This is a genomic window from Paraburkholderia sprentiae WSM5005 (genome assembly GCF_001865575.2).
Lineage (GTDB): Bacteria > Pseudomonadota > Gammaproteobacteria > Burkholderiales > Burkholderiaceae > Paraburkholderia > Paraburkholderia sprentiae.
On record NZ_CP017561.2, the window covers coordinates 2,631,953 to 2,689,623 of the forward strand.

46 protein-coding genes and 1 tRNA gene (2 of these 47 running past the window's edge) are annotated in these 57,671 nt (G+C 57.9%); 16 read left to right on the top strand and 31 right to left on the bottom strand.

Annotated features, from left to right (window positions below; translation table 11 throughout):
* The 3 genes in view from rpoZ to BJG93_RS12025 are tightly spaced (at most 60 nt apart) and all read right to left on the bottom strand, a layout consistent with a single transcriptional unit that may run on beyond the window.
* On the bottom strand, nucleotides 1-127 hold the 5' portion of the coding sequence (gene rpoZ, locus BJG93_RS12015; RefSeq protein ID WP_008921215.1) for a DNA-directed RNA polymerase subunit omega. It extends 77 nt beyond the left edge of the window; only the first 127 of its 204 coding nucleotides appear in the window; it begins with the start codon at nucleotides 125-127; its stop codon lies off the left edge, out of view.
* A 60-nt stretch (nucleotides 128-187) separates the two neighbouring features.
* Entirely contained in the window at nucleotides 188-871 is a 684-nt protein-coding gene (gmk, locus tag BJG93_RS12020) for a guanylate kinase (RefSeq protein WP_027198502.1), read from the bottom strand.
* A 19-nt stretch (nucleotides 872-890) separates the two neighbouring features.
* Entirely contained in the window at nucleotides 891-1,814 is a 924-nt protein-coding gene (locus BJG93_RS12025) for a YicC/YloC family endoribonuclease (RefSeq protein ID WP_027198503.1), read from the bottom strand.
* Nucleotides 1,815-2,048: 234 nt separating this feature from the next.
* Here BJG93_RS12025 and rph point away from each other — a divergent pair, with 234 nt between their 5' ends.
* From rph to BJG93_RS12055, 6 genes are all read left to right on the top strand, one after another.
* Nucleotides 2,049-2,786 carry a ribonuclease PH gene (gene rph / locus BJG93_RS12030; protein ID WP_027198504.1) on the top strand — a complete coding sequence of 246 codons (738 nt, stop codon included), beginning with the start codon at nucleotides 2,049-2,051 and terminating at the stop codon, nucleotides 2,784-2,786.
* Nucleotides 2,783-3,445 (top strand): RdgB/HAM1 family non-canonical purine NTP pyrophosphatase, encoded by a 663-nt coding sequence (rdgB, locus tag BJG93_RS12035; protein WP_027198505.1) that lies wholly within the window; start codon nucleotides 2,783-2,785, stop codon nucleotides 3,443-3,445. Before rph ends, rdgB begins: the two co-directional genes overlap by 4 nt.
* On the top strand, nucleotides 3,442-4,671 hold the full coding sequence (hemW, locus tag BJG93_RS12040) for a radical SAM family heme chaperone HemW (RefSeq protein ID WP_027198506.1): 1,230 nt from the start codon (nucleotides 3,442-3,444) through the stop codon (nucleotides 4,669-4,671). The genes rdgB and hemW overlap by 4 nt, the downstream gene beginning before the upstream one ends.
* A gap of 55 nt (nucleotides 4,672-4,726) precedes the next feature.
* Nucleotides 4,727-4,816: transfer RNA gene (locus tag BJG93_RS12045), tRNA-Ser, on the top strand.
* 102 nt (nucleotides 4,817-4,918) lie between these two features.
* Nucleotides 4,919-6,661 carry a DUF6538 domain-containing protein gene (locus BJG93_RS12050; RefSeq protein WP_154671842.1) on the top strand — a complete coding sequence of 581 codons (1,743 nt, stop codon included), beginning with the start codon at nucleotides 4,919-4,921 and terminating at the stop codon, nucleotides 6,659-6,661.
* Between the two features lie 133 nt (nucleotides 6,662-6,794).
* A complete protein-coding gene (locus tag BJG93_RS12055) occupies nucleotides 6,795-8,612 on the top strand; it encodes a site-specific integrase (protein ID WP_154671843.1) in 1,818 nt (605 codons plus the stop codon).
* A gap of 75 nt (nucleotides 8,613-8,687) precedes the next feature.
* On the opposite strand, the gene BJG93_RS12060 is transcribed toward BJG93_RS12055, so the two are convergent.
* The 7 genes from BJG93_RS12060 to BJG93_RS12090 all read right to left on the bottom strand — a co-directional run bounded on the left by BJG93_RS12060 (nucleotide 8,688) and on the right by BJG93_RS12090 (nucleotide 22,100).
* Complete coding sequence (locus BJG93_RS12060) at nucleotides 8,688-10,409, bottom strand: hypothetical protein (RefSeq protein ID WP_027198509.1); 1,722 nt, start codon at nucleotides 10,407-10,409, stop codon at nucleotides 8,688-8,690.
* A complete protein-coding gene (locus tag BJG93_RS12065; protein WP_154671844.1) occupies nucleotides 10,406-12,031 on the bottom strand; it encodes a hypothetical protein in 1,626 nt (541 codons plus the stop codon). The genes BJG93_RS12060 and BJG93_RS12065 overlap by 4 nt, the downstream gene beginning before the upstream one ends.
* A 143-nt stretch (nucleotides 12,032-12,174) precedes the next feature.
* On the bottom strand, nucleotides 12,175-14,367 hold the full coding sequence (locus BJG93_RS12070; protein ID WP_027198511.1) for a KAP family P-loop NTPase fold protein: 2,193 nt from the start codon (nucleotides 14,365-14,367) through the stop codon (nucleotides 12,175-12,177).
* A 257-nt stretch (nucleotides 14,368-14,624) separates the two neighbouring features.
* On the bottom strand, nucleotides 14,625-17,747 hold the full coding sequence (locus tag BJG93_RS12075) for a type I restriction endonuclease subunit R (RefSeq protein WP_027198512.1): 3,123 nt from the start codon (nucleotides 17,745-17,747) through the stop codon (nucleotides 14,625-14,627).
* Complete coding sequence (locus BJG93_RS12080) at nucleotides 17,744-19,120, bottom strand: restriction endonuclease subunit S (RefSeq protein WP_202904078.1); 1,377 nt, start codon at nucleotides 19,118-19,120, stop codon at nucleotides 17,744-17,746. The genes BJG93_RS12075 and BJG93_RS12080 overlap by 4 nt, the downstream gene beginning before the upstream one ends.
* Entirely contained in the window at nucleotides 19,110-20,696 is a 1,587-nt protein-coding gene (locus BJG93_RS12085) for a type I restriction-modification system subunit M (protein ID WP_027198513.1), read from the bottom strand. The genes BJG93_RS12080 and BJG93_RS12085 overlap by 11 nt, the downstream gene beginning before the upstream one ends.
* 1,173 nt (nucleotides 20,697-21,869) lie before the next feature.
* Nucleotides 21,870-22,100 carry an AbrB/MazE/SpoVT family DNA-binding domain-containing protein gene (locus tag BJG93_RS12090; protein WP_071336585.1) on the bottom strand — a complete coding sequence of 77 codons (231 nt, stop codon included), beginning with the start codon at nucleotides 22,098-22,100 and terminating at the stop codon, nucleotides 21,870-21,872.
* 219 nt (nucleotides 22,101-22,319) lie between these two features.
* Between BJG93_RS12090 and BJG93_RS12095 the strand changes: the two genes are divergently transcribed.
* Both BJG93_RS12095 and ligD read left to right on the top strand, forming a co-directional pair.
* Nucleotides 22,320-22,586 carry a hypothetical protein gene (locus BJG93_RS12095; RefSeq protein WP_154671845.1) on the top strand — a complete coding sequence of 89 codons (267 nt, stop codon included), beginning with the start codon at nucleotides 22,320-22,322 and terminating at the stop codon, nucleotides 22,584-22,586.
* A 1-nt stretch (nucleotide 22,587) separates the two neighbouring features.
* Nucleotides 22,588-24,543: a DNA ligase D gene (gene ligD / locus BJG93_RS12100; protein ID WP_082194655.1), complete on the top strand. Its 1,956-nt coding sequence runs from the start codon at nucleotides 22,588-22,590 to the stop codon at nucleotides 24,541-24,543.
* On the opposite strand, the gene BJG93_RS12105 is transcribed toward ligD, so the two are convergent.
* Nucleotides 24,540-24,761 (bottom strand): hypothetical protein, encoded by a 222-nt coding sequence (locus BJG93_RS12105; protein WP_027198514.1) that lies wholly within the window; start codon nucleotides 24,759-24,761, stop codon nucleotides 24,540-24,542. The genes ligD and BJG93_RS12105 overlap by 4 nt on opposite strands.
* Nucleotides 24,762-24,996: 235 nt before the next feature.
* On the opposite strand from BJG93_RS12105, the gene imuA reads away from it, so the two are divergent.
* The 5 genes from imuA (at nucleotide 24,997) to BJG93_RS12130 (ending at nucleotide 29,859) form a co-directional block, all read left to right on the top strand.
* Nucleotides 24,997-25,626 carry a translesion DNA synthesis-associated protein ImuA gene (gene imuA / locus BJG93_RS12110; RefSeq protein ID WP_231337399.1) on the top strand — a complete coding sequence of 210 codons (630 nt, stop codon included), beginning with the start codon at nucleotides 24,997-24,999 and terminating at the stop codon, nucleotides 25,624-25,626.
* 116 nt (nucleotides 25,627-25,742) lie between these two features.
* Nucleotides 25,743-25,952: a hypothetical protein gene (locus BJG93_RS12115; RefSeq protein ID WP_027198515.1), complete on the top strand. Its 210-nt coding sequence runs from the start codon at nucleotides 25,743-25,745 to the stop codon at nucleotides 25,950-25,952.
* 113 nt (nucleotides 25,953-26,065) lie between these two features.
* Entirely contained in the window at nucleotides 26,066-27,028 is a 963-nt protein-coding gene (locus tag BJG93_RS12120; RefSeq protein ID WP_027198516.1) for an SOS response-associated peptidase family protein, read from the top strand.
* Between the two features lie 873 nt (nucleotides 27,029-27,901).
* Nucleotides 27,902-29,131: a CHASE2 domain-containing protein gene (locus BJG93_RS12125; protein ID WP_027198517.1), complete on the top strand. Its 1,230-nt coding sequence runs from the start codon at nucleotides 27,902-27,904 to the stop codon at nucleotides 29,129-29,131.
* Nucleotides 29,128-29,859 (top strand): BON domain-containing protein, encoded by a 732-nt coding sequence (locus BJG93_RS12130; protein WP_051374425.1) that lies wholly within the window; start codon nucleotides 29,128-29,130, stop codon nucleotides 29,857-29,859. Before BJG93_RS12125 ends, BJG93_RS12130 begins: the two co-directional genes overlap by 4 nt.
* A 560-nt stretch (nucleotides 29,860-30,419) precedes the next feature.
* Here the strand turns inward: BJG93_RS12130 and BJG93_RS12135 are convergent.
* The 8 genes from BJG93_RS12135 to BJG93_RS12165 form a co-directional block, all read right to left on the bottom strand.
* Nucleotides 30,420-30,734: a hypothetical protein gene (locus BJG93_RS12135; RefSeq protein ID WP_027198519.1), complete on the bottom strand. Its 315-nt coding sequence runs from the start codon at nucleotides 30,732-30,734 to the stop codon at nucleotides 30,420-30,422.
* Nucleotides 30,735-30,933: 199 nt separating this feature from the next.
* Nucleotides 30,934-31,557 carry a hypothetical protein gene (locus tag BJG93_RS12140; protein WP_051374426.1) on the bottom strand — a complete coding sequence of 208 codons (624 nt, stop codon included), beginning with the start codon at nucleotides 31,555-31,557 and terminating at the stop codon, nucleotides 30,934-30,936.
* Between the two features lie 287 nt (nucleotides 31,558-31,844).
* Entirely contained in the window at nucleotides 31,845-32,357 is a 513-nt protein-coding gene (locus tag BJG93_RS12145) for an HAD domain-containing protein (protein WP_071336505.1), read from the bottom strand.
* A gap of 23 nt (nucleotides 32,358-32,380) precedes the next feature.
* Nucleotides 32,381-32,911 carry an HAD domain-containing protein gene (locus tag BJG93_RS12150; RefSeq protein WP_063828928.1) on the bottom strand — a complete coding sequence of 177 codons (531 nt, stop codon included), beginning with the start codon at nucleotides 32,909-32,911 and terminating at the stop codon, nucleotides 32,381-32,383.
* Between the two features lie 147 nt (nucleotides 32,912-33,058).
* Nucleotides 33,059-33,214, bottom strand: a complete 156-nt coding sequence (locus BJG93_RS12155) for a hypothetical protein (protein WP_154671846.1) — start codon at nucleotides 33,212-33,214, stop codon at nucleotides 33,059-33,061.
* A 282-nt stretch (nucleotides 33,215-33,496) separates the two neighbouring features.
* Nucleotides 33,497-33,712 carry a BPSL0761 family protein gene (locus BJG93_RS36415; RefSeq protein WP_027198524.1) on the bottom strand — a complete coding sequence of 72 codons (216 nt, stop codon included), beginning with the start codon at nucleotides 33,710-33,712 and terminating at the stop codon, nucleotides 33,497-33,499.
* Between the two features lie 30 nt (nucleotides 33,713-33,742).
* Nucleotides 33,743-33,955: a hypothetical protein gene (locus BJG93_RS12160; protein WP_154671847.1), complete on the bottom strand. Its 213-nt coding sequence runs from the start codon at nucleotides 33,953-33,955 to the stop codon at nucleotides 33,743-33,745.
* Nucleotides 33,956-34,254: 299 nt separating this feature from the next.
* Nucleotides 34,255-34,641, bottom strand: coding sequence for a hypothetical protein (locus tag BJG93_RS12165; RefSeq protein WP_154671848.1), 387 nt, complete (start codon nucleotides 34,639-34,641; stop codon nucleotides 34,255-34,257).
* 215 nt (nucleotides 34,642-34,856) lie between these two features.
* Between BJG93_RS12165 and BJG93_RS12170 the strand changes: the two genes are divergently transcribed.
* Nucleotides 34,857-35,093 (top strand): helix-turn-helix domain-containing protein, encoded by a 237-nt coding sequence (locus BJG93_RS12170; RefSeq protein ID WP_082194656.1) that lies wholly within the window; start codon nucleotides 34,857-34,859, stop codon nucleotides 35,091-35,093.
* Between the two features lie 768 nt (nucleotides 35,094-35,861).
* Nucleotides 35,862-37,724 carry a site-specific integrase gene (locus BJG93_RS12175; protein WP_027198525.1) on the top strand — a complete coding sequence of 621 codons (1,863 nt, stop codon included), beginning with the start codon at nucleotides 35,862-35,864 and terminating at the stop codon, nucleotides 37,722-37,724.
* An 83-nt stretch (nucleotides 37,725-37,807) separates the two neighbouring features.
* Here the strand turns inward: BJG93_RS12175 and BJG93_RS12180 are convergent, their stop codons facing one another.
* The 8 genes from BJG93_RS12180 to BJG93_RS12215 form a co-directional block, all read right to left on the bottom strand.
* Nucleotides 37,808-43,315, bottom strand: a complete 5,508-nt coding sequence (locus BJG93_RS12180) for a sacsin N-terminal ATP-binding-like domain-containing protein (RefSeq protein ID WP_154671850.1) — start codon at nucleotides 43,313-43,315, stop codon at nucleotides 37,808-37,810.
* Between the two features lie 192 nt (nucleotides 43,316-43,507).
* Entirely contained in the window at nucleotides 43,508-44,386 is an 879-nt protein-coding gene (locus BJG93_RS12185) for a GIY-YIG nuclease family protein (RefSeq protein ID WP_231337400.1), read from the bottom strand.
* Nucleotides 44,387-45,041: 655 nt separating this feature from the next.
* A complete protein-coding gene (locus BJG93_RS12190; protein ID WP_027198528.1) occupies nucleotides 45,042-45,794 on the bottom strand; it encodes a hypothetical protein in 753 nt (250 codons plus the stop codon).
* Entirely contained in the window at nucleotides 45,782-46,585 is an 804-nt protein-coding gene (locus BJG93_RS12195; RefSeq protein WP_027198529.1) for a hypothetical protein, read from the bottom strand. Before BJG93_RS12195 ends, BJG93_RS12190 begins: the two co-directional genes overlap by 13 nt.
* Before the next feature lie 2 nt (nucleotides 46,586-46,587).
* A complete protein-coding gene (locus BJG93_RS12200) occupies nucleotides 46,588-47,994 on the bottom strand; it encodes a hypothetical protein (RefSeq protein ID WP_154671851.1) in 1,407 nt (468 codons plus the stop codon).
* Nucleotides 47,995-48,324: 330 nt separating this feature from the next.
* Nucleotides 48,325-49,149 carry an SIR2 family NAD-dependent protein deacylase gene (locus BJG93_RS12205; RefSeq protein WP_027198531.1) on the bottom strand — a complete coding sequence of 275 codons (825 nt, stop codon included), beginning with the start codon at nucleotides 49,147-49,149 and terminating at the stop codon, nucleotides 48,325-48,327.
* Nucleotides 49,146-50,060 carry a 5'-nucleotidase gene (locus tag BJG93_RS12210; RefSeq protein WP_027198532.1) on the bottom strand — a complete coding sequence of 305 codons (915 nt, stop codon included), beginning with the start codon at nucleotides 50,058-50,060 and terminating at the stop codon, nucleotides 49,146-49,148. Before BJG93_RS12210 ends, BJG93_RS12205 begins: the two co-directional genes overlap by 4 nt.
* 196 nt (nucleotides 50,061-50,256) lie before the next feature.
* Nucleotides 50,257-51,243 carry a hypothetical protein gene (locus tag BJG93_RS12215; protein ID WP_027198533.1) on the bottom strand — a complete coding sequence of 329 codons (987 nt, stop codon included), beginning with the start codon at nucleotides 51,241-51,243 and terminating at the stop codon, nucleotides 50,257-50,259.
* Nucleotides 51,244-53,074: 1,831 nt separating this feature from the next.
* Between BJG93_RS12215 and BJG93_RS12220 the strand changes: the two genes are divergently transcribed.
* The gene (locus BJG93_RS12220; RefSeq protein ID WP_051374428.1) at nucleotides 53,075-53,635 is read left to right on the top strand and encodes a hypothetical protein; all 561 of its coding nucleotides are present in this window, start codon (nucleotides 53,075-53,077) and stop codon (nucleotides 53,633-53,635) included.
* A gap of 230 nt (nucleotides 53,636-53,865) precedes the next feature.
* Here the strand turns inward: BJG93_RS12220 and BJG93_RS12225 are convergent, their stop codons facing one another.
* The 4 genes from BJG93_RS12225 to BJG93_RS12240 form a co-directional block, all read right to left on the bottom strand.
* The gene (locus tag BJG93_RS12225; protein ID WP_034479628.1) at nucleotides 53,866-54,546 is read right to left on the bottom strand and encodes a hypothetical protein; all 681 of its coding nucleotides are present in this window, start codon (nucleotides 54,544-54,546) and stop codon (nucleotides 53,866-53,868) included.
* A 115-nt stretch (nucleotides 54,547-54,661) separates the two neighbouring features.
* Nucleotides 54,662-55,156, bottom strand: a complete 495-nt coding sequence (locus BJG93_RS12230) for a hypothetical protein (RefSeq protein ID WP_154671852.1) — start codon at nucleotides 55,154-55,156, stop codon at nucleotides 54,662-54,664.
* A 196-nt stretch (nucleotides 55,157-55,352) separates the two neighbouring features.
* A complete protein-coding gene (locus tag BJG93_RS12235; RefSeq protein WP_051374430.1) occupies nucleotides 55,353-56,642 on the bottom strand; it encodes an McrC family protein in 1,290 nt (429 codons plus the stop codon).
* Nucleotides 56,643-56,755: 113 nt separating this feature from the next.
* Nucleotides 56,756-57,671: the 3' end of an AAA family ATPase gene (locus BJG93_RS12240; protein ID WP_051374431.1), read on the bottom strand. 1,559 nt of this gene lie beyond the right edge of the window; only the last 916 of its 2,475 coding nucleotides appear in the window; its start codon lies beyond the right edge, outside the window; the stop codon is at nucleotides 56,756-56,758.

Sequence of the window (57,671 nt, forward strand, 5' to 3'; positions counted from 1 at the left end):
TGTCGCGGCTTTCGATCTTCGGCGTGTGGCCTTGGGCGAGCTGACGCGCGCGATAGGTTGCGGCAAGCGCAAGTTCGAAACGGTTCGGGATCTGTTTGAGGCAGTCTTCGACAGTAATGCGGGCCATGTTGGGTTCCTTCTCAGTATGTTGCTTATTCTACCTTATGTGCCTGACACCACGCCGCGCTCACGCGTGCGGCAGGTGGATGCCGAGCTGCATGAAAAGCTGCGTGTGACGCGCGTACTGCGATGCGAAGCGCGAGCGCGTCGCGCCGACGAGGCACCGCAGTTCGGCGAGCGCGCGATCGAAGTTCTCGTTGATCACGACGTACTCCGCTTCGGCCGCGTGCGCCATCTCGCCGCCCGCCGCGAGCAGGCGTCGCGTGATCACGTTCGGCTCGTCCTGACCGCGCTTTTTCAGCCGCTCTTCGAGCGCGTCGAGCGACGGCGGCAGAATGAAAATTTCGACCGCGTTGTGGAATTGCTTCTTCACCTGCTGCGCGCCCTGCCAGTCGATTTCGAGTAGCACGTCATGGCCGTTTTTCATCTGATCCTCGATCCACACGCGCGACGTGCCGTAGTAGTTGCCGTGCACTTCCGCGCTTTCGAGAAACTCGCCCGCGTCGTGACGCTGCATGAAATCCTCGACGGTCGTGAAGTGATAGTGTTCGCCGTCCTGCTCTTTCGGACGGGGCGGGCGCGTCGTGTACGAGATCGACAGACGGATCGCGTCGTCGCCTGCGAGCAGCGCGTTCACGAGCGTCGACTTGCCCGCGCCCGACGGCGCGACGACCATGAACAGATTGCCGGGGTAAGCGCCGGCGTACGGATGGCGCGCCGCGCCGCTTTCGCGTGGATGATGGTCGGTCATGATGTGTAGGGCTCCAGCCTTATTCGAGATTCTGTACCTGCTCGCGCATCTGTTCGATCAGCAGCTTCAGCGTCATCGACGAATCCGCGAGTTCCTTCGCCGCCGCCTTCGAACCGAGCGTGTTCGCTTCGCGGTTCAGCTCCTGCATCATGAAGTCGAGCCGCTTGCCGACCTTGCCGCCTTTCTCGATGACGTGACGCGTTTCGTTCAGGTGCGCGGTGAGGCGCGACAGCTCCTCGGCGATGTCGATGCGAATGCCGTACATCGTCACCTCCTGGCGAATCCGCTCGTTGATCTCTTCGCGCGACACGATCGTCGCGGCAGCATCCGGCGCGGCGATGCCAAGTGCTTCCTGCAAACGCTCGACGATCTTCTGCTGATGCCGCGCGATCAGCTCGGGCACGAGCGGCGTGATCTTCACGACGATCGCCTCCATTTCGGTGACGTTGGCGAGCAGCATCGTCGCGAGTTGCGCGCCTTCGCGCGCGCGCACGTCGATCAGGTCCGCGATCGCTTGCTTGCCGCACGCGAGCACCGCTTCGCGCAGCGCCTCGGGCGCGATGCCGCTTTCGGCGAGCACGCCCGGCCAGCGCATGATTTCGCCGGCGCGCAGACGGCCGGCTTCCGGAAACGCGTTGAGGACCGTGCGCTCCAGCTGCGCGAGTTGTGCGAGCGCGTCCCGGTTGACCGCGCCCGCGTTCGCCGACTGCTCGCTGCGCTGCAGGTTCACGCGAATGTCGACCTTGCCGCGCGACAGCTTGTTCATCAGCATCTCGCGCAGGGTGGGCTCGACGACGCGCACGTCTTCCGGCATGCGGAAGTTCAGATCGAGAAAGCGCGAGTTCACCGTGCGCAATTCGACCGACACGCTGACGCCGCCAGTGCCCGAGGCCGCCACGAGTTCGCGGGTGGCGCTCGCATAGCCAGTCATGCTGTAGATCATCGTATTTCTCGCGATTGCGGCCATCCGTTCGACGATGGCCTGAGAAGCGGATCGCCCGGCGTGTACGAGACGCGGGGCGGGGAATCGGCATTATCCCATTTTTGGCCGCACGATCCGCCCGCAAGCGAGCACGGATGCGGCTCGGCACGCGGCGGCCTTGTCGCCATCCGATCGGCGCTAAAATCATGGTTTTCCCTCCGCCCCTCTTCCGGCCCATCCCGACCCATTCCCCCCATGAGCAACGACAACCAACGCCCCAGCGGCCGCCAGCCCCACCAGTTGCGCGACGTGCGCATCACGCGTCACTACACGAAGCATGCGGAGGGCTCGGTGCTGGTCGAGTTCGGCGACACCAAGGTGATCTGCACCGCGAGCGTCAGCGAGAGCGTGCCGCCGTTTCTGCGCGACCGCGGCCAGGGCTGGCTCACCGCGGAATACGGCATGCTCCCGCGCGCGACGCATACGCGCAGCGACCGCGAAGCCGCGCGCGGCAAGCAGACCGGTCGCACGCAGGAGATCCAGCGGCTGATCGGCCGCGCGCTGCGCTCGGTGTTCGATCTCGAGAAGCTCGGCGCGCGCACGCTCAATCTCGACTGCGACGTGATCCAGGCCGACGGCGGCACGCGCACCGCGAGCATCACCGGCGCGTTCGTCGCCGCGCACGATGCGGTCGCCAGATTGCTCGCTACGGGCCGCATCGAACGCTCGCCGATCATCGACTACGTCGCCGCGATTTCGGTCGGCGTGTACGACGGCGTGCCGGTGCTCGATCTCGACTACGACGAAGACTCGCAGTGCGACACCGACATGAACGTCGTGATGACGGGCGCGGGCGGCTTCGTCGAAATTCAGGGAACCGCGGAAGGCGTGCCGTTCTCGCGCGAAGAAATGAATGCGCTGCTCGATCTCGCAAGCGACGGCATCAGCACGCTGATCGTCAAGCAGAAAGAGGCGCTGGGAGGGCAGCAGTGAATGAGGTTCGTCAGCACGACGGCACGAACGAGGCTCACGGCGACACGTCGGGCACATCGTTGAAAAAAGTCGTGCTCGCGTCGAACAACGCGGGCAAGCTTCGCGAATTCGCGGCGTTGCTCGGCGCGGCCGGCATCGAGTTGATCGCACAAGGCGTGCTCAACGTGCCGGAAGCGGAAGAGCCGCATCCCACCTTCATCGAAAACGCGCTGACGAAGGCGCGTCACGCGGCGAGGCTCACCGGCCTGCCGGCGCTCGCCGACGACTCGGGCCTTTGCGTGCGCGCGCTGCACGGCGCGCCGGGGGTCTACTCGGCCCGCTTCGCGCAACTCGCCGGCGGCGAGAAGAGCGACGCGGCCAACAATGCGCGCCTCGTCGACGAACTGCGGCACGCGAGCGACCGCCGCGGCTATTACTACTGCGTGCTCGCACTCGTGCGTCACGCGGACGATCCCGAACCGCTGATCACGGAAGGCCGCTGGCACGGCGAAATTCTCGACGCGCCGCGCGGCGAGCATGGCTTCGGTTACGACCCGTACTTCTATCTGCCGTCGCTGAACGCAAGCGCCGCCGAACTCGAGCCGGCGGTCAAGAACGCCAGCAGTCATCGCGCGATCGCGCTGCGGCAACTGCTCGCGCGTCTGTCGGAGGAAGCGTGATCCCGATCCGATCGACGCCGGCCGACGCTGGCAAAGGTGTCGTCAAAGCGTTCACGTCACCGGGCAGCATCCGTTTGACGTCGCTGCCGCCGCTGGCGCTATACGTGCATTTTCCGTGGTGCGTGCGCAAGTGCCCATACTGCGACTTCAATTCGCACGAGTGGAAAGGCGAGACGTTCCCGGAGAACGACTACCTCGACGCGCTGCGTGCCGATCTGGAAATGGCCTTACCACTCATCTGGGGCCGCCAGGTGCATACGGTGTTCATTGGCGGGGGCACGCCGAGTCTGCTGTCGGCGGCGGGGCTCGATCGGATGCTGTCGGACATACGCGCGCTGCTGCCGCTCGACGCCGACGCGGAAATCACGCTCGAAGCGAACCCCGGCACCTTCGAAGCCGACAAGTTCGCGCAGTTCCGTGCGAGCGGCGTGAATCGGCTGTCGGTCGGCATCCAGAGTTTCAACGAAACGCATCTGCAGGCGCTGGGGCGCATTCACGACGCGGCGCAAGCGCGCCACGCGGTCGAAGTCGCCGCGACCAGGTTCGACAACTTCAACCTCGACCTGATGTTCGCGCTGCCAAAGCAAACGCTCGCCGAATGCCAGGCCGACGTGGAAACGGCGCTGTCGTTCGCGCCGCCGCATCTGTCGTTGTATCACCTGACGCTCGAACCGAACACGCTGTTCGCCAGGTTTCCACCCGCGTTGCCCGACGACGACGCGTCTGCGGACATGCAGGACTGGATTCATCAACGCACCGCCGAGGCCGGTTACGAGCGCTACGAGGTGTCCGCGTATGCGCGGCCGCATCGGCAGAGCAAACACAATCTGAACTACTGGCGTTTCGGTGACTATCTCGGCATCGGCGCGGGCGCGCATACGAAGCTGTCGTTTCCGAATCGCATCGTGCGCCAGGCGCGCTACAAACATCCGACCACATTCATCGAGCAGGCCAAGGCCGGCGCAAGCGTGCAGGAAGAGCATGAGGTTGGGCCGCGCGATCTGCCGTTCGAGTTCATGCTGAACGCGTTGCGCCTGGTGGAAGGATTTCCGGTGCATCGGTTCATCGAGCGTACGGGCCTGTCGATCACGACGATCGAACCGGCGTTGCAGGAAGCCGAACGGCGCAAGCTGATTACACGCGACCACGAACGGATCGCGCCGACGCCGCTCGGCCAGGCGTTCCTGAACGACCTGCAGGCGCTATTCCTGAAGGATCCGCACTGATGGCGGTTCGCCTGGACTCTGCAGCGAAGTCTTTTCAGGTTACAATTCGCGGCTTGGAGGTGTGGCCGAGTGGTTTAAGGCACCGGTCTTGAAAACCGGCGAAGGAGTGATCCTTCCGTGAGTTCGAATCTCACCGCCTCCGCCACGTCATCATAAGGCGTTGATTTCTCGTGCAGTCCTTTCCCTTCAGGGGACGAGGACGTCAGGTGTGCCGGTTCTGTGTGCCGGAACTGAACGGGAGGACGCCGTGTCCGTCAAGCTCATCCCTCATCCCGGCGGCCGCAGCCGCCACTGGTACGTCGACATTTCCGTGCCGGCCGCGCTGCACGACATCGTCGGCACCGGGCGTATCCGCCGCAGCACGCACACCCCCGACCGCGTCAGGGCCCTTGCCGAAGGGGCACGCATCGAGGCGCAACTGCGCGCCGAATGGGCCGCGCGCGCCGGGAATGAAACGCGGACACCCGCCGGGCCGCCCCTGGGAGACGGCCCGCACGTCCTCAACCGGCTGCCCTCTTCGCCAGACCGCATACCCGCACAGCCCGTTGCGCTCTTCCCTGCGCTTATCTGGGGAATCTGCGCGATGCGCATGGCCCAGCCGGGCAAGAGGGAGGTCGATGTCCGGACTCTCAGCCGGGAAGACAGAACACAGGACCAATACCATGACGGGCTTCTGAACAGGGCGCTCGGCTACGCGAAAGACGTCGCCTGCCTCATCGCACCCGACGACCCGCTTTTGCCCGATTGCGTCCTCGCTTTCGCAGAAACCGAGCGCACCAACCACGACGCTATATCAGCAATCGGCAACAGAAACGGTGCCCGGTTCGACGCGACGGAGCCGCCCTGCGCGCTCCTGTCGGCCATGATTCCGGTCTACCAGGATTACAAGAGCGGCTCCGTGGATGCCAGGTCCGTCTCGAAAGCGGTGTCGGTCTGGAACCGCCTCATGGCGTTTGTCGGTGATGTGCCGCTCGGCGAGGTGACCGCGCACGATATCTACCGGTTTCTCGACGACCGCCTCCACGCGGAAAACAGGCCCTGGAGCCAAACCTATGTCGACGGCTTTGCGCAACGAACCCTGCGCGAGATGTTCGCGCTCGCGCGCACGCACGGTCACATGCACGCCGACAATCCGCTGAATCACCTCGAAACCACGCCGAAAATCTCGAAGCGGGAGGAGAAGGCGCGCAAGAGGCCCCGGTTTCCCTACACGGTCGCACAGCTCAACACGCTGTTTGCGTCGGACTGGTACGACCCGAACGCGACGCAATGGCGCGGCAAGATGGCCACGGACCTCGCATTGCGCTACTGGGGGCCGCCCATTTCCCTGTGCCACGGCCCGCGCGTGCGCGAGATGACGCAACTGCTGAATTCGGACTTTATGGTGTGTGAAAACGTGCTGCTCATGACCATCCAGCTGGAGCTCATGGCATCCGATGACGCGACGCCAGAATCCATCCCGCAGCTTCCCGAGCGCAAGCTGAAGAGCGAGTCGGCCCGTCGGACCCTCCCCGTTCATCCACAGCTCCTGGCGTTGGGATTCGCCGACTTCGTGCGGGACAGCCAGGCGAAACATCCCCCGGGCACGCCGCTGTTCCCCTCGGCGGTACCCGACGAAGGTGGCAAGGCACCACTGTGGGGTCGCGCCTACGAGGAGGCTTTCCTCAGATTCGTCCGGGACTGGCTGGGTTTTGGCCCGGGCTATGGCAACCACTCGTTCCGGCATCTGTTCGAAGACCGAGTGCGCGATGCCCAGGTTATCAACGGGACGTGGCCTGCGGGTCTGGGTGAGTTTCTCAGCGGCCGGCGACTGCCGCGCGACGCCGACAAGGGCATTTTCCGGCAGCAGAGCAGCGCGATTGACTATGGCAACGGATTCATCGCAGCGCACGTCCAGCGCTTTATCGCTCAGATTGACTTCGCGGAAGTCGTCTTTCCTCCGGCCTACAGGGAGTGGCTGGCCTGCCGGACCGGCAGAAGTCATCAGTAGTCCTGACGCTTATACACCTGCTATGGTGTTCAACAGCAATTGTAAAAAGTATCCATTCAGGACAATCAATTGGCTGAATCGGCGCGGGCATGCGACCCTCTTGCTCCTTCGTTCAACACAGGAGCAATGACACATGCGCGAAATCCCCACCAACGATTTCACGGGCGGTGACGCAAGCCCCGTCCCCGACGATGCGGGCCGCCGGGGCGTGGACGACATCACCGGCGGCAGCGTGTCCACCAATCCCGACTGCGCCCAGACGCTGGCCAGCGACACGACCACTGGGGCCGGGTCGCGCGCCCGACGGTTGGTACTTGGCGAAAAACAGACAGGTGCGCAGGTGCCGGCCAACCCCGCGTCGCCGGTGGAATCGCGCCGCCTCGGGTCACCGCCTGCTCTGGTATACGACTCCCCCGGCAAGCCTACAGCGCTTTCGCATTCCGTTGTCAGGCGCATCTGCGCGATGCGCGCCGCCGATTGGGAAATGACATTTCACGGTGACCGGAACATCAACACCGGGGACAAGGCCAGGGACAGAATCGCGGCAAAGGAACTGGTGCGCGAGATGAGGCCGTTCAGTCGAAGAATGGAGCGCATGACGCGAACGGTCATTGCCCGAGGAAACGCCGCACGCGCCTGGGATAGCCTCAAGGAACTGGCGCTCGAATACGCGGAAGACGTCGCCTATCTCATCGCGCCCGACGACCCGCTTTTGCCCGATTTAGTCCTGGCTTTCGCCGAAACCGAACGGGCCGCTCACGACGTTATTTCCGCAATCCTGGACGGAAAGGGTGCGAAGTTCGACGTCCCCGAGTCGTCTGGCGCGCTCCTGTCGGCCATGATTCCGGTCTACGTAGCGCATAAGAGCCGCTCCGTCGACGCAAAGTCCGTCTCGAAAGCCCTGTCTGTCTGGAACCGGCTCATGGCTTTCGTCGGCGATATTCCGCTGAACGATGTGACCGCGCACGATATCTACCGGTTTCTCGAAGACCGCCTCAACACCGACCGGAAACCCTGGAGCCAGAGCTATGTCGACGGCTTTGTGCGACAGGCGCTGCGCGAAGTTTTCGCGCTCGCACGCACGCACGGTCACATGCACGCCGACAATCCGCTGAATCACCTGGAGGTCACGCCAAAAATCTCGAAGCAGGAACGGAAGGAACGCACCAAGCCCCGGTTTCCGTACACGGTCGCGCAGGTCAAAACGGTCTTTGCGTCGGACTGGTACGACCCGAACGCGACGCACTGGCGCGGCAAGATGGCCACGGACCTCGCATTGCGCTACTGGGGGCCGCCCATTTCCCTGTGCCACGGCCCGCGCGTCCGCGAGATGACGCAACTGGTGAATTCGGACTTTACGGTGTGTGAAAACGTGCTGCTCATGACCATCCAGGTGAAGCTGGAGGACGCCGATGACCCGACGCCAGAATCCATCCCGCAGCTTCCCGAGCGCAAGCTGAAGAACGACTCAGCCTGGCGAACCATCCCCGTTCATCCACAGCTCCTGGCGTTGGGGTTCGCTGAATTCGTTCGGGAATGCCAGGCGCAACATCCCCCGGGCACGCCGCTGTTCCCCTCGGCGGTACCCGACGAAGGTGGCAAGGCACCGCTGTGGGGGCGCGCCTACGAACAGGCTTTCCTGAGATTCGTCCGCGACACGCTGGGTTTCGGTCACGGCTATGGCAACCACTCGTTCCGGCATCTGTTCGAGGACCGCCTGCGGGACGCCCAGCTCATCCATGGCGCGTGGCCCGTCGGTCTCGGCGAATTCGTCAGCGGCCGGCGACTGCCGCGTGCCGTCGACCGTGACATTTTCCGGCAGCAGAGTAGCGCTATCGACTACGGCGACGGCTACTTCGCGGCGCACATCCAGCGCTATGTCGCACAGATTGACTTTGAGGGCGTCGTTTTCCCCCCGCCCTACGCGGAATGGCTTGCCCGTAGAACGTAGCCAGGTCCCGACTTCAGTTCCCGCCAGGCCGCAGCTCTGGCGACCTCCCTACGCAACGTTGTACACGAAGTGAATTCACGATGCCGGAGAGCGGTCGCTGAGCTCGCCCGGGAAAGGGCTTCCCAGGACATAGGCGATGTCATGCGGTAGCTGCAGTTTCCAGTGCCGGCTGGCAAGAAAAGCGATTCCCCCGAGTCGGCACCGAAAGGCCTTGAAATCATTCAGCACGAGCATGTCGCCGGTAGCGCCGGGTAGACCAGACGGAAGGTCGCTCATCGATTCCGGCAGCACTATCGACGTGCCAAAACCGCTTTCCGACAGCCGCTCCGGTGAGTCCAGCAGGCTTTCATAGTTCTTGTCGGCGAACCACACGTTCAGGGTTGCACCATTGAAGCGCGGAAGCGCCTGCTCCCGCAGAACCTTGTAGTCCTCGGGGCAATCAAGCCTGTAGCACCAGAAGGCGAGCGCGGGCACCAGCGTCGTTACGTGCAAAAGGTCATCTTGCATAGCCAGTTGGCCATGCCTGATTGCCACGAGGTCGTCGAAAGAATCGCTGCTCAGCGGCGCGTACAGGCGGCTCTGGAGCGCGTTTACCAGCCGATGTACGAGCCCATGCAGCCACACCTTTGCCATATCCGCTCGCCGGTTCATGACCAGCGCCGCCATGCCGCAAGTGATGTCAATTGCGTTGCGGTCGTAACAGGGGACCGTGCCAACCGTATGCGTTTGCAGGAGTGCCGCGAGCTTGCCAGCGAAATCATCTGCAGCGACTGAAAGCAACTGGCCATTCGGCACATCTGCCATCTGCGTCAGCGTCACGCTGGCAGTTCCCAGCCGGCCAATTTCCTCAAAGACCCGCTCAGCTACCAGGGAACTGTCATGTAGCGCGATGCCAAACGCACCTTGCGTCCGATAGTAGGGCTCCAGCTTCGCGTGGTATGCAGCGGTCACGACCAGATAGTGCGCAACAAACTGTGTGAACAACGGTCGAATCCATGCGGTCTCAATCCACTCATCCTGACAAACAAAAACCCATGCGGCGAGAACCGTAAATTCAGCCGTAACGTACGCGCTCTCCAGGTTGTTCGCCTGACGCGCCCAACCGAAGAGGATGGCATTGAACAGGGCGACCGCACGAAGATAGCCCGTCACCTTTCGTTGTTGCGTTCTCCTGCTCCCCGTCGCGCCACGAGCCGATTGTATAAGGCGGGTGACAAGCTGCCGTGCGTGCTCAACCGATGCGTCCGGCGTTTCCACATTCGCCAGCGCCCGCCGCATCAGACTACGCAGTGCGTCTGGTAGCACACGCTCATCCAGCATGTGCTTGCCTGCCCAGTTCGCCAATATCGAACCATTGATTTCCTCGGTTTCAACGTGGTATCGCTGTTGATACGAACGTAGATACCCGGTGATTTCTTGCTGAACGCTCTGCCTGAACTCCCCGTTAGTGACAATGCAGACCTTCTTGGGCAAGTGCTGTCTGGAAGGACTCAGGTTCGCCGAAAGATAGACGTCGACAACACTATCCAGCGTGGGGCGAACTGACTGCTCACCCGAATTCCATGCCGCGCGGTCAATATCGCCACACTTAATCACCCAGACGAAGACCTTTTTTACCCCATCATCTTCGTCCCGGCCGACAGTAAGAAGGTCTCCGCCGCTTTGACGGGTGCCCTTCTGGGGCGAAGACAGTACGACATGCCCCATCGCGGTCAGCAAAATCGGCAGGAATTTGTCGAGTTCCCCATCCTCTTTCATCGTGCCAAGGTATTCCTCAACCAGAATATCCAGGCTCATTTGGCACCGCCCGCAACATACGCGGTGCGCGAAAGAAGGGCTTCAAGCGGATTGAGAACTTCCGAGCTGGGCAGCTCAAATTCGACCGACACCGTCTTCATCTCCGTCACGGTCGTGCTGCCGTCGGGCATGCGAACAGCGAATCGTCGCCCCTGCTTGATATACGCGCGAGACACAATCTGCGCCATGACTGACTTCTCCTCGACCATGCGTGAAATCTCGGCATCGCGCCTCTGGATTGCGAGTCGCAGCGCCAACCGCCGGTCTCTCGTCGGAGCGAGTTCAGGAAGCACGGGAAGGTCTTGCAGGACTTTCGCCCAGTCGAGTACGTGTTTGAGCACTTCTTCTGTCGCTGTTCGAAATTTTCCACGCGGCAGGCTTCGTGCGGCTGACTTCAAGAAATCGCGTATCTCCCCGGGATATTCGACGCTGAGGTAATTCCCGACCACGTCGAGAAAGGCCTCCTGCGCCCATGACTGGTTGCCTTTATCGAGCGCAAGCTCAAGCAGAAACCTTGCGACGAGCGTTCCGCTATTTGACAGCCCGAGAAGTCGGTGAACAGCGCGACGTCTCGCGCCAGGCGTTGCATTTTGGAACGCGGCGACATCGGCTTGAATCGTCTGGCCGTGCGAAACCCCCAGCGTGAGCAACGATTGAAGAGCCTCCTTCAGGAACGCATCCTGCAGAAGCCATTTCGCGGCCACCGTCGACAAGACCTGCTTATCGGCAACAACAGCGTATGAGGGACCAGACCTGGCATGACCGAAATCCCAGCTAATAGCGCCACTGAGGATGTCCAGCATCTCATAGGCAATAGAGCGATTCTCGGGCTTATGCAAATACATCGAGAGGTTGCTCTCGACTTCATTCAGGTATTCCGGATTCTGGACCGACAGGCGCGTCAGTTGCAACAGAAATTCCGAAACTTCCGATGTGAGCAATTCCGGGCCCGCGAATCGCAACCACCGAATCCCTGCAAGGAAGGCGGGCTCGCTTCCCGCCTGAACACAATCGCCGAGCTCTCGAAGAGAGGCCGGGTCAAAGGATGCAAGGTGGCAGAGAAAATTGAAGGCGACGTCAGAACAGCATTCTCGACTTCTTGCGATATGGAACAACTTCCGAAGGTCGTCAACACAACCCGATTCAGCCAGGTGCTTACCGCCGAGTGAGGCGAGCGCATATAACGCCGCTGCAGAGCAGTGCGCCCCTTCCCTTTCACCAAGCGCAACGAAGTACGGTATGCACTTGCCCCGCTCTACCTGCGCGATGGCAATCGCCAGCACCGCCGCAGTACCGGTCTGAACACTGGCCCCGTTGAGAACGCGCTCCAGGCAGGAGAAGCCGAGCTTAACGTCGCGCTTTATTACCGTCTGGACTTCCCCTCCAAGCATCATTGTCTCTTGAGGGTTACGAGCGCTGACAGCATCGAGCAACCCGATTAACGCATCCGCTGTTACCTTTTTGCAGTGACGAAGCACGGGTATCGCAAACGTCGCAATTTCCCCGAATGGTTGGCCATCGACAAACATCTGGGTGATGAGCTCGATGACAGGCATGCCCTTGTCGTTCAGCGCCGCAGCGTCGGAAAACACCGCCGGATTTGCGACATTCTTGTCCGCCATGAACTGCTTCCTGAGCTCGTCGAGAAGCGCTACTGAACTATTCATCGCGTTACGCAGGGCATTATCTGCCTCCGCCTTTCGTGCCGGCATAACAGTCCCCGTATCAGTTTTTCGATTCACGCCAGAAGCCGTGCTTTCTTCCCTTAATCAGCGCTCAGTTTTCCGTTGCGCATCGCAACGTATTTCCGGACCTCAGGTTCTCTGCGCAGACTCTCAATATACCAGGCAAAGACAGCAGCTTGAGGAGACGCTTCAACCAACGCGGCCATCTCGTCTGCGTTCCACACATAGAGGTAAAAAATTACAGATTGGATTTCCTTAAGCGGTCTGGCTTGCTCCAGGAAATGTACAAGGCCGCCCGGCGTGTCGACGCAGAACTGACGAAACGCCTCGATTGCGTCGGCCGCTGTTGCAGACGCTCCCAGATTACCAATTCCGTACAAGACGGCGAAGATATCGCCTTCCTCAATCACTTCTCCCGACTCGATTGCGCAACGGGCCCGCGCCTGCCACTTCTCAACAGCCTTACCGACAGTCCCGGGGTCAGCAACGTATTGAACGGCGTCGCTAATCTTGTGCTCGTCAACGCCGCGAACCATGCCGTGTGCCATCCCGATGACCGATAGCAAGTCGAGACCATAGTTCAATGGGGCAGTGCCAACAAACTTCAAGACCAATTCGAGAACGTTGCCTGACATGCGTTGCAGGCAGCAAGCCGCAAGGAGCGCGACTGCCCGGCTGTATTCCCGGCTTGCAGACGACAGAAACTTGTCGACCGTGCAGCTTCGCAGGAGGCTCTCAACGACGGCGTCGCAATCCACCTGCTTTGCAGTCTCAAAGTAGGCAATCATGTGATTGGTCATCTCTGTCGCGCGACGTCCGTCCATATCGATGAGCATATCGCCGAGTCCCTGCGGTTCCGCCAGGAGACGGTGGATGTCGGCAACTTCCTGAACCCCGGAAACAGACGTAAATGCAAAGAACCGAATGAGCCTGGAAAGCTCCGATATCCGCAGATGGCTGCGCGGTTCTTCACTCCGTTCGTCTCCGGTGAGAGGAAACAGAAACTTCACCGCCGCCGTCACAACTGCGCAGTCAGACTCATCCGTCGGCACATGATTTTTCCAGGCCTCACGCCGTTTCTCCCGTGAAACCGAGAGGAACATCGACCAGTCCGTAGCAGCGAGCTCAACATCTACCGACCAGTAAAAGCCAGTGAAATTCTCGGGGTTCTCGACGATGGCATCCCGCATCGCCGGAAACCGGTGGAACAACGCTTCAAGTACGATGACATCTGCGGCATTGACTTCACCGGTGGTGCTGGCCAGGCTTAGCGTTAATCGGTTGATGATGCGTACGACGTCACGCGGATACCGTAACAGGCTGCACACCAGTGAAGTGGCCTTACCCAAGATGTCTGCTTCGAACGGCTGGAGTTGCCTGCCGATGCGCTGTAGCAGCTTGTCAATCTCCGCCGAAACATGCTCTCGAAGCTGCCACGGGAACGCCGGGGAAATGGGATATGCCACCTGCACAATCTTCTCAATGTATGCGGTGCCCCCTGCCGTTGCTCCATCACTTAAGCTCTCAGCAACGACATTGCGGTCGTAGGCCAACAGGTAAGCAACACGCGGAAAATCAGCGACTGCCTTGATAGTCCTGAAGACGGCCTTGATTTCGTCCGAGGTCAGGCGGTCAAGGTCGTCGACGACAACGACAATCGGTCGGTCGAGGTCTTTCAGCGCCGCGACGACTTCCTTCTTTCGTTGGCTTAGGCCGGCCTTCACAGCCACGAGTTTCTCGGCTTCCTCTACGACCTTCTTGGCATTGTCTACCGTTTCGCCAACCTCTGAAGCAAATTCACTGGCGCGGTGAAGCGCATCTCCGACGGTCTCCGCAGCGACCCCGAAGAGACTCACGCCTGGCACGTACTTCAAGTACTTCAGGTGCCGCATGAGTCCGGCGTAGCCGAGTATTTTGGACGCAACGGCCAGAGACTTCTCAGCCTGCTTCGCTCCCGCGTTTGCGCCAATGCCGGAAGCAAGCTCAGTCAATAGTGCTTCCACCAACGCGTCAGCACCAGCCAGCATCCACGGATTAAACTCCACGACGACGGGAGTTTCGGCGGAGTTATTGCTCAGCGACTCGATGACGTACCGAACTACGGTCGTTTTGCCCGAACCCCATGCGCCTTCAATGCCGACGACAATTCCCGGACTGCCAGATGGCAGTGCCAAAAGAGCCGCGAGACGGTCGGCGAAAGACCTGCGCCCGTACAAATCGGTGACGATTTGCGGTTGGTCATGTCTAAAGGCCGCCGATTCCGAAGTCGTCATTTCTACACCGACAATGTGTGGTGGTTCTCTCTGGCGTAACGAGCTCTTTTCCTGACGTTCCACTCTGCCACGATTTCGATGATGTCCATCAGGGAATTCAATCGGCTATGAGCTCATTTGGAGTGGTCGCGGCTTGAAATCATGAGCGGCCGTTCCACGGTTCAGCACAACGCACGTCGCCTGGTTGGCCTTTGTGTTCGCCGAGCTGGTCAACAACCTATTCCTCGACCATGCTTTAGCTGCCTCGTAGTTCTCGCCTATGCACCAACCCAGGCTGACGAAAGTGATTCTGCTTGCGACAACACGGTGTCTGTCGCCTCCTCCTGCCGGTCCGGTGGGTACTTGTAGCGTTTGAGCAGCGTCTTCACCATGACTCGCAACCTGGCACGTACGGTCTCCCGCTTTGTCCAATCGACTGTGACTGAAGCGCGAAGCTTTACAACCAGCTCGACCGCAATTTTCTTCAATGTTTCATCGCCCAGCACGCGCACAGCGGCCTCGTTGGTCGCCAGAGCGTCGTAAAACGACATTTCGTCGGGGCTCAGGCCGAGTTCCATGCCGCGTTGCGCTTCGGCCTGGAACTTCTTCGCCATCGCAATCAGCTCTTCGATGACCTGCGCAGTCTCTACGGCGCGATTGCGATACCGCGTCAGGCTCTGTTGAAGCAGCTCCGAGAATTTCGCGCTCTGTACGACGTTGGTCTTGAAACGCGACTTGATTTGGTCCTTCAGCAGCCGCTCCAGGAGCTCCACGGCCAGGTTGCGTTGTTGCATGTGCCTCACGTCTTCAAGAAAGCCATCCGAAAGCACACTGATGTCTGGCCGCTTAAGGCCCGCCGCAGAGAAGATGTCGATGACCTGGTCGCTGACGACGGCTCGACTGATGATTTGCCGCAGTGCGTGCTCTTTTTGCTCGTCAGTCAATGCCTTGTCCGCGCCGTCATGCTTGATGAGCGCCGCCTTCACGGCTTGAAGGAAGGCCAGTTCGTCGCGGTACACAAGCGCCTCTTCGAGCGTGCAGCACAATGCGAATGCCTTGCTCGCAGCGAGCACAGTGTCGGCGAAGCGTTTCTTGCCGTCGTCCTGCCCGAGTACATGGTTCGCCACGGCGGGTAGAAGTTGCCATGCCTGGGTGCGAAATGCCGCGTAGTCGACGCCGTGAAGCATGTCGTGCAGCACGTCCATCTTTTCGGCGAGGACAGCCAGGACTTCGTGCGCGTCGATAGTCGGTCTGCCCCGCCCGTGGGCCTGGGTGTAGGTGGCAAGCGCTGCTTTCAGCTCGTTTGCGATGCCGATGTAGTCGACTACCAGACCGCCAGGCTTGTCTTTGAAAACCCGGTTCACGCGTGCGATGGCTTGCATCAGGTTGTGACCGCGCATCGGCTTGTCGATGTACATGGTGTGCATGCACGGCGCATCGAAGCCGGTCAGCCACATATCGCGGACGATAACGAGCTTGAACGGGTCGGTCGGGTCCTTGAAGCGCTTTTCGAGGTCGTCGCGCACCTTCTTCGGGTGAATGTGCGGCTTGAGCATTGCCTTGTCGGACGCCGAGCCGGTCATCACAATCTTGATGGCCCCCTGCGTCGGGTCGTCGCTATGCCATTCCGGGCGGAGCTGCGTAATCGCGTTGTAGAGATGCACACAGATGTCGCGACTCATCGCGACAATCATCGCCTTGCCGTCCATCACGGATTGGCGGTTGTCGAAGTGGCTGACGATGTCGGCGGCGATTTTCTGGATGCGCGGCGGCGCGCCGACAACTTTCTCCAGCGCGGCCCAGCGGCGCAGCGTGGCCACCTTGGCCTCGTCGCTTTCCTCGTCCTCGGCCAGCTCGTCCACCTCGTCATCGAGTGCGCTAGCGTCGTCCTCTTTCAGCTCCAGGCTGGCGAGGCGGCTTTCGTAGTAGATGGGCACCGTAGCGCCGTCTTTGACCGCTTGCTCGATGTCGTAGATGTGGACGTAGTCGCCGAACACGGCGCGCGTGTCGCGGTCATCGAGCGATACCGGCGTGCCGGTGAACGCGACGAACGTCGCTTCCGGCAGCGCATCGCGCAGATACTGCGCGTAGCCGTAGCGAACAGCAGAGCCTTCGCCCTTGCCGTCCGTGTTCGGCAGGCGGGCATCGAAGCCGTACTGGCTGCGATGGGCCTCATCGCAAATCACGACGATATTGCGGCGGTCGGACAATACGGGGAACGAGTCCTCATCAACGCCGGGGGTAAACTTCTGGATAGTCGTGAAGACGATGCCGCCCGATGGGCGGTTTGCCAGCAGGCGGCGCAGCTCGGGCCGGGTGTCGGCCTGTACCGGCGTTTCGCGCAGCAGTTCTTTCGCGCCTGCAAACACGCCGAATAGCTGATTGTCGAGGTCGTTACGGTCGGTCACGACCACGAGCGTTGGGTTCCCCATGCCTTCATGGGCCATCAATGCTCCGGCCAGACAGGTCATTTCGATGCTCTTGCCCGCGCCCTGCGTATGCCAGACCACACCGCCTTTGCGCGAGCCACCGGGGGCTGAGGCTTGTAGCACGCTTTGCACGACGGCGCGAACGGCGTGGAACTGGTGATAGGCGGAAACCTTCTTGACGAGCTGGCCGTCGTCCTCGAACAGGATGAAGTGATGCAGGTATTCGAGCAGGTAGTCACGCCGGAACAGCCCGCGCGTTAGTGTCTCCAGCTCGTGCATCGCGCCGAGTGGGTCCGTCTCATGGCCTTCGATGGTGCGCCAGGCCAGAAAGCGTTCCTTGTTCGACGTGAGCGAGCCCATGCGGGCCGTGGTGCCGTCCGAGATGACTTCAAGCGCGTTGGCGTTAAACAGGTCAGGGATGTCTTGGTGGTAAGCCTGGAGCTGGTTCCACGCGGCCCATATGTCGGCGTTCTCGTCGCCTGGGTTCTTCAGCTCGACCACGACAATCGGCAGGCCGTTTAGGTACAGCACGACATCGGGGCGGCGAGGCTGCTTTGGTCCCTGCACGGCGAGCTGGTTGACGGCTAGCCAGTCGTTTGCAGCGATGTCGCTGAAATCGACTAGGCGCACGCGGTCGCCGCGCGTTTCCCCGTCCTTCTGGAACTGGACCGGCACGCCGTCCACAAGCCAGCGGTAGAGCTGCCGATTGGCCTTGACGAGGCCGGGCACGTTTGGATTCAGCACATGGCGCAGCGCGTCGTCGCGAGCGACAGCGGGTATATGCGGGTTCAGCTTTGCAATGGCCGCAGCCAGGCGATGGCGTAGCGCCACGTCGCGATAGGTGTCGCGCTCCGTGCCCGGTGTCTTAGCGTCCGGGGGGGATATATCGGGGCCGTGGGCGGTTTGCCAGCCGAGAGTGGCCAGCCATTCAAGCATTGCCTGTTCGACTGCGTCCTCGGTGATGCCGCTCATGCCAAGGCCTCTTTCAATTGGGCCGCCGCTTCGGGGAGGCGGAGTTTGCCGGAGATTAGACGAGGCAGAAGCGTGTTTCTCATTGCCGCAAGCGTTTGCACTTGCTCGTCGTTTGCCGCAATACGGCTCCGTATATTGTCGAATATCGCTGTTGCCGAAGTGGCAATTTTCTCGTCGGGCGGAATGGCAAGGGCAAACTGTGCCAACCGCGATAGGTCAACACGCTGACGACCGCTCGTACCAGTCATCGCCTGAATTGCAAACTGCCGGAATGGTTCGTGCCTCGCCAACAAGTATGCGCAAAAATCCGGAAACCGAGAACGCGACCGCAGCACGATAAATTCCGTAGAGCCCCAGCCGACCGCATTCTCGCCGAGAAAATCGATAAACGCCGATTTTCCATTTTCCAAGCAAGGGGTTATCTTCGCCAGTAGCGCATCTCCATTTCTAAATTTGCAGCCAGAACCAAATGGGCGAGTTCTTACAATCTCCTGCGGGCGGTGTCCAGCGGTCGGAGCATTCGCCATTTCCAAATATGGAGCATCAGCCCCTTTCGCTAGCGAGCGCACTGGATTCAAGTCGAATGCGTCCTTCAGACTGCCAGTAGACCAACCCTTCGGAATCTCGCCGAGCGCAGATTTTTCAAATGAATCCGGAAACAGTGCAGCCGTTTCGGCGTCCATACCGACAGGCTCACGGCCTTCTGCCTTCGCCCGAACCGGGTCGAAGTCGATGAACCAACTTTTGAAAAGGGCTTGCGCGATGAATTCCAGCGTGGCGTTGGCTTGGCGCAAGAGGTCCACTCTGCGGCTAAATAACTCCGAAAAGTCACCAATCGCATCTGCAATATCCAGCCTGTCCGGCATCGGGATTGGGAGAGACTTAATCTCCTTAAGGTTTAACGTGGGCTGGACGGTTGTGTTGAGCATCCCTGAAATTATGCTCTTCATCACCGAACTTTCTAGCACCGCCTTAAGATAGGCCCGTAGCTTTGGAGATTTCAATTTGGCGACGGCCAGCGCACGCGCGACATTCCACCCCTTCATGGATGGTTGCGCAATCACACAAACACCTGGATTGCCAACAAGTGTGATGAGCAATTCATTACCGGCGAGCGCAGTACGGCGATACTCGTAGTGTACTTCGCCGGATATTCGCATCGCAGGTTTGGCTACCACTCCTCCGTCTTGAACATCGCCCACTCGTATCAAAGGAATTCCATCATCCGAGTGGTTACCGGGATACATAACTCCGACAGCAATCGACTTCGGAGATTCAAGGAAGTCTTCAAATGGATGCAATTGCCAACCGTGTGGTAGCGTCCCGCCGGCTGCCATCCAGAGATTTGGATTCCAGGTTGCCTCAAGCGCCATAACCCAACCCCTCGAGCTGCTTCCGAATCAACGCATCCAACTCTGCCCCTTTCACCATTTGCTCGGCAAGCTTCGCGGTCAGGTAGTCCATCTTCTCGCTGAACGCTTCGTCGTCGTCCTCGATTCCTTCCGCGCCGACATAGCGACCGGGCGTCAACACATATCCATGCTCGGCAATCTCGACTAGGCTTACCGCACGACAGAATCCCGGCACATCGGCATACAGCTCCTCTGCACCATCCTCCCCATCGGCACGCCAGCGATGCACTGTCGAAGCAATCTTCGCAATGTCTTCGTCATCGAATACGCGTACGACGCGTGACTCCATGCGTCCAAGCTTACGCGCATCGATAAACAGCACTTCACCACGCCGGTCACGACTTGGCTTGGCTCCGACGACGGCAACGCCGGTTTTATCTTTGGCGAGAAACCAAAGACATGCCGGAATCTGCGTGTTGAGAAATAGTTGGGGGGGGAGGGCAACCATAACGTCAACGACATCGGCTGCAACCATTGCACGGCGAATCTCGCCTTCGTTGTTTTGGTTGGAACTCATGCTGCCGTTGGCGAGCACCACGCCCGCCTGACCGCGTGGGCTCAGGTGGTGCAGGATATGTTGGAGCCAAGCATAGTTCGCATTGCCCGCCTGCGGCGTACCATGTGTCCAACGCCGGTCATCAGCGAGACGCTCGCCGCCCCAATCGCTGATATTGAACGGCGGATTGGCAAGCACATAGTCGGCACGCAAGTCCGGGTGCTGGTCACGGTGGAATGTGTCGGCGGGCTCTTTGCCGAGGTCGGCGGCGAACCCCCGAATCGCCAGGTTCATCGCCACCAGACGCCATGTGGTCGGATTGGCTTCCTGGCCGTAAATGCTGATATCGTCCGCACGCCCGCCATGGGATTCGATGAACTTTTCGCTCTGCACAAACATGCCACCCGAGCCGCAACACGGGTCATAGACCCGCCCTTGGTGCGGAGCCAGCACTTCAACCAAGACGCGCACCACTGACGCTGGCGTATAGAACTGCCCTCCCTTTTTACCTTCGGCGGTTGCGAACTGCCCGAGGAAGTATTCGTACACCTCGCCCAACAGGTCTTTCGCGTGGTGGCCTTCACCAAAGCCAATCTTGGAAATCAGGTCGACCAGCTCGCCGAGCTTGCCGGGTTCGAGCTGCGTACGGCCGAAACGTTTATCGAGAATGCCTTTCAGGCGTGGGTTATCGGCTTCGATGGCTTCAAGCGCGGCATCTATACGCACGCCAATGTCGGCCTGCTTCGCCTGCGCACGCAGCGTCTCCCACCGTGCCGCCGCAGGCACCCAGAAGACGTTTGCCATCGTGTAATAGTCACGCTCTTCGAGAGCCTCGGCGTGGTCCCCTGCGTGGGGCAAATAGAGGTCGTCGCCCTCGTCTGCGAATGCTGCGGCGAGCTGCCCACGGCGCTCATCAAACGCATCTGAAATGTACTTGAGGAAAATCAAGCCGAGGACAATGTGTTTGTACTCTGCGGCATCCATGGAAGCGCGCAGCTTGTCGGCTGCTGCCCAAAGGGTCTTTTTTAGGTCTTGGTTCATTTGACGCCGAATGACGGAGCAAAAGTAAGATGATACTCGCGCCGACCAAGAATCCGGCCCACGCCGTTCGGTGGTGGCATCGAAACGTCGGGCGGGGGCGACAGCCTTTTTCGAGTCAGGCCGAGACACATTCGAAGTTGTCGCAGCGCAACATTCGACCTGGGCGGCTGCCCGGACTGGGCGAGCGTGTATCGAAATTGAGGTTCTTGATAGTGAAAGCGAGGAGATGTTGGTTGCTTCCTGTGAATCGGTAAGGTAGCGCCTCGTTAATCGTCAATCAGGACTGCACCTCCTCAACCTGCTTTCTCAACCGACCGGCTCTCGGTTCCACGCGTTCGGAGGGTTTGGCCTGGTGCACAATTCGGTTGCGGCGCATTTTTGCATCTCGCGATGCGCGCACTGCAGAACCCGAGTGGATATATAGCCGCATGGACTTTCTCTGTGGCGGGCAGCGCATCGTGCGCTGGATGGAAGTTGACGCCGTCGCCTCTGGCTATCGCACGCTGGTCCTCGAAACGCGCGCAGTCAACTAGGGAGCAATCCGCTCCTATGAGCGGAACGGCTTTATCCGGAGTCTGCCGGCATTGCGCGGACGCACGCTATATCCAGAAGTCCATCGCAAGCCATTAGACCGGTCCAGTAGTCGCTAAGTCGCCACTGAGGGAAAATCGCACCTGGTCTCACTGCCGCCTACGCTATGGAACGTTCGATGCTCGGAACGCAATCATTTGCAGAACGGCCGCTGCGATGGATGCGACAAACTATCTGTACCCAAAGACGTACATCACGCAAGGGCTGCATGCCCTCTGTGTGTGCATTCGGGAATGCGAGCGTTTCGGAAGGAGAAGAAATCGAACTGAACTTCGAACCCGAAATTTACGCGCTCCTGCGGGCGCTGGAGCTACTTGGGGTGGACACCGGGGGCCCCATTTCCTACAGTCGTCCAGACCGCCCCCCTCCACTTGCCTAAATCAGGCTTGCAACCGGGGAGAGCGACCGCAGCGCAGGAGCGTGGCCTGCGCTGTTGAACGGGCCATTGTGGATACGGCTGACTGACGACAACGCCATCATCGCGCGGTCAACCGCCAGAGCAGGCGGAGCGCACTCCTTTTGAGCGAGGTTGACAGCACTCTTCATAGCTCTGGAAAGGAAATGAACGAGCACATTCGTATTCTAGGAGCGCCATCGGCCCTTCCAGGGATTCATGTCCTTGATTCCCACGTGTTCGCCTACATTCACCGACCCTGCCAAATCAAGAATAGACAGGGTTTTGGCGCGCACGATGACGTCGCCGTCCGGCATCACGTGCCACGCGAGGCGGGTACCCGGTTCGGCGCGAAGCGCTGCTCTCACTTCTGCAGGGACAGTGGTCTGTCCTTTGGATGTCATCGTCGATTCGGGCACAGTTTTCTCCTTACGTTTTCGCAATTCCAAGGCGACATCGCAATTACGCCCAACACCGAGCGTCCCCAGTCAGCCAAGTCTGGAGCCGTCGCAGCCGAACCGGCCGGGCAGACACGCTTGAGTCTAGCGAGAACTGCCCAACAGTGTCGGACAAGAAAGAAAAAAGCCCTAAGACCTTGGCGCGCGGCTTGCGTTTAATCGGTCCGGAGGGCGGCCCCCATGAAAATCACCCAGTTCTTCCAATACGCGGAGCGCGAAGCTGACCTTGTCGAGGCTCCTCTGCCAGCGCGGCGCGGCATAACCGTCCGTCGCGGTATGGTTATTCCGGGACTCGTCGAACGCTCATCACGTTGGCCGATGGATAGTGAGAAGGAATCGCAGCGCGCGGGCAAACTTTTACAATCGCGCGAACGTGCCGACGCGGTGTCGCGGCGCGCGCTCACCCGACTTTCGCGCGACGATGACGCGCCCCGGCTGGGCGATTGAGATGAGTCGCTGGAGCGGTTCACGGGCCACGCGAGTCCCGGTACCACCGGCGGCACCGGGAGAAATGCCGCTTTTAATTGAGCCGCAACTCGCAACGCTGGTCGAGCGCCATCCGACGAATGGAGACTGGTCATACGAAATCAAGTTCGACGGCTATCGAATGCTGTCGCGAATCGAGAACGGTGACGTCAAATTCATCACGCGTAACGGGCATGATTGGACTTCACGGATGCCGCGCCTGCGCGAAGCTCTGGGGGCGCTTCCGGCTGACAGCGCTTGGTTGGACGGTGAAGCGGTTGTATTGGATGCAACCGGCAAGCCGGATTTCAACTCGTTGCAGAACGCCTTTGACCGTCGCAGTACGTCGGACATCATTCTTTTTTTCTTCGACGTTTTGTGGCTGAACGGTGTCGATGTCCGCGAGCGACCACTTCGCGAACGTCGCGCGCTGCTTCGCGAACTCCTGCACGAAGCCGAGGGGCCGCTACTCCGCTTCTCAGAGGACTTTGCGGAGGACCCAGGGTCGCTCGTCGCGTCTGCCTGCAAGATGCAACTGGAGGGCATTATCGGGAAACGCGCGGACGCGCCGTACCGTTCCGGCCGGTCTACAGACTGGATAAAGCTCAAGTGCAACTTGCGACAGGAGTTCGTCGTCGGCGGCTTTTCGCGCGTTAAAGGCGCGAAATCGGGCGTTCGCTCTCTCCTACTGGGCGTGTACGAAAACGACGGCTCGCTGCGGTATGCAGGTCATGTCGCACCGCATCTGTCAACCGGCCAAGCCACAAGGTTCGCCAAACGCGCGGCTGCAATTACGGCAGCGAAGCCGACCTTCTATAACGCCCCGCAGGCCGAGCGCGACCGCGAGTTCTACTGGCTGAAGCCGGACATCGTCGCCGAGGTCTCGTTTCTCGAATGGACTCCATCCGGTGAAGTGAGACATCCGGTATTCCATGCTCTACGAGACGACAAGCCAGCGCGTGCTGTCACAGAAGAAAAAGTCGTTAGTGACCCGGCAAATGGCATTGTTGGTTCGACGCGCGAAAGACCCGGTCCGCGTGGGACTGTACTTATCCGCGACGTCAAAATCTCGAATCCGCAACGAGTGATGGACGACGTCTCCAAGCAGACGAAGCTGAGCATCGTCCGTTACTACGACGCTATAGCGGAGTGGGCATTGCCATACCTTCATTGCCGGCCGCTGACGCTGGTGCGCGCGCCAGACGGCATCCATGGTGAGCTGTTCTTTCAGAAGCATAGTGAGCGGGCACGCATTCCTGGCGTCGAGGAGCTTCCCACCTCCGTCTACCCAAACCACGCACCACTTCTGGTTGCGAATACCGCAGAGGCGCTTGTCGGTCTCGCCCAGATGAGTGTTGTCGAAATTCACTCGTGGAACGGCGTTGCGCCCGACCTGGCACACCCTGACCGCGTCATATTCGACCTTGACCCGGACCCCGCACTTCCGTGGTCAGCGATGCTCGAGGCCGCAATGCTCGTTAAGGTCGTGCTTGACGAGATAGGCTTGCGGTCGTTCGTGAAAACGAGCGGTGGCAAGGGCTTTCACATCGTCGTTCCTTTGACCCGGCGGCAGGGTTGGGATGAAGTCAAAGCGTTCGCACGGGCGGTCGCGCAGCACATGACGCGGGTCGTGCCTCAACGGTTCTCCGCCGTCCTTGGTCCCAAGAATCGAGTTGGGAAGATTTTCATCGACTATCTGCGCAACGGCCGCAGCGCCAGCACCGTCGCCGCGTTTTCGGTGCGCGCCCGGCCCGGGTTGGCTGTGTCGATGCCGATATCCTGGGACGAACTGAACGATGTCAAAAGCGGCGACCAATGGACGATGGCAGCAGCCATTGCGCGCCAACGGTCGCTTCGAGAAGACCCGTGGAAAGGCTACTGGCGCACCCAGCAGGGAATTACCGTCGCGATGCGCCGTACCCTAGGAATGAAGCGCTAGTTGCGGGCTTCCGTCCCCTTCAATTCGCTGTGTTTGTGGGAATGCGTCGCCGCGTACTTCAGTTCATAGTGCGCGCCTTTCCCACTACGAGTGGGCGGGAAATGCTCGCCCTCAACGCAAGTCACTTCGAACGTCCCTTTGCCGTCGTCATGGACTACGGAGTAAATGCCGGAAACCTTCACTATCTCTCCTGGCTTATATGAGTTGTCGCCTGCCATCATCGCCTCCCTGGGTTCAGTATAAATAGCGGCTAGCAACTGCCGTACCGTGAATCAGACACGCTTCGAAATGTCGGACAACGCTCCGCAAGGTCGTTGGGCGTCTCCGGAATTCTCGGGTCGGGCTAGGTTTGCCGCCGGTGCGGTCAGCCAGGGGCGGTAGCGTTGAATTCGTGCACGATTGCATTCGGACGGTCGGTGCGGTACTGTATATTCATACAGTATTTCACAAACCATGAACAGCCCTCCCGAACCTCTACCGGAATCAATCCACCCCTCCCTGTGGCGGGCGTCGCAGCTGGCGCGCGGACGCCTGTCGACTGTGGATACGGGCTATCCGGCATTGTCTCGAGAGCTTCCCGGTGGAGGATGGCCGGTCGGAGCGCTCACTGAAGTCTTGCCCCAAGCGACGGGGTCGGGGGAGCTACGGGTGTTAGCGCCGGCACTGTCAGCACTCAAGAAGCCCATCGTCCTGGTGGCACCTCCATGTGAGCCGTCCGGCCAAGGTCTCGCGTATTCAGGTATTCCGGTGGCCCAGGTTCTGTTGTTACGGGCGAAGAGCATGAGCGACCAGTTGTGGGCAACGGAACAGACTTTGAAGGCTGGCATGTGCGGCGCGGTCTTGCTGTGCCAAACCCACGCTCGAACGGACGCACTTCGACGACTGCTTTTGGCCTCGCGCTCGAGCGCTTCGCTGTTTTTCGTCTTTCGCCCCCTTCAGGAAACCTGCGATGCATCCCCCGCAGAACTGCGAATCTCGCTCCGCACAGCCGAGCGAGGCGTGCGGGTGGACATAGTGAAACGCAAGGGCCCACGGTTTGAAGGCGAACTGACAGTTGAATTGAACCCGGAGCAACGCTGCTGAGTCCGCATGGAAGGCAGCGCCGCGCGGTCATGCCGACCAGGAACCGAATCGCTGCCGACGCCTTCGCCTGAGCCGCAATGCATCGACTGAACAATTCACTACAAGGAGCTTTTATCGTGAACGCAACCGATTGGGTTCGCGAGGCCGAGCGGGAAACACGACTCGTGGATGCTTTATACAAAGCACGACATTTGATTTCGATGCACAACGGCATGACCGTGCGGTGCGACGGTGAGGAGTGGTCGCTTGATTTCAAACCCGAGCTGCAATTCATAGACGCCACATTGAAGATGGTCGGAGTCGACATGAGACCCCGCAAACAGTAGTTAATAGTCGACGCGCCGAAGCTTGCTGACCGAAGGGACTACTCAAATCGCAATGCTCCAACGCTGCGCCTGCGCGAGCTGCAGTATTATCATTCTCCTCAACGGAGGTAGGCATGTGCTATTCGGCCCAGATAGTTGCGGATTACAGGAGGTTCGTACGCACCTTCGGTGCCACGATGGACATCCACGAGTTCGCACGTCTGTTCTTCGAACGCGCCGAGGGTATAAGCAAGGCCAAAGTTCCGAAAGCGATGGAACATGCTTTCGCGTATCCAGAGAATGAAGAGCAGGCTGAGATTTCAGCGCTTATCCGCAGATTCAATTCTGACCAAACAACGAAGCTGGAACAGGAACTGTTCAAGCAGCGCAAGCGTCTGGCCGATGCGGAAAGAGCCTTGCAGACCAAGGCTACCAAAGCGGCAACGGAACACCAGCGCATCGCGACTGACAAGATTGCGTGGACCAAAAGCAAGCTTGACGATTTGCAGCGAGCCGAACTGCAGCCGCGAGACTCCCGCATATTCCCCGCGAGCTATGCGCCCGTGATGGTTATGGAAAACGGAAAGCGCGTCGTGAAGCCAATGCGTTACCAGTGCCGCATCGCCGGCAAGCCTGCTTCTTACGATGTCAAATTTCCTGGGACTTATAACGCTCGCCGGGACAACCTCGAGGGCTTCTGGAGACCATGCTTCGGGCGCACCCATGGCGTCTTGCTCGTCGAAGTGTTTTACGAGAATGTGAGCAAGGCAAAGTTCGAGGGAACGTTGCTGGAGACACACGAACGCGATGAGAATGTTGTTCTCGAGTTCCGTCCAAGCAACGGCGAACTGATGCACGTCGCGTGTCTGTGGTCGAGATGGAGTGCGCCGAATGAGCCAGACCTCCTCTCATTTGCGGCTATTACAGACGAGCCCCCGCCAGAGGTTGCCGCTGCGGGGCATGACCGGTGCATCATTCCTATCAAACCTGAGAATATCGACGCGTGGCTCAACCCTGAAGCATCGGAGCTTGAGCGCATGTACGCGATACTTGATGACAGGGACCGGCCATGCTATGAGCACCGGCTCGCGGCATAACAGGCGGAAACCGTCAGGGCGAACCGTTTTCCTTGCCAAAGATATTTGGGGATGTCGGGACAGTGGTCCGAGCTTTGCCGCATACTTCTGTGCACGACGTGAGTCTTTGCCTCGCAGCCGACGTCCGGCTCAAGGAAAGCATAGGCACAACTTGTCCCCTCGAAGAAGCCGCGAAAGCGCGTACTAATTAGTTTGCGTATCGATACGTTTTACGTTGTTGTACGCAAACTAAATAGCTTTGTCGGCGTGAAGCGAGACCGCGTGCGAGTGTATGCCGGTTTCTGGTCTGGATTCGACAAGGAGAATCGCGCAGCAACAGCAACGGTGTCGATGGATTCTCGCCGCAGGATTTTCGTGCGGCAGGACACTTCATCACGCAGATGTTCACCGTACCGGTTCTCCAGGAATTCTATTCGGGCCCGTTCCGTCTCCGCTAAGTAAAACGCCGGTCTCGTTTAATTTTCAAGCCTCCGTACGGTCCCAGCTCCGCAGGCTATTTCTTGCAAGATGCAAGAGCCGCGTGGCGCTTTTCCCCGGGCATCGGTTAGGGGCGTGACGCCCGGACCTGCCTGAATTAGTATGGAGGTTAAGCATTCCAAACAAGGTTAGGGTGCCTTTCTGGATTGCGCATCCAATTCGCGCTTGATTGGTGAGAGGTGGCCGGTGAATACAGAACCGGAAGAAGCTTCCTCCCGGAAAGCACGGGAATCGGGAGAAACTCCGCAGCCGTCAACCACTGCTGCCAACAGCCCGCGACGGTCGACCGATTCGTCTGACGGTTTCGTCGGGACGGACCGAGCCTCCGATACACACCGTCAGTCCACCTCGCGCTCCACGAGACGGCTTACGCCGAAGGCGGCGCGCCGCCGTCGCATGCTGACAGCGCTGATTATCATGGCTGTCATTTTCATCGTACAAAACAGCCTGTCGAATTCGGGGTTTGCTGACTATCTGCGAGCCTGGTCGTTTGCTTACCTCGAGGCGTTTCTGCCCGATACCACGGCTGAGCGTCTGCAGGTCGTAGTAATGGACATTGGCGAGATTGCCGGGGGAACGCCCACGCAGCCGCTGGACCGCCAAAAACTCTGGGAAATCATTGATGGTTTGCATGACGCGGAGGCGGCTGTTGTAGGCATCGACAACGATTTTTCGCCCGGCCCGACAGGCTGGCGCGTCCCGCACGGCGAGTACAGCGACCCAAAATTCTTTTCTCATTGTCAGCAGTGGCCAGAGATGCCCGTCGTTCTGGGCGTTTTCCACAATGCGGACCTTAGTCCCAACGCATGGCTTGGCGCGAGTCAGTTCAAGGGCCTCGCAGCTTATATCGGCTCAGCGCCAATCATTGAAGATGCCCGCCTAACAAGAGCGGAAACACACTACTCGGGAAAAGCTGGAGCAACTGAGCTTCCGTCGATGGGATATGCACTCGCGCAGAAGTACGTGACGACCCATTCGAAGGGGGCATTCCCACAGCCGGGGAGTTGGCTATCCCTTGTTGTGGAACCCGTCGGAGAACCTGAGCGAGTGCAGCTGGTGAATTTTAGCAAGCTCGGGCAAATGACGCGGGAGAGCATCTGGTTACCTGAGAAGGACCCTACCGGAGCCGCAAACATCCCTCACTATTTCAAGGGGAAAATTGTATTGCTGGGGGACATCAACCCGGACAACCCCCGAGTGATTGACAGCACCGACAGGTTCTTTGCGCCCGGAAGAAAAGAAGAACAACCGGGTGTTCTTTATCACGCGAGTGCCGCGTATACCTTTGGATTTGCACCCATCTACGAATTCAACAAGTTGACCAGCGTCGTGCTGGATATCTTGCTTGGGGGCATCTTCTTATTTGCGGTCTGGCTTCAGACGCGATATCAACCTCAATCGAGAGGCATCAAGGCCAAGATTGTGCGACTGGCAGAACAGTATGCGTTGATTGTCGCCGCCATCCTGCTAGTGGTCATTGCGTTAATTGCAATAACCTACTTCAACATTTTATGGCTTGATGCAGCTTGGGTGGCGTTAGGACTGCTTTTGCATTATGCCCTGCCTCCGCATGTGAAGGAACTCTTCCCGAAATGGACAGGTGGCGACTTTGAGGAGGCGTCATGAAAACCTTGCCGTTAATCACTTTCGTTGGTGCGACTAGTCTTGTGTTCGCTGAAACCAGTGCTCAGACTACCGAGGTCTTACAGACCAAAGACATTGCCCGAGTCGTTACGGTAACCAAAGGAGGCGTCTGCGAGGCTTGTCCGGCAGGTCACCAGGAGCAACGACGGCCACTCAATCAGAATGCGTACATCAAAGCCGATGAATGGGTGCATTGTATCGGCTCGGCTAAGGGTACAGCCGTTTATTTGAGCGAGGACGGGAAAGACCGCAAGGATGGACAGTTCGAGCTTGCGGGAGAAGACTGGGAGCCCGTGGCCCTACCGGGTGCCTCCATACGACAGCAACCGGGCCGGACCCGGCTGGGAACGTACGGGGCTGTTCACACACCTGACAACGCAGTGGTCGGGATGTCGGGGGGAGCCGGTGCAGCGGCCGACGTCGAGCAGCGAGCACAGATTCTTCCAACCGAACCGTCAACTCGGGCGCACAAACACCTTGCGGCAAACAAGGCAGACCGCAAACTGGATTCCAGCGTAAACAAAGCCCTTGCCCGAGCCGATGGACTCGACGCGCAAAATATCCATGTCCAGGCTAAGAACGGCGAAGTTACCTTACACGGTTCTGTCCCCGAACAGAGCCAGATTAACCGGGCTACTGACGTGGCGAGCGGTGTGAAAGGCGTGACGTCAGTTAAAAACGCCCTGAAATCTGAACCGGCCGGAAACTGAAGCAACCCCAGCGTCTTGTCGTGAAATGCGCTGTGAGCGACGCTCTGGAGCAAAAGCGCGGCCACGAGGAGGGGGTGGCCGCCAAGTCCGCCCCAATTTCCGAGGGCCAACTTGGAGCAGAATCATCGGAGCATTAGGGTAAGGCGGACCCGAGCTCTTGCAACCGGTGGCAGTGAAAGAAGACCGCCGCGACAGCGCGGGTATTAAACCACTGCGGTGCCGAGATACCTCACTCTGGAAGAGCGAAGGGCGAATCAGTAATGGAAGCGCCAGCCCCGGGGCAACCAGCGGCCCGGCGTGTGTCGGCGGCTTGGCTTCCGGCAATTAGCCGTGTCAATGGTGTAAGGCTTGCAAGAGCTGCGTTGGTGACTGGCGTCGTCGCCGTCGGGACCAAACCGACTCGCTAAAGCTGGATGAACAAGTACCTTCCCTTATCGCTGACAGCACTATCGAAGCAAGCCAGTACACGACAACGTGGCCGCGCGGCAGTGCGCGTGAATTAGCGTGAGCTTCATGTTGACCTTCGACAGTTCGCTAGGTCTTCGAATCGTCCAGCCCTCTCAGCGGTGTGGGCGCTCCGGCAAGCTCATCCGCCGAAAGTTGCTAACGCCGTTCACGAGCAGGACGACCCGTTCGGCCGTGTGTACAACGTCTCGGTAACCATCTGCTTCGCTGCGCTGCTCGAACGTTTCTGGATATCGCACGCTGTACAGCTCCCGACCGCAGCGCCCTGTCTCATAAGTCCAAGGTTGGTCAGGAACGATGACGTCTAGAATCTCATCTGTCTCGCTCAAGTCTGAATAATCTTCGAGGAACAGCACAGTGCTGTGCGGGTCAACGCCCTGCAGAAGAGCAACCAGCTCGCAAACTTTCATATTCGGCTCCCTTCGCATGTCGCTGCTTGGACGCGAGCAGTCGAAACAATGCACTACTCCCTTCGTCCATAGATGAATCGCCCCCCTTTCAACGGACACGTGACCGAACAAACCGCATTTGCATCGCCTCGACGGTCGCGCGCTTTTCTATCTTCACCGCCAAACAACGATAGAACAGACCGTCCGTGTTGAGGAAGACCTATTCGTTGTCTACGTCACGCTTTTGATGCTCTGGAAGCTCCTCAGCTTCGGCGTCGTAAAGCCCCATCCGTTGCGAGGTCTCAATCAGAGCAATGAGCGCCTCTTGTTGCTCGGTGCGCATCCTCGCGCGATAGTCCTTCAGAGCGCCAATCGGTATCCATTGCACGGAGTCGTCGCCTACCCGAGCTGGAATCTTGCCATCAGCAATCAGCGACCTCAAATATAGGCGCGACAGAAAGAGCAAACGTGCGGCTGCGTCTAACGCTACCTCGTCAGGGTTCGCTGTTACACACGTGCGGTCGTTACAATCAGGAATCAGCTCTGCCGTCACGTCTCGCCATGCCTTACCGCCTCCGATTCCGTTCGCGACCGTGCTAAACACGTATTCGGCATCCGGGTGATATCCGCTCCGACCGACGAGCTGGTAAATTCGTCCACTCAACGTGCCCGCTGTACGAGTGGCTCCATCTAGTTGAACAATCTTCGTGCTGACACGCCCACTACGCGTTTCCTGACTGTATCCCACAAAGTGCTTCGCACCGTCATGTGACTCGCGTATCGACCAGCTACTTAGCCAAACGATGTCAGGGCCATCTCCAGCTGCCTCAAGATAGATAGACATTCCCCCCTCCGCACCCGCATCAATGTTCTCCCCGCTACTTACCCTTCAGCCGGCTCTTTCGTCGCTGGTCAAATTGTTCGTCCAGAATAGCTTTCTTAACCGCGCGACCAAGCTCGACGCTGGACGTTATCATCAGCTCGACATACCTGCGAGGAGTAAGCTCATCGACGAGAGGAGCGAGAACCAGGTCGATTGCTTCGGCTAGTTGTTTCCTGACCCGTCGGTTCCCTCGGCCCTTAGGTATCAAGCCAGCGCCTTCACGACGCTTCGCTGATTTCCTGCTCGCATTAGTTCTCGGCGTCATATCTGAGCGCGTCCCCGAAACAATGCTGTAGCATTTCGCGGAATTTCTCGACAACTGCGCAGTCACCCAAGCCGACTTCAGTCTGACAGTGTACGAGTCTGTGACGGTGCGCTTCGAATCCATCGGTACGGTCGTCGACAGCCAACCAACTGAGAGGCTCATTTCTCGCGACGTAGTCAAGGATTTGTCCACCGCGTGTAAGAACCGGCCAAAAAAGCGGGTTGCTTGCGCAGCCGTCAAACGTCGCAGCGACTATGCGCTCCCTAACTAGTGGAGATGGAATCGCGTTTCGCGTGAACTCCGTCCCGAGAACAACGGACCAGTCGCTCGAAAGCACAATTTCTACATCAGAATAAGGACGTAGCAAATCGTCGAGCACCGGAACATATTCAAACAGTGCTACTTCTGGGGAGCTGCTTACCACCCGGTTGCCGGCTCGACGAGCGACGCCTCGATGCAGCACTCCATCGATATCCAAAAACAGCACTTTTCGCATCGTTCTCCTCCCAAAGAATCGCGCTATCCGAATTGCTCCGCGAGTCGAATGCGCAGCGCATCTTGAGTTCCGATGTCACCGAGACCCAAACTCTCATCGCATTGGACGACATGTGAGAGCTGGTCACCGAAACCCTTCACGTCATCGTCAATTGCGAGCCATCTGGTCAGACGATGCGTCCAGACATAGCGCAGCACCTGCCTCCCGCGCTCCATCGTCGGCCACCCGTCCGCGTCTGCAAATTTCGAGTGATACGTCGCGCCGACAACTCGATTCCGAAGCGTGGCTGGCAGCGCGTCTCTCGCTCGCTGAAATCCAAGAGCAGGTACCCACGATGTTGAGAGGACTATTTCCACTCTAACGTGCGGCTCCAGAAGCTCAACCAACACCGGGGCGAACTCGAACAAAGTGATTGAAGGAGACGCGCTCCGTATTCCGTGCTGGGTCCTTACCGCGCCAAGACGGTGAATAACTCCATCAAAGTCCAAAAACATCACCTCCCGGCGCGTCTTTTCATCCGTATCGTTGCTCTCACTCATAAAGGCGCACAACATCTACATCCACGGTCATTGGCACCTGCTGAACGTATGCCCTCGGTCCGCTCGCTGCAGGTCATCCTAAGAAGAAGGTGGTGTCGTCGGGTCGATGGTTGCACTTGACGCCTACTCAACTGCATGTTCACCGCCTGAGCTTGATGCTCTCTACTCGACCAACGACACGCGGCCACCGATTTCAATGTAGGCCGTAGCCCTCGTCTCCCCGTCGACCCACAGCACAGCCTGACCATCTTCGAGTTCAAATGCGTGCATGTCCGGCCGTCGCGCCGGTCGTAATGCGACGACTCGTCTGAACGACATTCGCCCTCCTTTTTCGCTCGAACAGAGATATACAACCGGCTCAATTTTGTCGTCGGTCTCACCCGTAAGCAACCTGTACAGGTCGGAATATGTCTGCACAACATACCCGCCTCCACTGCCAGGGCCCTTTTGAGCGCCATAGCAGACATAAAACCAAGGTGTACTTGGTATCTTGAAGAACGAAATGGGCTTGAGCTCGTTCTCTGGTGTCATCTTTACCACCTTTATCAAGACAAAACGTCAGTTTCCCGCGCGCATTTGCTCGACGATAGCGTCGCCGCATCAAGTGATATCTTTTCCGACGCGTTCTCTCCACTCCAGCCATGTCGTCTGGCTGGCAATCAGCTGAACCATCCCGTCGTCAGGGTAGTGTCTGAGGACGCGAACCGCCAACTCCCGCAAACCGAGACCATCGAGTTCCGAAGGCAACCGAGAGAGTAGGTAAAGCAACCGTCCCGCTTCCCTGAGGGCTCTTGTTCTCTCAACGGGCGTAGTCATGGCGTGGTCCTATTTGGAAGACGGTCAAGCTCACTCACTCGCATGCTGTCCGTCCATCAAATCGTCCAGCAGGTCACCCCGCGTATCAACGTCGTGTTGCTCCGAATCCAGTTCAGCAAAAAACTCATTGATATCCCGGAAGTTTCCATCTTCAATATCGCCTTGGCCTAGCTCGAGAATTTTCGCTAACGCCTTGTCTGCTTCATCGCTTTTCGGCGGACCCGACGAGTGAAATGAAGACATGTTTGTTACCGAGTGCGTTGTCCTATGTATGCTTCGCTAAACTAACTTTTTAATCCTGCGTAGAGGTTGTGTTCTGTCTGCATGTTCACCCCTCACCAAGAATCGAGCGGAGCCTACTCTGAAACTGAACGTCCTCACTTGCATGCACGCGTGAGAGCATTTGTTCAGTTCGCCGCAGCGCATGACCGGAGACCGTTGCACGCAGCATGTCGTTGTACGAGAGCGGGCGCATGGCCGGCTCTCCAATTTTCCGCAGTTGCGCCAGAAGCGCTGAACGCGCGGCCTCATCGAATCCGAACCTAGCGTCGATGTCGACGCGCCGCGATTTGGTCAGCTCCAGAGAATTCGAACTCCGGTGAAGCGAGAACGACGAAAGGCTCCGTACGATTCGACATGAAGTCCAGCACCGCTTCCTCTTGCTTGTCCGCCAGCGTATTGACGGCGTTGACAACTCGTGGCCCGAGTTCCGAAAAAGCCTGTCGCATTGACTCCAAGTCGTAATAGAACGGCCACGAGTTGCCCGCAACGACGACCGTGCCCGGGTACGCGCGAAGCGTCTTTGTCAATAGCGCGACATCGCGGTCGAGCGGGCGCACGCTCGCCTTCGCTCCATGGCGATGTGGCACCGTGGTGTTCAGGTTTAGTGGGCCGAGGGCCCCACTGACACAAAAAAATATATAGACCATACTTTTTGCTTCCTTACCCTAGCTCGTCCTGCGGACAAAGCGACCATAGGCCGCCGGTTGCCGCTGGATTCAGCGAGACTTCCCGCCTCGACATCGGAGGGTACGACGATGGAATACCGCCCGACCCATGTAGTGTAGATGTTTACGCAGTAGATGTAAACAAAGTAGAAGTTTGATGAGTAGACGGATGGGCTGCGTTCGGCGAATCTGCTCAAATGAGCGAAATTGATAACAAAGTTACTGACCCATGGCTCCGACGCCGTCTGGCGGAACACGTGCGGCGGTTAAGATTAGAAAAGAAGCTGTCCCAAGAAAGGTTAAGCGAGGTGTGCGGATTTCATCGAACGTACGTCAGTCAGGTCGAGCGGGCGGTAACTAACATTACGATAGACAATCTGCAGAGGATTGCAGAAGCACTCGGCGAAGAGCCGGCAACTCTGCTTATCCCGTGAGGGCGCGCAACAGTCCCGCAGCCGCGTGGCAACATAGGCGAAGCCTTTCCATGAATCGTTGGGTGCGAAGCGGGTTTGGCGACACAAGATTTCGTCCTGCACATGCTGTTACCGCCGCACGATGACAACACAGACCTCACGTGCGTGGTGACATCGCATACCAAAAGGAGTGCGCGCGCGTTGCATCTTCAGCCCTGCCCTATTCTTCGTCCGGCTCATTCGAGCTGCGTTGGTACCGCCACCGCTGGTCGCCTCAGCGCACGTTTTAATTCTGACACGGCCGTCTGGCTAACAAGTGACGCCTATGGCGTCGCAATGGGAAAACACTTCTTTCGCAAAAATGACAAACTTAGAATATAAAGTACTTTAAGGCGAAAACTTGATTAGGCTAGGAAAAACTCTTTTCTCTTAAGTAGCGAATCAGTTTTATCGTCGAGGCCCGACTCCCACATCTCGTCGAATTGCAGGCTTGCGAAAATAGAACCAAGGACTGCACGAGCGTCCCCACGCGAGGACCAGCACGGCCAGCTATTACAACATCGGCTAAAAAATTCGGTGGGTTTGGTCTATACAGTGCACCGCTAATTGCCTCGCGCCTGCCATGAAGCCGGTGTAACGAAATCCACACCATACGACTCATAATCGTATGGTGTGGCGACGATGAAAAACTCCATACATTTCAATGATGTAGGAAATGTTCGTTACACCGTCACGTATGCGGATAACGTAAGCACATGGCAAGCATCGCGGGGCTCAGACGATGCACCTATGCTGATTACCTACAAAGATTTGATAAACCACCACAAAACGCTTAACATTGACAAAGACGGAAACAAGAAGTCTCAGAACCAGATATTTAAAAATCACCTCAGCACATTGGTTTCTTATTTGGCATACAACGGGAAAACCGTCGACTCTAACGTGGGTGTTGAGATGCTCGCGGACTTTGATAAGCGCTCGCGAAAATACCTTGAGCAGCTGCAACTTGCCCCGCGCACCATCTCAGACAGGCGCAGCCATCTTCGAGCGTGGGAAGTCTCCGTACACTTCCTCCGAAGTAATGGCGAAGCGATGAGGGCGCAGAAAAGGCAGAATAAGATAACCGATTTCACTCAAGCATTGCGCAATGCCGTCGCATCTCAGGACCAAGCCCCCAAAGCAATTGCGCGAAAAGCCGGTGCCTCCACGTCAGCAATAGCACGGTGGTTAAAGGGAGCCCTCCCCAACGAACGTGCCCTCCCTTCGCTAACTCGGATTGAACACGCGCTGGGTCTCAAAAGGAATGAACTCAGGGACCTATTGCCTCCGTCCCGTTTGCCGGACTGTATTAAAGCGCCGACGTCGCAGACGATTCCCTATCGCGCTCGTCACAAGGCTCTCACTCAAGACCGCTTTGCTCTTGATGAAGCAGACTTATCTCCCGACTTTATGCACGAATGGCGAGAATTTTTCAGGTACAAAACCGCCGTTCATACCCGGCTCAAGCGGTCTAGGCGCAGCGTTTGGCGCTGTCTGCCGAAAGCGAAGCTCGCTACGCAGCTTTGTGCTGCCGCACTATCGGGGGATTTTGGTTGTGTGACGGCGGACATGACGTTCGGCCAAGTGCGGAGATATCTTGGCTTTCTTTGTAAGCCGGCTTCGGAGGGTGGGATGGGTCTCCGTCCGGAGGAGGTCATGACACTAGCATGGCTGGCCGTGCCCGAGGCTGTCAACTCATACCTTGAATTCATGACTAGGCGTTCGGCGGGCGTTATCCATCGGGGCCAGAAGAATTTCGCCAGTCTCGTCTGTAGCTTGACCACGAGAGACCACGGATATTTGTACCAGCAACCGCGCTTCGCACAACGGCTGCCAGCCCATTTCTCGTCCAGTTCGTTTGAGACGATGTGCGATGAGACTTACTTTCTTGCGCGCGAATGGAAGGACAAAGCCACAGGGATGTCCCGTAACCCCGAGGAGCCAATTCGTGCGCTGTTGGCGCTGTCGGAACCGCTAACACCCGTCTTTCGAGCTATCCAGTCGCTGGACGAGCAAGCCGCTTCGGCCGCACCGGGAAGTCGTGACGAAGCAGTTCACAAAAGAAATGCGCTCCTGCTTTCGATGTTGGTTGCAAACCCGCTCAGGCGTCGGAACTATGTCTTGATGTCATACGCTGAGGACGGCTCCGGCAATCTGTATCAGCGCCAGGATGGTTGGCGTCTCCGGTTTGAAGCCAGCGATTTCAAGAATGAGCGGGGTGCGGCAAACAAGGCTTACGATGCGCCCCTGCCTCGTGACATTTCTGCCCGCATCGAAGAATATCTGGAGGAATTTCGACCACGCCTACTCAAGAACAATCCGTCAGCGCTTTGGGTTTTTCCTAGCCGGACTGGCACGTTATGGGAAAACATAAGCAAGCAGGTCGAAGACCTGACCCGGCGACTTATCCCGGAAACGCCCGGATTCAGTCCACACGCCTTACGGCACTTGGTGCCCACAGACTACTTACGGAAGCACCCGAATGATTTTCCGACGGTTGCGCTGCTACTGCACGACCGCCTTGAGACCGTGATGACTAATTATGCTCACCTGAGACAAGACGATTCATTCGGGCGTTGGGAGGAACACATGCAAAAGGTCCCGAGGAAATAGAATTCTAGCGCGCCTCTTGCGGCTAAGGCCGCAAGAGGATTCCTTTGAACTAATCGTGCCAATCGCGCCTGTGTCGTGATGATTCAATTCCTTTGGTATCTAACACGCGCGTCAGCCTCGATGATACGGAACATGTCCGAGAATCTCCCGTCATAGGGGTTAGGAAGTACAGCAACAACTGGAGAGGCGCTTAGCGCCTGCATCACATGAACCAAAACGAAGCGTTCCCGGTTTCGCCGGGCCTTTTTGCCCAGCTCCATCGCTAGGCGGATTTCAGAAGAGCCGAGGGTGAACGTTTGCTCCGTGCCAGTCGTCGCCTTTACTTCGACACGAAACAGCCGCCCATTTGCAGAAAACGAAAAGTCACATCCCCTGGTGTCATCCCGCACGTTGGTCGGAAACACATATTTACTATTGTCCGAAATCCAGGACGAAGCAGACACAATGTCACTACCGTACTGTGCCTGCAGCATTCTAAATACGAAGATTTCTCCCGCCAGACCCACCAGCTCGTCGACGGATTTCGGCCGACGAGCCGGAAGGGATGCTGATGTGCCGAATACTTTCGGATTGGGATTCTCTTTGCTCGGCTCAAACCGCGTCAGAGGAACTGTTGTGGCCAGATTGAGCGGCGGCTTACCGGCAATTTCAGAATCGGAAATCCGGGCCTGTAGCAATGTCCAAAGTGCGTGCCGGTTATCTTCAGAACTATCAAACGATTGACCACACACGTCAACAGTGTTTTTCGCCCGTATCGTTTCGAGCTGGAGGCTAGCAAGCCGCGTGCGAGCGGTTTCCAGTTCGGCGTCTGATACGTTGAGGCTCAATTGAAGGTCGCGCAAATTCTTTGCCGACCTCATCGCGGCATGAAATGTTGTGAATTCTGCATGCACGTTAGCCGTATGGAACAGCTGCAAGACCTGCGATTCGGTCCAGAAGAATGCGCTTCCGTCCCTTAGAAGACGCGACGCCACAACGCTCTCGTAGATGTCGCCCAAACTGCGCCACTGCGGAAGTTTTTCTGACGTGGACGCGTTAAGCCACCAGGCCAGACGAATTCTTTCAATCCCTTTTCCCAGTTTCTCGACGAGCTGACCGTTTTGCATAACGCATTCGTCCGGGTCGATATCCAATGAAATGCCAATAGCGTTGGCGTTCTCGACAAGCCTTGCGAGTGAGTTGGACTGGTTGAATGCTGCGCTTACCTCAGGCTGGTTTGAATAGCTATTAATCAACTCGCCGACATACCGCATGGCTACCAGAAAACTCACCTCCCACATCATTTGCGCAAGGTCAACGCGTTTTTCCAAGCTCGAGTAGTCCGCGATAAAGTCTGCCATCGATGCCTCGCTTCCCCCTCGTATGAGGGCCGCGACAATTCGCTTTACAGTGCTTGCCGCACTTTCGATACAAACTTTGAATTGTGGCAGCCATTCGCGGTTGCTTATTGGTGCCATACCAATTTCACGGAGAGTGTCGTTCCAGCGTGGCAAGGCGAGCCGCTCTGGCATCGTCTTCGATACTTCCCGTCCAAACGAAAAGATGTCCTGATTCTCCCGGGCCAAGCTCAGGACTAGGTCCGTGTCGAGGCCGGGAATCCCTGCGGCAACCAGTGACGCCCTGAGCTCGTCGTCGGTTCGCGCCACCAGTATCTCGTCGCTCTCGAACTCCGGCTCCAGCACAGACACCAGCACTCGCACAAGTCGCGCCATGTGCCCGATGTCGCCCCGCAGATGTTCTCGGACCTGACCGAGGTGCTCCTCGGTTACATGCAGTGGAGCAAGGAGCGCCGCTATGTCGTCGGGCTCGGCATCGACTGCTGTTTGCGGCCCAAGTATCAGGCGAATTGGGAGCTCGAGGTCTTCCCGTTCAATCGCCTGCGATAAGGCAGACGACAGCTCCGCTGGCTGCATCCGGCAGTAGTCGGTTGCGATGAGGCTCTGGGAACCCGCATTCCAGGCACAATGCACGTCGGCGTCGATGAGAGGGTCATTGTTGTCGCTCATAATGGAGATTTTCATCGAGGGCACCCACTCGATGCGCAATGTCCTGAGCCGTTCTGCTTTCTCGATGAATGCAGGAGAGTGAAACCCGCGTGCTTGTCCGTAGAATGCGACGAGCGCAAGCAACGGGCACGTCAACCATGCGAGCTCACTGTCTGCGAAGGGTACGCCGTGGTTGCATTTCCACTCGCGCCCGTTGACCATCGGAATCCGCTTCAGTCTGGACGTCAATCGGACACCATCGCCATAGGCCCTTTGGAACCATGATGCCAGACGATTCGCGTCTGAAATGTGTACCGCTAACACGGGAATTCCAAATCGCTCGAGCTCCGCAACATGCTGACCGCGATTTGGCAAATATACCGGCGAGTCTGATGAGACCTCCACCGCCTGAAGTCGCTTGTCCACTCCCCTGACGGGTAGCTTTGGGAGTGCCGGCAAATTTATGGGAGGTTCAAGCTGACTCCATGCATCCCGAATCTGGCCAAGGAGGATGTTGTCATCCGGGGCATCTTCGCTTCCAATGGAATCGATGAGGACATTTATTAAGCTGGGGTCAGCGGTCGGCTCATGTAGATTCAAGAATCGCAGGCCAAGCGAATGCAAGCTATCAGCGAGCTCAGATTCGGCATCCAGTCGTTTCGCCAGCACAAGTGGAAGCGGTTTAAGATGTGAGAAATGCTTGGTTCGTCCTGCCATCGTGTTTGCAGGAACGTGCCATCGGTCACGCAAAGATGCCCACTCTGTTGCACCGCCTTTTGCAATCGGCAACCACCGCGCACTGCCCAGGAAGTGCTTGAGCGGGCTCGTCACCAGCATGCGGTTCGATTGCCCGCCCTGCTTGGTCAGGCCCAAGGGCGCTAGAGCGGCCTTCCAATGAGGCAGACTGTGCAAGACCACCTCAGCCAGCGACGCCTTTGTCTCTGCACTCAAATCCGGGAACTCTCGACATCCTGGAAATATGTAAAAGTCGTCAAACCTGTACGGCTGAGAATTTGTGTAAGGCGACCGGGCCTCTCCTTCTACGTGCGCTTTATACTGCGACCAATATTCGGCTGAGAAACCTGGCGGTACAGTCTCTGGAAGCGATACCTGCCATGACGAGGCATAAAAGAGGCTTTGCCAATCCTGCGTCCTGATTGGTTGCAGCCTGAGCCCGTCGAATACCCCGCCCTCCGATAGAGCAAGTCTACATCGCTCAGTTAAACCAACAGCGTCCCAAGCGTCATGGTCGGGGCGAAGTAAAAGACGTTCGGTTGCGTTTCTCCCCGTTTCCCGCTCCAACCCTGACAGATATCGAAAAACGAGTGGCCCGGAGGTACCGGCCCATCCCTCTCCAAATGAAGCGTGGGACATCGGAAACCAGCCGCCGACGCACGGAACGGGGATAGCCTGAAGCAGTTTCGAGGTGGTGCCTGCACTTCGACCCCTAGCAAGAAGCTGCCCCACAAGACGAATCGCCCAGTTCATTATGTCGCGACATAACACGTAGTGGGAGCCCTCGAGTGGTAGAGGCGGTCTCGGCGTGAGTCTGAGCAAGACTTCGGAGAAGATTGAATCGACGCGAAACTGCGATACCAAGCCGTTTCCGAGGTACGCCCTGACCGGCGTTTGCACGGTCGGCCGGCTAGCCTCGTAGGTTTGAATTTTTTCGCTCAGGAAAGCCACATGCTCCTGAAGTGACGCGGGGATGGTAGCCACCCCACCCTCATCGGCGATATCCCCATCATCTTGGGTGCCCTGTCGTCGAAGGAAGAAAACGGCGCAATCCGAGTCCGCCTTATGCAGCTTTCCATCCGTGCCCAGCAGTATATTCAATGATTTCAGCTCTTTCTGACCGTTGGGCAAAAGGACCGAAACATCCCTCCAAAACCCGTTCCAGTCGCAGTCACCAGAGACTAAGGTCGACGCAGCATTGGCGACGGTACTTGCCATCTCATCTGGCAATGGTTCTGCGCCGTACTTGGGGAATCGTTTTGTCATCAACGACCTAATCTGGGCCGCTCTCGACGCGAGGCAGGAGTGAAAGATATAAAAGGTCGCGTACTTCCGAAGTGTCGCCTCGGTAAGCACTTCAGCACTGTCGCGAGAAGGCACTAGAGAGGTTTCGCTTAACGGTGTCCACCCGGTTTCGCTTAGGACGATGGAGGCATCTTCTATAGAAATACCCGCGCGTTTTGCTGCTGCATCTAGAAGGCTTTGCCATCGCTGACTCTGTTCGGCATCCAGACCAACTGGCGAGAGCATATCGATGATAGCTCTTGCCTCGAACTCCGCCTTGCCAGCTAACCGATTTTTCATCGTCTCGACGCATAGCTCGGCAGCTGCCTTCAACAGTTGCTCGTTGTAGGGGTCGTCAAAAGGAATGGCTGTGCGACTCATGTCACCGAAGAACGGTGCATTGATGTGCACAGCGCTACCGGTCTTCAGGCGTGTCGGCAGGTAGATGCTGAATTGTCCCTCATCGGAAACCTCCCCGGACCGGACAGCGATGGATACAGCGATATCAGTAATCTCTGGCCATCGTCCTGGCAATGCAGCGACCGCCTCTCGGAACGATTCCGGCGCGTCGCTTACGTGCAGCGATGTGCTCCAGACCGCATATTCGACTTCATCGCCCTCGCCATCGGTTATCAAAACACGACTCGCGTTGGGTGTATCGGACAACGGCGTAGCCGTCCGTATGAAGTTCGTATCGCGAGTGCCTACGACCTCTAGCTTGAGACTTCCTAGTTTCGCCAGAAATATGACTGTACGGGCCGATAGCTCAGATATCTGAGCCAATACCTTCACCTGCTGCGCGGTCGACTTGAGCGGCAATCTGACAACAGTGGAAAAACCTTGGGATTCCAGGCGGCGGACAATCTCGCTCCCACTATCGGCCGAGAGGATTGGCTCAGGCAGGAGGTACGGAGACAAGTACCTGGTTTCCTCGGTCAACCACCGCAGGCCTTTTTCTGATACGCGGCGTCGGTATTTGGCAATCGTATCAGCCGTCCATTCGACCAGCCGTCCGCGCCCAACTGGCGACGCCGGAACAGTCCCGAATTCGGCGAGTTCGACCATGGGACCGACAATGGATTCGACTACTTCGGGGCGAAATCGAAAGCAGTAGCCGTCAAACGTCGTACTAGCTCGGCGTGTCCGGGAAAAGATTTCTGGGCGTTCGGAAATCTCGAGCACGCTTCGAAAACCGATGCCTTTATTCCCGATATTCTTTTGCGGGTCCTTGTCGCTTTGACCAAGCTGAGACAGGCGTTCGAAGTTCGAGGGAGAGAACGGAAGACCGTCGTTGGCCACGAAAAGTGTCCCGTGCTCTGAATCTGCAAGGTCGAACACAACCTCGACGCGATTGAGCACGACCCGTGACGGAAAATCATCGAATGCGTCATGGGCGTTCTGGATGAGCTCGATAAGAAAGCGGCCGTGGTACTGATGCTCGACCTGCTGCGTCAAACTATGCAGGCTGCGATAATTGGAGACGCCTTCCGCGATTTCGGTCATGAAGACGCGAAATTTTGCTCCAGTGAGCTCGGCAATGTGTTCGAGACTTGCCGAAACCTCTGCCTGAATATCTTCAACTGACACTTTTCTCTTCCCCGCGTCCGCTTGTTTGAGGTTCTTCTGGGAACATCGACTACGCTGCGCTCATCCCTGTCGCGTTCCAGACGCCTTACGAAGCCATCTTAGTCGACATACTTGCACGGCAGCGCAATTCCGGTCCCTCGCAATCTGGTCGCCGATTTTTTTTGCTTTCCCTTGCCTCGACGACGGTGTTGGTCACGGTACCCGCTTTAGCTCGTCCAAGGTCTTTCCTGCCCCGTTCTTCCATTCAATCCAACCGTTTGCTGTACGTCCAGCCAGAGCGACTGCTGCACGACTGGGAGAACTGAACAAGTGGTCCTTTTGGATAACGACTCTTTCTCCGTCGACGGCGAACACACCGGTTTCGACAAGGTGCTCTCGAAGGACTTCATCTCGAGTGCCCTGGATTGATGGCACATTCTCGCGTCGGCCGCTGGACCCCTTGAGCACAACGAACCCCTCCTCCGTGTAATATCCTTTACCATCAGCTCCCGACGCCTTGCAGAACAAGAGTTCCTCGTGCTTCGACGATTCCAAGGGCCTGAGCGGCTCGAACACCGGGTGGCCAAGGGTCGCTATGAGCGTCCGCGCGGTCTCGTGAATCTCATGACAATCAGCTTCCAGTGGAGCGGGCGTGTGAGGGCGCGCGCCAGCGTTGCCGTTCTCGAGTTGATAGCGAGAAGCCTGCTGGGCTTCCTTGATGGATAACCATTCAAGAAAGAGCGCGTGCGTTTGCGTAAGATTGTTCGTTAGGGATACGGCGACAAGGGCCTTGTTCCAGAAGTCCTTCGACTGGTTGTGCTGGAGAATGCGGGTTCCAACATTGCCGGACTGCCCGATGTAAACCTTTGGGCTAACGCCGTCGTCGGTGCCTCCTAGCAGGAAATACAATCCGACCTGGTTGGCCTCAGACATCGTCGCGAATTCGCTGACGAGGCTGCGCGGTATCTCGATGACCCTCACGATGCGGGTGGTGATTTCAGCGACGCGCAGCCCGCGCGGGTCCCCTGATGGCAGGTATATCTGAATGGTTTGTGGCCGGTTAGTCATTAGAGCTTGGTTAGCAGTTGCCACGGAAGCATCTTGTTGAGCGGCATCAGCACGCCGATACCTGGATTGGCAGGCTCAGTTATCCGCTTATACATCGACAGCGTTCGAGTCGAAGACTATATTAACAACGCGCGCCCGACAGCTCAGGACTGTGAGCTTGTAAATACAGGACACAGACCGTGAGCACATTGTGGCCGTGCTCGCGATACACCACCGGGGACTCAAAGTATCGGCTCAGCGCGCTTACGTGAACGGTATGAACGGCGAGCACGTGGCTCGCTCAAGGTCCGGCCGCATACGTATTCAGCAACGAGAATTATACGCCGGGGTCGACATCCACTACGAAGGTGGCTGATGCCAGCTTAAAGGTCAGCACTGGGCACGCTGACGACTTGAGGCTGCACGTCACCCAGGATGTGCTCGACCCAATCGATGCACCGATGCGCGAAAGGCTGCGCGCCGTCTTGGCGGAGACTACCAACAAATCGACTTGAAGTTCGTGGCGAGGCAGCGTTTGATTTCGTGGTGCCGATTTAAGGCCGGAGTCGAAAATCATCCTTTTACCTGTACCAGGCGTATATGCGTGGTAGCTACTGGTAACCGTTTCTGTTGTCACTTAGCTCAGGCGTTGACGACGCCGGGGCTGGCCAGCGACAAGCTTGGTGCGACCGCAAGGACGCTATTCATTACCCGGCTTGCCAAGCAACTCGTAGAATTCTTCTACCGACATCGGCCCTGACATGTGTTTTTCATCGGAGTGTTCGTGAATCATTTCCACGAACTCTTCCGTCTGCTGTGGGTTTCCGCCCCACGACAATTCCCACATGACTGCGTTGATGACCTGCGCTAGCGTGGGAAACGGCACAACGAAAATGTGGGCTGTGCGGGTGATGTCGCGACTGTCAACGACGGTCACCTTCCGGTTAAAACGCAGCGGATAGTTGAAGATATGAGCGACCGGTGAAAACTTGATTGCCCAGCCGATTCGGGTGCCTTTCCTGTGCAGGAGGTAACCGTCCTCGAACACATCGTCACGAAGTTTGTAGCCCACACCGGTAACCCAAAGACGATGGACTCCGCCGAGTACCCGGGTTTCCCTGTTCTTTTCCCAGTCGTAGAACAACTCCAGGTATTCGATGCCGGACGGGTCGTATTCGCCCGTATAGACCTCAGCATTTCCCTTCCTTGTTTCATCCAGATATTCGGCCGCGTACGACCGGCTGAACATTTCAACCAGCATAGGATTCCGGTCCAGCAGCGAGAAGAGGTCACGCATGTAAATTTCCCCGTCGAACCGGACCGGCTCCATCAAGTATGCCGCTGCACGGTCAGTCACATCGCACCGCACATATCGACTCTCCCCCTCTGCGTCATCCGTCATCCAATAGGAATATTCGAGTTGGCCGCCAGCCCTGAACGTCAGCTCCCCCACAAGTTCCTCCGGTTGTTCGTCTGCACTGCGACATCAAGTCGACGCGAATGTTGATGCGTATAGGCAATTGGTGCCTTTCCACTGTCACGAAGTGCGCGCCTTGTATGATGCGGCTCCGTCCATCCGATACGCACCACTTCCGCCTCACTCAGATAAGGTCGAAGCGATGCATACGGCAGCACAACGGTCCTGTAACAGGCCCGGACTGCATGGCTCGGCTGTGGGTAAGCATGGAGACCATCAAGACCTAAGCCCAGGCTAGACTCGTCTATCGCACTCACATCAAAATCGTCCGCTTTGTCGCTTTCGATGACCGACCGGCACTGGCCGCCATCCCGTGCGGCTTTGGCATCCGAGAGAAAGACTGTCTTAATCCTGTCGCGAATGCCAGCGCGCCATTTGATTCGCTCGTCAACGTCTTTCTGCGTCCCCAACTCATGCAGTGCAAGCGGCGAGTATCGGTCTCCGGTGACTGCATCAAACATGACAGCTTTCACATCAGTCTCCGGGTGGGGTCCGCCGCAATACTCATCAACCGACGACTCAATCAAGAAAGCGGATGTCGTGTCGAGCAGAACACGGGCGCGCGACCGATAATAGCCATCGCAGTCAACAGCATCCGCCCTGATTTGCCGGTTCAAATTCTCCACCGCGCTGACGAGTTCCTTTCGTGGCCGGGACTTCGCCATGGGCAAAGGCACCGGTCTGATATCGATATGTGCTGCGAGGCAGGTTGTCGCCTGAGCCATCATGACAGTCCAGGCGATGAAGGCCTGGAGGCGAATGCACATTGTTAATGTCGGTCCAGAGAGTAAGGGTTGAGCTCCCCGGTTCCGGAGTCCGGATAGGTCTTTGAGGTGGACAGCCCGTCATTTGCCATGGTGTCCGCGACGTCCCTCCAGTTGACTGCCAGCAACGGCACCGTTGTATGGCCGCGTCGCACATATTCCGCCAGTAGCTCGCGCCCCTCTCCCGCCAGGCGCATGCCAGGAGGGCTTTCGAGCAGGCAGGGAACACCCCGTCCGACGAATTCGGCGACCGACCACGTCTCTGGCAAACATGCCTCCAGCGGCTCGTGCTCTGGCAAACTATCGCTTGCCGCTCGCGCAAGGGCTGCACGCAACGCATCAACGGTGACATCAGCGAGTGACGCCCGCACCGGTAACAACTTCGCTTCAATCGGCAGGCCGACCGGCGCTCGCCAGAAAGTGGCGTTCTCATGCCGCAGAGCGAGGAGGACCGCCTCGCGAGCCGCTCTGGGCAGGCGACCGAGCACCGAATCACTGGCTGCCAGTTGGTCGTAGAAAGCCGGATATTGGCACAGCCAGCCGACCCTAGTGTCCGGCGGCTCCGCCACACCACTCTTCCGGCAATAGCTGGCGTGCGCACAGACGTTGCACTCGGGGCCATCGCCGATACATGTGCCCCTTCGGCCGGGCCATCGAATGTTGTCGAGCAGGGACCACACAAAATTTGACGCGAAGATTGCCTCGACGTAACCGTACGGCTTTTCGGTTGCGACAGCAACCTTCTCATAGAAAACCGCAGCCTCACTGCGCTCGCGCTCCGAAGGCAGCCGAAGGAGACTGCCCCCGCTCACAACGCCGAGACGCTGAAGCACAAGCACTCCCGGTGGAGACACGCAGCGATAGAGGCCAAGCTGACGAACAAGCGCGTCGGCCTGGTCGCTGCCCAGCCCCCTGAATGTGTCGATGAGCGCCTTTTGCGCTTCTGGCTGATGCTTCCCGTCCTCGAGACGGACGTACTGAGCGAAGAACGCTGTCAGGCCGCTAGCGTGGCCGCTGTCGACGATGCCAATCGCGATGCGGGCGTAATCCACACATCGCGCGAAATTGTGTTTATAGCGCTGGGGCATACCCGCGACACGGAGCATCCGTTTGCGGTCAACAGCCCCATAGGTGGCCACCTCATACATGCTTTCCATGAAGGGACGAAGCGCTTCCAGACGCGCTTCAATGACGCGGCAACGCCACTGGCTTCCGGGCGTTGTTTCGAAGGCGTACCCTCGCCAATGCGAGTCCTGCCGCATCGTCACATCCACCAACGCGGAGAAAAATCGCCTGTCCGAGGTGTCAGCAAGCTTGCGAAGGCAAGCCATTCGCACAGGGTCCGAAACGCGCGCAACATTTCGCTCCGCGTTCGAAAGCATTTCAGACAGAGCCGAAATCGAAAAATCCACCGTTACACCTTCGTCGATGTTGCATTGACAGAAACGGCCGTCGAGGCCAGCCCACGGCTGCTTCCTTTACCGTCACCACCCGCACCCGGTCAGCGGCGCGGTTTAGGCTTACCTCGCCAAAAACTGTTGCGGGCAACGCCTGCCCCCCAGAAGGCGGATTGATGGCCTGTGGAACTCGTACGTCGCCAAGTCCCAGATTCCCTGCTGTGGCCGCCAGCGGGACACCTGCAGAGGCACTACGATTTTTCCTGCCGCAGTGAGGGTGGCAAGCAAACCGGCCATCGCTTGCGGATACAACTGCCGACGGCATCCATGCCGAATCGGTACTGGTCAGCCGCCACGCAAGACGCTATCAAGCGCTTCGAGCGTCTCGAGCGCGGTCCCGCGAAGACCGATACCCTTCGTTGCATCAATGCCGGGCTCCCTCGCATTGATGCGGATGACATGTGGCCCATGTCGTTCACCGAAGCGCCTCACCGTCGGTAGCGAAGTCCCCGCACCGAGCTCCACGACGACAGGTCGCGAGACTCCCTGAAGCCACCTGTCGAGTCTATCGAGCTGACTGTGCGTGCGCTCCTCCAGCCACGCCCAGTCCGAGAACATGAGGATATTGGGTCGCGCGAGTCCGCCGCAGTACGGACAACGCGGAAATCCGTTCCGAAGATGGCACGCACGCACGTCCACGTCCGGCTCGAAACCGCCTGACGGCCAGATATTGGTCGAGCAAGGCTCCGTGCATTGGAAGTGGTGGATGGACCCGTGACATTCGGCGACCGAACTTTCCCGAAATCCTGCCTTCTGAAAATGCCCGTCAACGTTACTCGTATAGACGAACGCCCCCTTCTCCATCCGGTCCGCCCAGCGTCGCAGGACAGCAAAACCCGCGTGCGGTACGACGCGCCTGTAAAGCGCAAGGCGGTGGCCATAGAAGCCCCAGGCAAGTCCGGGATTCTTCCTGAAGGCATCCGGATTCGCAATCGCCTCAAACGCAATGCCCGCATCGCCAAGTGCCGGATAAGCGGACCACAGTCCCTGATTTCCTCGAAAATCTGGCAAGCCCGAATCCACGCCCATTCCCGCGCCGGCGGTAACAAGCAAGCCGTCCGCCTCACGCAGCCAGCGGGAAGCCCGCTCCAGCACTTCAGTGTCGGTCATTGAAGTGCAACCTCAGCCTCATTGTTGATTCCATAAGGCACGTGTCCCGTCGTCACATGCCGCGACGCGGACTCGCAGTTACGCAACTGGTCGTCGAAGAAAATGTCCGGTCCAAATTCTGCGAGGAAAGGCGCTTTCGGCCGGCCGCCAAGAAACATTGCCTCATCCACCGTGACACCCCAGGCCATCAACGTCCGAATCGCGCGCTCATGTGCAGGCGCACTTCGCGCCGTGACAAGCGCCGTCCGCACCGACACGGGCGACCCGGAGCCGTTTCGAAGCCGGCAAAGCGCACTGAGGAACGGCTTGAGCGGTCCCGGTGGCAAAGGCGTGTGTGCATTGCGGACCTCGTGGTCGATGAACCGCTCCAGTTGCATTAACCGGAAGACGCGCTCGGCCTCATCACTAAACAAGACTGAATCGCCGTCGAACGCGATACGCAATTCGCCGTCATCGCGTAGATGGCCTTCAGGCGATGGCTCCGGCCAGACTCGCGCGGACGCAAATCCGGCAGCCATGGCCGCACGAACGTCAACGGCATTCGCCGACAGAAAAAGGTCCGCGCCGAGCGCGCCCAGATAGCGATGCGGTGCCGCCCCGCCGGTGAAAATGGCGCGTCCAATGGGAAGCCCATGATGCCGGGCCGAAGCAAAAACCCGCAGCCCGGTGACCGGGTCATTGCGCGAAAGAATCGCGACTTCGACATTGTGTGCGTCACCGCAGTTCAGGGCGAGAAGCTTTCGAACGAGCGAAAACGCTGCCCCCGGGCGAGCGGGAAGGTCGAGCCTTTTTCCTTGGAGCGCACGATACCCTGCCGGGTCTTCCTCTAGAAACGCCCGGTTTTCCTCTTCGAAGTCGAACAGCGCTCTCGCCGAAACTGCAACCGTCATCACCTTTTCGCCTGGAATCATTCAAACCCCACTCAACATCGACCAGATTATTGTGATGAAGAATCGGGACAATTCATGTCCCAATCTGCACGTTGTCGTTCACTTCCCGACTGCCTTTGGCCATATACCGGTGTCACCGCCCACAACCTTGCGGAACCTGGGGCCGGTCCGACAGCCTTACCGGCAAGACCGCGTCCGGCCCGCCGCCCGACCTGCTTCACGCAACCACGTGTAGCGCGGTCCGGTGCTGGGGTCTCGCGTCTCGCGGAGCCCACTGCCTGAGCAGACGCTCGTAGTCCGCGCGGTACTCCTTGCCACGTGCGGTGAGACGTGCGCGTTCAAGGTGGGCCTCCTCAGTTTTGCCCGCGTGAGCGAGTGAGGCGTAAAGCGCCGCCCTGAGGCGAATGTAAAGCAGATGCGTCCTGCTACCCAGGGCCAACGGACGCCGACAATCGTCCGGATAGTCAACTTCGACGGCCTGCAGCGTCGAGCGCGCCTTCCACTCTGCGATTTCGTATTCGCGGTTGACAAGATGCAAAGCCGCTCCGACTGCGCCGGCGCACAGCAACCCGGGCTGGTCAACGAACTCGTTCTGGGCGAGGTCTGCCTGAAAAATCTCCTGGCGCAGCTGCGCCATGGCCTCAAATTCTTCGTCCGCGCGATATGCAGCTTCGCTCGGCTCGAGCCAGGCACATTCCGGGGCGACGCCTCTACGGTAGCTGTAGAGCGGCTCTGCAATAGGCAGAAAGGGCCTGGACCCGGCAAGCGTCGGCCAGTCCCTTGCACCGTAGAGTTCGGCAGTCAACTGATACGCGTGAGGCGCGTCCAGGCGCAACGCTCCCTCGAGGCGGTCGGCGAAGGTCCTCACGCTCACCCTGGGCAACGCGGCAAGCGGGAAATCCGATGCATCTGGTTCGTAGCATGCAGGAACCATATCAATCAGGTCCCATGCCTGCTCTTCGAGTTCTTGCTGCGACTCGATGCGGTCCAGCGCCTCTTCCATTCGACGCCAGTCCAGCATCACGCTGGCCCGACAGATAGCGTCACGACTGGTCGCGAATGAGATACCGGGCAAAAGCGTTTCCAACCGGACCGCCTTTGCCTCGACCCGCCGCTTCAGTTCCCTAAGAAACGCCGTCAGCGCAGGCCCTTCCCACGGCGGCAGTTTTAACGCGGTCGCTAGCAGGCAAAAGCGCTCGTACAATGCATCCTCCCAGTAAGCAATCAGTTGTCAGAGCTGTCAATGCTTGCCCCCAGAGACGTCGACAATCAGCACGGGGACACGGCACCGATGACGGAGATGAATTGTGCGATGGCGTTGAGACAAAGAACGTCTCGATGTCCAGCGTGAGGCGGATAATAATCACGTTAAATGCTTGTGGAGCTTGTAAAGCAACAGAAGCGGACACGACCAAACTCAGGTCTACGTCAACGAAGCCAGCCGACAGGACGGCCTCGGAGAATACGTGACCATGTTCGTCGCAGTGAGGACTTTTAATCGCCTCGATTTCGGGGCGTCATGGAATTTGCCCTCGTCGAATACGTACTGCCCTCCGAATACTGGATAAGCTGCATCTTCGTTTCATGCTGCAGCAGCGATGCCCTCGTCAAACGGCACACGGATGCCGTCGTGGAGCGAAGCGAGGCCGTCGGCAATCGAGACGTCGAATGTCTCAGAAAAGTCCCACAATGGCAGCTTCTTTCCACTGGAGGAAGTATGTTCAATGGTGTTTGGCCTTGTGAGCATTGACGGCGCTGCTGGAGAGCGCATCGGACTGGACTGGTTAGGGAACTATGGTCTACAGCAACGCACTTTCTGACATGCAGCGCGCAATGAGTGTACACACCGGCACCCGAGTCTTCGTGACCGTCTACTATGTTCGCTGCGCACGTTACCGCAGGCGACAACAAACCGAGAGCCATCGCACTCCCCGCTATCGAGTCCAATACCAACTAGAAGGCAAACCCCCGCACGAGGGGCGGGTCGGTCCTAATCCACGGCAGTACCTCGTGGCAAACATTCGTGCAAGCAAGGTCGGGGACACTGTCGAGTGACGTTGACCGAAGACGGGGGCAGTATCGTGGATTTGGTAAACAAAACGAACGAAGAGTTCCGGTCCAGTTTCGACGGGACACTTGGGGAATGCGACTGATGCCGGGGTCGGCAGTGATGCCACCGTCAGCTCTCGCGGGTCCACGGCCCCCCCCGAAGCCGACCGACCTTCAGCAATCGGACATGCTGCCGATATAACGGTGAGCAACGGAGTTGCATTCGCCTGAGCTTCCAAATAGCATCTGAGGTATGTGCGGTGAAAGTCGTTCTATGTTGTCTCGTTAGGCTTCAGGCACGGTAAACTCACTACGATAGGCCCCGCCTTCTGTTGCGAAAATTTAACTGGAAGGGCCAGCCAAAGATGGCGAAGAATAACGGATAACACTGTGAGAGTCCCTACAAAAGAAGCATGGAATCGTTCTCCCCCGCAAGGAATCGTGTTTTGTCTGGGGTGGATGCCCACCGCTAACGCACGCTTCTACAAATACTCCTGGCAGATTTGGACACCGGCTTCGGCCTTAGAGGGGTTAGAGTTTTTAAAATCCGGCCCCCGTATGTCAATGGCCGAATTTATAAAATGCGTTGATGAAATGAATGAAGCAGGGCTGGCTGGTTGGGTATATAGCCCGAAGTCGCCCCGGCAGGGACAAGGAACGCCTTTTGACAGAACTCATCACCGATGGCGCAGTGTGCAATTCGCGCCGTCGTGGGATGATGACACCGACCCAGTATGGAATGGCCACAAATGAGTGGACCGTACAAGGACTTTCGCCTTTATTGCTTTGACGATTGAATCCCTTGTAGTAGCCCGGCCCTGTAGCGAGCAGCAGGCGCGGGTGTCCTCAAGACGCCACACGCTGGCAGACGATTGCGCAGCGCGTTATACGCAGCAGCGTTTGCGCGCCAGGACTCGGACGCAAGCCGTGCAGTCACTCAGACACATCAGCACTCTTTTTTGCATCAGAGAACGACCGGATACCTCATGCCAATTGCTTTGACCAAAGAACAGATTTTGGGCGCTCTTCCTTCGATAGAACGAGGGCTGAGAAAATATTTCTGGATTCAGTCCGAGGTGGCATTGGGCGCTGCTCGCGTTAGCGACCGCGATTTTCAAAAAAAATTCAACGGATTCTATCGAATTCGTCGAAATCAGGAATGGCAAGCTACATACTATGGATTATTTGCAAGCAAGCTATTGACGGGCATCGAATTCAGGGAGGGCTTGGATTTTATGCTGGAAAAGACGGGGCGCTTCGAGGCATCCTTCATCAGCAAGCTGGTTGCCACCATCCACCCGTCGAAGTACGTCATTGACAGCATGGTTCTTAGGAATGTCGGGCTTGCCTTGCCGCTGGCAAATGCGTCAGACAGAATCAAGCGGATTTGTCGTATCCACGAGACGCTCGACGAAATGTGCAACAGTTTTTTGGGAACTGAACTCGGTCGCTTCCTGGTCGAACACTTTCGCAAGACTTATCCGTGGGCGAACATAACCGAAGCCAAAATGCTCGATTTGGTCCTTTGGCAAATCAGGCAACAGTAACGTGCGGACTGACCACTGCAACACCGGACGCAGCGCACACGTGCGCCGACTTCAAGTGCCGAGCAGTATCAAAGCGGGTTGTCCCGATAGCCCATTCGGTTTGTGATTGTTTGCAAGCTGACGCTCGCGCCGATGCGAGCGGAAAGGCACACGACCGCGTCTGTACGATGCTCTGCGCGCGCCTCTCCGCGAAGACAACGACAAACTGACGGAACCAGCAAGCGCACCCCCTAAGAACTCCCGCAATTTCCGCCGCTTTCGAGTACATCAAGGTTATCGAACGGGATGATGCCGTTGAACCAGATAGCACGCGCCACAGGTTGTAGCTCTGCCCCTCTGCCATAGTCCCGCATAATGCCGTTCACCTCAAGAAACGGCTTTGCAAGCAGAGAGAAGAATCCGTCTTGTAAGGAAGGCCTCTCTCTCAGCCGGAGAAGATGCCATGGCTCTTCAGGCACGGAATCTAAAACGCCTAGCGCATGGACAGTGTCGTTCTGGTGAAACCGGGCTATCGTTTCGAGAGCATTTGGTTCGAACTGCTGTGAGAAGTTTATCATCGCACGCGCCTTTCTGTTCGGTTCGCATGTTTCGTTCAACCCGAGCAAAGCGTCTTCGCGCGTAAGAGACAGGAGTACGCCGCTGTAGTGCGCCGGCGCGATGGATATCTGCTCCTGCAAACTGAGTTCGCGAGGATAGTAATCTTCGTGCGTGCGGCTATACCGGTGGGCCGTCTCCCTTAATGCTTCTGCCATTCTTTCCTGGAGGCGTAAGATAATTCTGTGAACGGAGTATTCGCCAAGCGCGTTTGCCCGCAAACCTTTTTCACGCAATACCTTAAGCGGTGTACGGGTGACGTGGAACAGCCCATAAGGCTGCTCCTCGCCGTCAATTATGCGAGTGAGGGCTACCAATTGTTTACTCCCGAGGCTGCTGCCGTCGAATACGGATTACACGCGTACGCACCGGCTCGCGCATACGTCAAGGTCTCGCTATTGACGGGCGACACATTTGCCGAGAATCAGTTCGTCAGGCAACCGTCTCCTCAGCATTGGGGCCTCGTCGGTCGTTAAGCTTGCGGCGAGCCGCCTCCACAATCTCAGGAGAGAAGTGTTCCGGGTGGCGCAGCGCTACAGCCTCAAAGGTGTAATCGGCAAGACCGAGAGAATGCAACAGCTCAAAACCATCACCTCCGGGCCTCTGCACCATGAATATCACCGCTCCGAGTTCGCCTCGATTTTCTATAGCCTTGCGCGTGTTACCCGCCCGCCGACGCATACCATGCTTCACAAAGAGCGCCTCTTCTTGTGCGTACACGACGCTCCAAACGTCTCGGCGCACTGCTGACTCGAGGTTCAGCGCAGTGACCTGCAACTCGACTGAGCATTGACGTGCCGCACGCACAAGATGCGGATGTTTAGCGCCAACGTTTCTTACAAACTGTGCGCAGTCGTCGCGAGATTGCAGATAGGAAATCCGCTTGCGGTCCTCCGGACCTAAGTTCTCGAAAATATAAGCATTCACTTTCTATGTACCTTGCGCCCAGAAATTCAACATGACACGATGCGGCCCCGCATCGCTCCCCGGTCGAACAATATCTCAAATCGAGCCATACGGCGGCCGAGCATGCCGACTACGCTCGACAGAGGGTCGCGAAACCACAGACACATTGATGCGACGGCACCTTACCCTATCCGCCGCTCACCCCCGGTATCCTGGTTCAGCTTACGCAGTCTGATAAAAGGGGGACGTTCGCCAAGGGAACCAAATCCGCACGTCCAAATGCCGTTTCGGCGGTCGCCCCTTCCTTTGCCATCGGCGTCGATGCGCCCTCTCGTTCGGCACTGAAGATAATGCGTTCGAGTTGCTCGGCAACTGTCGCTAAGTCAGCCAAATCTATCGTCGCAACCTTGACACGCCGCGCTTCCCCAACACCGGGGTTTTTTGCCCACGGATTTAAAGAGTAAGTCCTTCGCACACCTGCAACCGTGCCCAATGATTCGTGGTGCGGATACAGAAGCACAACGTCGGGACATCCGTAGCAACTGCTGTATGCGTACATCTGGTAAAGGTCTGACTGGGCAACACCGTCCCTCGCCTCGTCGGGCGAGAGTTCCTTCCATTTAGTATCCAGAATCCATTCAGCGCAGCCATTACGCGAACCTACCACGTCGGGCTTCATGAGGAACGTGTCCCGCCCTGTGCCCCCATCGAACGCGACATATTTCTGTGGCCCCTGCAACGTGCCAGCGATTCCGTGACGTCGAAATACGCGCATCGCCTTCCTCCCGATATATTCCTCGAAAAGCGTGTTCATATCGAAAAACAGCGAGAAGGCCACACGCCTACCACCACCGACATCAGGTGGCTCATTTTTCAAGAACAGCTCAGCGAGCTTGAAACAGGCCTTATAACGGTCGCTGAGGCGGTCGAAGGCGACGCGATGCCACGGCAGAACGCCGCGTTGGCAGTCTGCGACGCCCTCAAAAACGAGCAGCAGTTCCGTCAACTTCCTTTGGTTTTCAAGCGTTTGCGCCACTCCGAGAAGCAGCCGAACCGCCGCCTTCAACACGACATTAAGAGCATTGTCTTCTTGAAACTCGTCGAAGCGGCAGAATAGCCGCTCCGGATTGCCGGCATTGCGCCGAAGCTGCTCAGCAACAGCCAGACGTCCGCGAAGCACAGGAAGATTCTCCTCGCGTGGTTCATAACGCCTGACAAGACCACGATGCACCTGGGCGAAGAGCTTGTCACAGAATAGCCGGATGAGAATCTCGAGAATGCCGTGCTTCTGGGCCGCGACGTGCGCAGTCTCGCCTTCCGCAACGTCGAGGTCGAGCGCAAGCATCAACATAGCTACGAGATTGCGCCGAACATTATGGTCGTCGCCACCACCCACCTTCGGAAGTACCTCGATAGTGTGCGGCCCAAATTGAAAGACTCCGACATACTGCTGTGCGGCGAGAGTATGGCCATTGACGTACCTGAAAGCCTCGAATCCGTACGTCACTTTAAGGTTTGTTATCAGCTCCGCCTGAGCGGCTGTAACCGAGGGACGTGCCGGTTCAAACGCCCCTATGTAGAGTTTTCCGTATTCACGGACAGATATTAGCGCCACGGCACTTACTGGTAAATGTTGAGGTAAGCGTCGGCAGAGAACGCTTCCGCCTTGACCCCGTAGCGAGGCTTCACATCATGGCCATCCGCTAGCCTTTCCAGCCCCTTGGGGACTTCAGTGTTAGATGTAATGAACTCGCCTTCATCATTCAAGACGAGACGAACCTTCGACCAGTCCTCGTAGAAGTATTCTTGGAGCAACGGAATCACTTTCCTCCTGAACACGCGTTCCAAGTCGGCGAGAGTCTTTACCGTCACAAAGTATGCGTGGCCGATAGTGTGGTCACGGTCGTATAAATATTCGATGCGCTCATTCATTGCCCGAAGCAGCGCTCGCAGGTCAACAACACCTTCGACGCGCTCCGAGGACAACGCGGCATAGTCCGGTTGAAGTTCCTCGAATTCGAACCGGCGTCTTAGCGCGGTATCCAGGAGCGCAATAGACCGGTCTGCTGTATTCATGGTACCCACAACATAAAGGTTCGCTGGGACCCTGAATTCGTCTCCGGAGTACGGCAACTTTACGGTCAGACAGTTTGGGGAGCCTTCGCGTTTGTCCGGTTCCAACAGCGTAATAAGCTCGCCGAATACCTTGGATAGGTTTGCACGGTTGATTTCGTCCACAACCAACACATAGGGTTGTGCGACGGATTTATGCCGCCTCAACAGTTCATCAAGAACATGCAGTTTCAACCCGTCTTCGTCGAGTCTGTAGAGGGAAGATTGGACAAAGTTGCGGTCGTAAATTTCATCAACTGCCCGGTTCGCGTCGAGAACAGCCAGCCAGCGGACAGGGCGCATCTGGTGGAATGAACCTGCGACTGGAGCCTCGAGGAACTCGTAATTGCCGGTCACTTCGCCTATCGCGCGGAAAGACCGGTTGCCTTGGGAAACGACGATGATATCGCCGATTTGCAGTTCG

What these genes read in the sequence shown, in the direction of transcription:
- gmk (WP_027198502.1), bottom strand. Translation starts at nt 871, where the DNA reads ATGACCGACCATCATCCACGCGAAAGCGGCGCGGCGCGCCATCCGTAC.
- BJG93_RS12025 (WP_027198503.1), bottom strand. Translation starts at nt 1,814, where the DNA reads ATGATCTACAGCATGACTGGCTATGCGAGCGCCACCCGCGAACTCGTG.
- rph (WP_027198504.1), top strand. Translation starts at nt 2,049, where the DNA reads ATGAGCAACGACAACCAACGCCCCAGCGGCCGCCAGCCCCACCAGTTG.
- BJG93_RS12055 (WP_154671843.1), top strand. Translation starts at nt 6,795, where the DNA reads ATGCGCGAAATCCCCACCAACGATTTCACGGGCGGTGACGCAAGCCCC.
- BJG93_RS12060 (WP_027198509.1), bottom strand. Translation starts at nt 10,409, where the DNA reads ATGAGCCTGGATATTCTGGTTGAGGAATACCTTGGCACGATGAAAGAG.
- BJG93_RS12065 (WP_154671844.1), bottom strand. Translation starts at nt 12,031, where the DNA reads ATGGCGGACAAGAATGTCGCAAATCCGGCGGTGTTTTCCGACGCTGCG.
- BJG93_RS12070 (WP_027198511.1), bottom strand. Translation starts at nt 14,367, where the DNA reads ATGACGACTTCGGAATCGGCGGCCTTTAGACATGACCAACCGCAAATC.
- BJG93_RS12075 (WP_027198512.1), bottom strand. Translation starts at nt 17,747, where the DNA reads ATGAGCGGCATCACCGAGGACGCAGTCGAACAGGCAATGCTTGAATGG.
- BJG93_RS12080 (WP_202904078.1), bottom strand. Translation starts at nt 19,120, where the DNA reads ATGGCGCTTGAGGCAACCTGGAATCCAAATCTCTGGATGGCAGCCGGC.
- BJG93_RS12085 (WP_027198513.1), bottom strand. Translation starts at nt 20,696, where the DNA reads ATGAACCAAGACCTAAAAAAGACCCTTTGGGCAGCAGCCGACAAGCTG.
- BJG93_RS12095 (WP_154671845.1), top strand. Translation starts at nt 22,320, where the DNA reads ATGAAAATCACCCAGTTCTTCCAATACGCGGAGCGCGAAGCTGACCTT.
- ligD (WP_082194655.1), top strand. Translation starts at nt 22,588, where the DNA reads ATGAGTCGCTGGAGCGGTTCACGGGCCACGCGAGTCCCGGTACCACCG.
- BJG93_RS12105 (WP_027198514.1), bottom strand. Translation starts at nt 24,761, where the DNA reads ATGGCAGGCGACAACTCATATAAGCCAGGAGAGATAGTGAAGGTTTCC.
- imuA (WP_231337399.1), top strand. Translation starts at nt 24,997, where the DNA reads ATGAACAGCCCTCCCGAACCTCTACCGGAATCAATCCACCCCTCCCTG.
- BJG93_RS12120 (WP_027198516.1), top strand. Translation starts at nt 26,066, where the DNA reads ATGTGCTATTCGGCCCAGATAGTTGCGGATTACAGGAGGTTCGTACGC.
- BJG93_RS12125 (WP_027198517.1), top strand. Translation starts at nt 27,902, where the DNA reads ATGCTGACAGCGCTGATTATCATGGCTGTCATTTTCATCGTACAAAAC.
- BJG93_RS12130 (WP_051374425.1), top strand. Translation starts at nt 29,128, where the DNA reads ATGAAAACCTTGCCGTTAATCACTTTCGTTGGTGCGACTAGTCTTGTG.
- BJG93_RS12135 (WP_027198519.1), bottom strand. Translation starts at nt 30,734, where the DNA reads ATGAAAGTTTGCGAGCTGGTTGCTCTTCTGCAGGGCGTTGACCCGCAC.
- BJG93_RS12140 (WP_051374426.1), bottom strand. Translation starts at nt 31,557, where the DNA reads ATGTCTATCTATCTTGAGGCAGCTGGAGATGGCCCTGACATCGTTTGG.
- BJG93_RS12145 (WP_071336505.1), bottom strand. Translation starts at nt 32,357, where the DNA reads ATGCGAAAAGTGCTGTTTTTGGATATCGATGGAGTGCTGCATCGAGGC.
- BJG93_RS12150 (WP_063828928.1), bottom strand. Translation starts at nt 32,911, where the DNA reads ATGTTGTGCGCCTTTATGAGTGAGAGCAACGATACGGATGAAAAGACG.
- BJG93_RS12155 (WP_154671846.1), bottom strand. Translation starts at nt 33,214, where the DNA reads ATGTCGTTCAGACGAGTCGTCGCATTACGACCGGCGCGACGGCCGGAC.
- BJG93_RS36415 (WP_027198524.1), bottom strand. Translation starts at nt 33,712, where the DNA reads ATGACTACGCCCGTTGAGAGAACAAGAGCCCTCAGGGAAGCGGGACGG.
- BJG93_RS12160 (WP_154671847.1), bottom strand. Translation starts at nt 33,955, where the DNA reads ATGTCTTCATTTCACTCGTCGGGTCCGCCGAAAAGCGATGAAGCAGAC.
- BJG93_RS12165 (WP_154671848.1), bottom strand. Translation starts at nt 34,641, where the DNA reads ATGGTCTATATATTTTTTTGTGTCAGTGGGGCCCTCGGCCCACTAAAC.
- BJG93_RS12170 (WP_082194656.1), top strand. Translation starts at nt 34,857, where the DNA reads ATGAGCGAAATTGATAACAAAGTTACTGACCCATGGCTCCGACGCCGT.
- BJG93_RS12175 (WP_027198525.1), top strand. Translation starts at nt 35,862, where the DNA reads ATGCTGATTACCTACAAAGATTTGATAAACCACCACAAAACGCTTAAC.
- BJG93_RS12195 (WP_027198529.1), bottom strand. Translation starts at nt 46,585, where the DNA reads ATGTGCATTCGCCTCCAGGCCTTCATCGCCTGGACTGTCATGATGGCT.
- BJG93_RS12205 (WP_027198531.1), bottom strand. Translation starts at nt 49,149, where the DNA reads ATGACCGACACTGAAGTGCTGGAGCGGGCTTCCCGCTGGCTGCGTGAG.
- BJG93_RS12210 (WP_027198532.1), bottom strand. Translation starts at nt 50,060, where the DNA reads ATGATTCCAGGCGAAAAGGTGATGACGGTTGCAGTTTCGGCGAGAGCG.
- BJG93_RS12220 (WP_051374428.1), top strand. Translation starts at nt 53,075, where the DNA reads ATGCCAATTGCTTTGACCAAAGAACAGATTTTGGGCGCTCTTCCTTCG.